The organism is Agarivorans sp. Toyoura001 (assembly GCF_005405585.1).
GTDB lineage: Bacteria > Pseudomonadota > Gammaproteobacteria > Enterobacterales > Celerinatantimonadaceae > Agarivorans.
On record NZ_BJEQ01000013.1, the window covers coordinates 57,672 to 115,342 of the forward strand.

The following is a 57,671-nucleotide window of genomic DNA, read 5'->3' on the forward strand; positions in this document are numbered from 1 at the left end:
GCGAAGAATAGTTAGGGTGACCGAATAACTGTTGGTATCAGGATCTGGCTGAGTTGAAATTTCTTTAAAGCGAGCAGGAAGCTCTACACCTTTAAAGTTGCCTAAAGTGACCCACAATTTTGCTTCGCGTAATTGGGCTAAATCTAAACGCTCAGTAATGGTCACCGGAAGATTAAATACTAAATCTAATTGCTCTGTTCCCAATAGGCTCAGCACTGCTTGTTTAGCACCTACATATTGATATTGCTTGGCGTAGGTCAGTGATACTACGCCTGAGAAAGGTGCGTGTAATTTGCTGTAGGCTAAATCTGTGACGGCTTGGTCTAGATTAGCTTCGGCTTCGGTGTAAGCCGTTTGCACCTGATCGTAGTTATCTTCAGAGATAAGTTTTTTGGCGAACAATTGCTCAGAACGATTACGTCTAGCTTTCTGTAATTCAAATTGGGCTTGGCGAGCATCTACCGCTAGCTGAAAATCATGCGGATCCAAGCTAGCCAACAAGTCGCCTTTTTCAACAAACTCGCCCATGCGAACATTAAGCTGGTCAATTTCGCCCGTTACTTGGAAAGCAAGTTGGGCTCGGTTAGTGGCTTGCACTTGAGCGACAAAGTTGTAGTCAACTGAGTTAAATGTTTCTGGCACAACCAGCAACTTTACCGGTTTCACAAGCTCGGTAACAGGCTCCGAATAAGCCGGCTCGCAGGCTTGTAAAAACATCATCAAAATACTGACTAGACCAAGGCGCTGCCATACGACTCGGTGGCTTAGACACGTTCTCATTAATTACTCCGATTGAACAAAACAGTCAACTATGCTTTCCAGGCGGAAAGTATATTGGGCAAATCTTATTCTAGCAAGCTTTACTTTCCACCCGGAAAGTAAAAGTTATGTTAGACTACGCCCTAGTTCAGTGCAGACTGATTAACTTGAATGAAGTAATTGTAGAAGATGATTGAGAAACGCACAGGTAGACAAACAGCAAAAGCGGCTGAAGAAACCCGCCGAGAAATTTTAATTGCCGCCGCAGATCTATTCAGTGACAAGGGTTATGCGGCTGTTTCATTACGTGGTATTAGTGAACAAGCAGGGGTGTCTCATACCTTAATTCGCCATCACTTCGGTTCTAAGTTACAGATTTGGCAGCATATATGTGACTGTATGCATTTACACTTTCAAGAATATGTAAACCAACTGGTAGCCCAGCAAGGAAAAGATTTATCGAGTCGTCACCAATTATTTGATCTACTCACGCGCTTATTAGCCAAACTTCAAGTGGACCCGCAACCTATTCGTTTACTAAACGATGCAGTTAAAAATGAACAAGAGCTGTTTGAATACTTTTTAGAAGAAGAAGACCAAGTGCGTGATATTATCGATGCTTTAGTCGAAAAGTGCCAACAGCAGGGTTACCTCAAGCACTTCAACATAGGCGAATTAAAATGGTTACTCACCATTTTTGCTACCTCATCTACCACCCTTGCGCCTTTGTTAGCTAAACCTTATCCAGGTGAAACCCGAGACTACTGCCAGCTTAAAAGCTGGAAAATGTTCAGTCTGCTTTTAGCAAGCCAACTCGATATTGCCGAATCCGACATCCCGCAACCAAAACATTTACGAGAACTAGTAATAGAAATACCGCCTTGCAGCTTTGCAGTAAATAAAGAAGAACAAGAAAAAACCACATAAGCATTATTGCTAAGCTGCTACTTTTGCACACTCAACTTTAACCAATCCAACTTGTGCACAATATAAAAGCTGCCCACTACGTAAACCCCTACCATAGAAAGTTGAAAGATCCGTCCATAAAACTTAGTGCTTGCTTCGCCGCCACCGGTGCCGATGGTGCTAGCTAACACTATGATAAAAGCCGACAAACCCGCCGCCACGATGGCGCCTTTAGGGTGTAAATAAATGGCTTGGGCAATAAGCATGAAAATCAGGGTTATCAGCAAACTCAAAAACAATAGGTGCGGCACCGCTTCTAATAGATTAAACGCCAGCAAAGCAATTAAGCCGCCAACGATATTGGTAAACACAATACCTAAGCTAGCTTTTACCCCCTTGGTTAGCTCCGGATTCTGCGCCAAAATAGCCACAAAAATCACCACCAATAAATCAGATAATTTGTGAAAAGCAAAAAAGTACACCAGTAACGGCAAGAGCACCACAGTGCTGACTATTGCTTTACGAATAGCAAATTGTTGAGTTAACTCTGTGACCGGTGGCGCTGGAGGCTTTTGATGAAAATCATCATCAGACGGAATCAACCAGTGCACTAAAGCCACAATGAGTAACGCTAATACAAACGCCACCATAAAGTCGAATACAAAGCCTGACGCAGCCGCTCTACTCACACTGGCAAGCATCGGCAACGCAATCAACGCCACCAACAAAAACAGCACCACTAGCTCGTTCATTCCAGTGTTGGCGCGATAAAACACAAAGAACAAACACCAAGCTAAAATAATGAATAGCAATAAAGGATAAGGCTGAGCAATAAGTACTACGCCCAAGCCTACAGCAAAACAACTGAGTACCGCCAAGGCTAAGGTTTTTACCATCTTTAAATTAAGCGGTGGTTTGCCCGGCAACAACAGCTGAACAACAAATAGTGCGGTCACATAAGACATGCCCCACTCTAGTGTCACAGCTAGCACAAACATCAAGCTACTAACGAGGCTAAAACGCAGCATATGCCGCTTTAACGAAGCGCTTGGGGCAAGCAAAGTGGCCTCTCTAGTAGACATAAGACAGCCAGCTTTTCACCCGCAGAGAGATTTTAGCTAAAACCTTCATAAGTGTGGTGCCTTCGGTGTGAATCGTCACATCAGCTTGCGCGCCAATTCGGCGTAAACCATAGGCTGAATCATCACTAAACTTGATGATAACCGGGAAACGTTGCGGGTCACGCAACCAACCTGCGGTTTGCGGAATAGACGGTAACACCCCTAGGTTATTAGACTGACCAAAGTTAACTGCAAAGCCAATCGACACCACTTCCCCTTTAAAGATCTTGCCAGGGGCAACATCTAAGGCAATTTCAACGGGGTCACCATTTTTTACATTAGCGATATTGTTTTCACGCATGTAGGCCTCAACCCACACCTCTTTGGTGGTCACAAAAGTCATAATCGGCTGACCTTTGTTGGCGTAATATCCGGCTTCTAGTTGCAGGTTTGTTACCCCGCCATCACTGGGTGCCAAAATCACCGTTTTACTTAAATCTAAGCGCGCTTTGCCTAACTTAGCTAAGGCAGACTGCAATTTAGGGTTGTCGTCGCCACTTACCCCTAAGCTTTGTTTGGCTTGCTCTAGTTCAGCGGTCGCCTTCGCTACGGTTGCTTTGGCTTTTGCCACATCGTTTCTAGCACGGTCAATATTTTGCTGAGGAACCACGTTTTTATCTTCTACCGCAAACAAACGGTTGGCATCGGTAAGAATCGATTGATAAGACGTATTGGCTTCTAACAAGCGGGCTTGCGCGGCAGAAACACCCGCAGTACCAGCACCTATTTCTTGCCCAGCCAACTCTAGAGCGGCCTCTGCTTGTTGTACCGCAAGTACGTATTCTTCTTCAGCCACTTTAGCCAAAGGTTGGCCTTTTTTAACCAATTGATTGTTGGTCACACTCACGTTCACCAACTTGCCCGATACCGAGGCAGCCACCGGCACCACAAAGCCAAATACTCGCGCATTGTCGGTGGTGGGTGTCACTCTGTCTCCCACCACGTAAATAACAAAAACTAAAATACATAGCAGCAAAACAACTAACGAGCTTTTACGCAAAGGGTTGGCTGGAGGGTTTGTTTCTACTGGATTCTCTTCCGACATCTTGTTTCTCTTACATCTAACAGGAAAAAATTAGCTAGCCTAAGCTAGCCAATAATATGCAGTTACTCTGTTGGTTCTACTTCACTGTTTAACTCAAGCCAAGCCATCAACAAGCGATAACTTACCGCAAGAATAACAGCACCTAAGAACAAGCCCACAAAACCAGACATAATCATACCGCCTAGAGAGCCCAGTAAAATCACCAACATTGGCACATCTACACCACGGCCCAGCAATAATGGCTTCAGCACATTCTCACTAAAACCTGCCAATATGCTCCAAACAGCAAATAAGCTTGCTACCAAGGTAGATTCGTTATTGAACACATACACCACCAACGGCAATACCACTAGTACCGGAGGTAACTGTGCAATGGCTAATACTAATACCAATACCGACCAAACAGCCGCGCCAGGTACACCTACCGCAAAGAAACCAATCGATAATAACGTCGCCTGAATAACCGCCACGCCTAATACACCTTTAGCAACGCTTTGAATGGTATTACTGGCCAAATTAGTGAGATAAGGGCCATTTTTACCGGCCAGCGCCTTGGCTAACAAGGTAGCGCCATGCACCGACTTTTCACCATTGGCCATAAATACACCCGCAATAATGACCGAGAAACAGAACATCAATAGCCCGCCCATTAAGCCACCAGCAACACCAATAACTTTACCTGCAATATCTCCGACCTCGCTGGCATAAGTAGTTAAGTAACGCTGTAAATCGCTGGCGGCTAAAGACCACTGAGCATGCAAGGTTTCGCCCACTAATGGCCAATTTTTGATGGCGTTAGAAGGAGGAGGGATTTCAAAAGAACCTTGCTGAATTTGCTTACCGAGTGCCGCTACGCTGTCTATCGCCGCAGTGGTTATTTTCACCCCAGGTATGAGGATAATAGCCAGGGCAATCAATACCATAATACTGGCAGCCACTCCGCCCTTGCCCACTAGGCTTTTCAGTTTGAGATAAAGCGGGTTTAAAGCCACTGCCAAAATCATTGCCCATACGACCGGGGTAACAAATGGCCGCACAATATCGAAACACCACGCGGCTAATACAAACAATAAACCAATCTTAATCGCGGCTTCTACTGCACCGCGTTCAAATCCTTTTTGATCCAACATATCCATGTTCTCTAAGTGAAGTTACGCATCCTAACTAAACCTACAACCCTGTGGTTTAGCCTGCTTCAATGAGTATAGAGAATATGCCAAGCAATTGTTTAATTTATTAAAATAAACAATTGCCGGAACACAATGTAAGAAAGAAAGTAAACACCCAGCACATCCATAGCCTGTACTGGGTAATTTAATATTAGGGGTTAACATTGGATGCTCAGAGACTGACCATCGTAAGAAACCGTTTGTTGTTGAACAGAATGGGCTGATATAAACCTGATGACCAAGGTGCGCTTAGCTAACATGCCAGCAAAGCTGCCACGCCGCTCACCCACTTCTAAACTCGCAACTGAGTCATGCCAAATGAAATCAATTTCTGAGTATTCTCCTTGCTCGTAACGATAGCTATCACCCTCGTCTTCATACAGCGTGAACTGTCCATCAGCTCCAGCATAGACTTCAATAGTGAGCGGGTCGCACGGTAGCTCATCATGGTATTGAACATCTGGCCCATGAGGAATAATCGCCCCTGCTTTTACCAGTAAAGGCATAATATCGATAGGTGTACCCATTGCTAAGGTTTGGCCACCTTGATAACAGTGTTTATTCCAGTAGTTGTACCAATCTACGCCCGCAGGCAACACCACATCTCGCTCGGCAGGAAACAGTTCTGTAGATTGCTGGCTTAAACCACTGTGCGCCCAACTTAAACTGCACTTAGATGATCCTTGCCAATGCGCGTACTCTACCCGCAAAGAGTACTGTCTACCTGCTTGAAGCTGGCTTTTGGCTTTGTGGTTTACTTGCGCTTGCGGCTGCCAACTATCAATAATCAAGTCATCATCAAGATAAAAACGCACTCCGTCATTGGCGTGAATCAACCAATCATATTCGCCGTCTACAGGCGCGGTTAACAAGCCTAACCAGCGCACACTATAACCACTCAAAGGCAAACCTGCTGGCGGCCCACCCGCCCAATTACCATCTAGCGTTTCACTGTTTTTTTCGCTCACAAAATGCTTGAAAGCATCATCGCTAAAGTGCTGCTCTATCACTCCAATATGGCCACTGGTTGTGGCTAATTGTTGTGGAGCAATCAGCTGTTGCTGCAAGTTTTGCTGATGAAACATTGCTTGAGTCACCGGGCACACCATTAAGCTATCGCCAAACATAAACTGGTCACTAATATCATGTAACTGGTTTTGCTGCCTAAAATCAAAAGCCAACAAACGCATCATGGTGCCACCTTGCTGAGTCACCCGCCATGCTTGTGAGTAGATGTAAGGCAATAAGCGATAACGTAATTTGTCAAACTTAAGCAGAGCATCAAAGGCCCAATCACCAGGCTCGCCAAACTGATAAATTTCTCTGGGGGTATTCGCGCCATGCGAGCGAAATAAAGGGCAAAAAGCGCCATATTGGAACCAACGAACATACAATTCTTTGTAGGCATCGTCATCGACACCTTCGGGGAAATTAGCACCAAAACCACTGGTAAAAAATCCGCCAATGTCGGTAGTCCAATAGGGTAAACCGGCCGCACACAAATTAAGTCCCGCAGGTATTTGTTGTCGCAGTACCTGCCACGTGGCGCTGATATCGCCCGACCAACAGGCAGCGGCATAACGCTGCTGGCCTAGGTAACTGGACCGGCTAAGCGTAAATACCCGCTTATCTTCAGCTCCTTGGCTAATTTGCTGGCGTTGCGCTTCATAAACACCACGGGTGGTCATTAAGGAGTACCCATTAAGCACTTTTTTCCAGGAGCCTAATTCGGTATCTCGCTGTTGATAACAATATTCCACACCATCTTTAGGCTGCTGAGTGGAGATAAATTCAGGCTCAGTGCCGTCCATCCACAGAGCGTCTACCCCTAGGTCCATTAAACCTTGTTTTACATGTTTCCAGTATATGTCTCGGCCTTGCTGGCTATACGCATCGTAAACATGGCCGTTGGCCCAGTGCTCTGTTTCAAATAAGTAGCCTTGCTCGAGCAACTCATTAAATACTGGGCTGTCTTTGCCTACTATCGGCCAAATAGACACCATTAACTTGAAGTTCATGTCGTGCAATTGCGCAATGGTGCTAGCGCCATCACCAAAAGCAGCCTTATCAAACTGCATGGCACTCCAACCGAGTTCCCCCCAGTACTTCCAATCTTGAACAATGTTATCGATGGGGATATTTTTATCTCGGTAGGTTTGAGCGGTAGCTAATAAATCCTCTGCATTTACGTAGCGCTCTTTACTTTGCCAATAGCCATAAGCCCAACGACCAAATAACGGCGCGGCTCCGGTTAACTCTCGATAATGTTGAATAATGTGATCAAACTCAGGGCCATAAATCAGATAAAACTCAATGCATTCGCCCGCTTCACTGCTAAAGCTAAACGCTTCACCCTGGCTGGCAAACTCAGTAAAAGACAACTGATTCCACAATACCGCATAGCCTTTGCTAGACAGCAACATGGGCGCCGCAATACCTTTGTTAGATTGGCAAATTTCTCGGCCCTGATTGTGGTAATTAAAAATACCGTCGGGATACTGGCCTAGACCATAAAATGCTTGCTCACCAGCACTTAAAAATTGCTGCTGTATATGCTGCTCGCCATCGGCTTGAGGCTGAATGCTGGAATCAGCCAAGCTTAGCAACTCTTCACCTTGGGTAGTGCTAAGCACCAGCATTGTTCCTACACGTTCAAGCCTTAACGCGGAACTAGCAATATGCTGTTCAGAACAGCTTTGTGGCGCAATACCGGTTTGCGGTAATACCACTAGTTCAGCCAAATCATGACTAGTTTGTAATGCTGTTTTATCCAAAGATATTCGTACTTTAAGTACGTTGTCATGAATAAACTCTAGGGCGATAACAGTAGAAGATTCCGCAGGGGAAAGCGCTTTAGCGCTAACAAAGTGAGCCGACATTAAGCAGACCTTAAAACAAAGACGTTAGCCCAAGTGTAATCTATAAACTTACTTTAAAAGTGGTGTTAACTACTAAAAGTGATACCTAACCCAGCCCTAATTCGCCAAGTGTTTACAAAGCAAACAAACCCTCTTAGATAACCCCTACACTGCTTACTTTAACCACTCACGAGCTTGTTCGGTAATGGCGACGACAGCAGGGTTACTGACACGCCGTTCGGCAGATATGGCAAAAAACTGCTCTCGCACAGCGTCAGTACAGCCAATAACCTCTACTTTGTATTGATTGACCACTTCATCGGCAATTGCGGTAGGTACGGTAAATACCCCGGTGCCTGCTTGTCCAAAGGCTTTCATCAACGCGCTGTCATCAAACTCACCAACAATTTTGGGGTGAATATTTTGTTTATCAAACCACTGCAATAAACGAACATGCATTAAGTTTATTTCACTTGGGATCAGCAATGGTGCGCCATCTAAACTTGCAGGGAAATCGGCAGTTAAGCGTTTGGCCAATTCAGGCACCGCCAAAAAACTAATACCACTTTCACCCAAAGGATGATTAAAGCCGCGCACACCTAAACCCGGAGGCACAGGGCCGTCGGCCAATACCAAATCTAATCGGTTCAAAGCTAACTCGGCGAGTAGGCTTTCTAAGGTATTTTCTTTGCACACCATACGTACATCATCAGAAAGATTTAATGCCGGGGCAAGCAGGCGATAAGCGATAGTTTTAGGTACCACTTCAGCAATGCCTACTTTAAGTATTTGCGGGCGCTCGGTGGGCCCATTGCGTAAAGCGTCTTCTAATTCATCGCCCAATGAGAAGATCTCATCGGCATAACTCAGCGCCAATCGGCCTGTCTCGGTGAGTTCTAAATTTCGCCCTACTTTTACAAACAAGTCATCACCAAAGTGCTGCTCTAGTAAACTAATTTGGCCACTAATGGTTTGCGGAGTGATGTGCAGTAACTCACTGGCTCGAGCAATTCCACCTTGCTTGGCAGCTACCCAAAAGTAATGCAGATGTTTGTAGTTAATCATCAGTAAACACTTCGAATTTTACGAGCAATTAACAAAGTATATTCGAGTATACCTAAGTATTAAAGACCATTAAGGTAAAGCTTCGTGATTCAAATCATCCTTAGGGATCCAGGAGCAAACTATGCCGGGCACCATGAAAATTGATATGCACTCACAACACTTTCCGTTAGGAGAGTCTTTACAAGATTACATTCGCCGCCGTATTAACTTCGCCTTAGGTACCCAATACGACAATATCATGCGCATTGCGGTAAGGCTTTCCGATAGCAAAGACACCAAAGGTAGTGCCGGTAAACGCTGCCAAATATTAGTTAAACTTGCCGGCCAAGCCGATGTGGTGATTGAAGATATTCAAGCTCAGCTTTATGTCGCAATAGACCGAGCAGCGAGTCGAGCTAGCCGCTCTGTTACGCGTAAAGTCGCCCGCATGCGTAACAAAGCCTTACGTGCGCCACACATCAGTGTTGAAGATTATTATGGCTTACAGGATAAAAACCATAACTTGCATGATGACGAGGTCGATCCACTAGATGATGAATTTCTAAATGAGGAATACGCTTATTTTGATCCACAACAGCAGCTCGACCTTCCCGACACTCAGCAGCCCATCAAGGAGTAAATATATGATCTCCAATTCCCCTTCGCAGCCAAACCAGCTCGCTAAAGAGTCGGTTTATGCCAGCAATAAAGTGATTCGCAATACCTATGCACTGCTGTCAATGACACTGTTATTCAGTGGCGCAAGTGCAGGGGTATCTATGGCCTTAAACCTGCCACATCCGGGGATTATTCTAACCTTAGTTGGTTACTTTGGATTGCTGTTCGCCACCGTAAAGTTGCGCAATAGTGGCTGGGGGCTAGTGAGTGTTTTTGCCTTAACCGGTTTTATGGGCTTAACCCTTGGCCCCATATTAACTGCCTATTTAAGCTTACCTAACGGCGGCATGGTAGTGACTCAAGCCATGGTGGCCACCGCAGTGATATTTATCTCACTATCGGTGTACGCCATCACCAGTAAAAAAGACTTTAGCTTTATGGGAGGCTTTTTAATGGTGGGCATTATCGTTGCCTTTCTTGCAGGATTGGGCGCGATATTGTTCTCGATTCCGGCCTTGTCATTGGGTGTATCGGCAATGTTTGTATTGCTAATGTCGGGCTTAATTTTGTATGAGACCAGTAACATTATTCGCGGGGGTGAAACTAACTACATCATGGCCACTACGTCTTTATTTGTCGCTATTTTCAACTTGTTCACCAGCCTGCTGCATCTTCTCGGTTTTTTAAATGGTGACGATTAACCCAGCCAATGAGGAATTATTATGAGTATTCAAAATCTACTTAACCAATTTATGGGTAGCTCCGACAGTGCCAAGCAAAACGCTCCACAAAGCCAGGGCGTGCTGGGTTCACTCAGCAATAACATTCCAGGAGGATTAGCAGGGGGAGCCGCCGCAGGCGGACTAATGGCCTTGCTAGTCAGCAATAAGTCTGCCCGTAAATTTGCCGGCAAAGCAGCCACGGTAGGTGGCGCAGCGGTACTTGGAGGCTTGGCCTTCAGTGCATTTAGCAATTGGAAAAAGCAAAGCGGCAGTAAATACAGCGCAGATACCAGTGCACAAATGTCAAAAGTGAATCAACAAAGCTTTAGCTCTTCTGCCACCTTAAATGACGAATTTCAGTTAACACTGATTAAAGCAATGATCGCTGCCGCCAAGGCAGATGGCCACATTGACGATGCCGAACAACAGCGAATATTTGAAGCCGTAGAGCAAATGGCCTTAAGTGATGAAGCCAAAGCGACCTTGTTTCAATTGATGCGCCAAACCATCACCATTGAGGAACTAGCCAATGGAGTTGACAGCATTGAGCAGAAATCTGAACTTTACTTGGTATCTTGTATTGCGATTAACGTAGACAACTCGGCTGAGCAAGCGCATTTAGATGGCTTGGCTTATGCCTTAAGGTTGCCCTTTGATCTTGCTGAACAGCTACAGACACAAGCTCAACAAGCGCTCGACCAAGCGGCTTAAATTCTAGCCTTTCACTTACTGGCAGGGACGCTAGTGACTATCTTTAGAGGTTTGTCCCGCAACTAAAGATGTTGAGTGAACAATTTGCTATTATTAGTCGCATTCAACTCCCATGAGCTAGCAACGTGAACCGCAAAAAGAAAATAAACGATACTTTGAAAAAAAGAGCTAAGAAAGCCAACGCCAAAAATCAGAAAACCAATAAACCGCGTTATATTTCTAAAGCTGAACGGGCGGCAATGGAAGAACAACAAGCCAACGAAACGACTAACGATAGCGCAGAAGCCCCTGCTGAATAAGCGCTAGCACCCACAGCGTTCTCTCTTTCAAAAATAAGCCGACTAACATCCCTCTGTGGCTTACTATTAAACGGTTCAACATCAACACGCTTATGCTTGCCTCTAGCCTTCTATTTTTTCCATTCTATTAAGTGATTCATCAACGTTCATGCAAGCATGAGACAGTTCACAATAGCGGGTTTTCGCAATCCAATTATCAACTTTCACAGTGCTCACCTTATAAAAGGGAGGATAAGGTAGCCAATAAGCTGAATACCGTTCAAGGAGTATGACCCATGCACCAGCATGCAATTAAAACCGGATTTTTCAAAGTGGCTGCCGTTGCAGCGGCTTTTTGTGCGTTACAACTAAACGCTGCTCCATTGCGTGACGTAGTAAAAGACCAAGACCAATTTATTGGTGCGGCGCTAGAAACACGCCACCTTCAAGACAAGCAATTTGCCGAAACACTGGCCCGCGAGTTTAACCAACTCACCCCAGAGAACGAAATGAAATGGGGTTACCTACAGCCAGAGCGCGGTAAATTTACCTTCGACAAAGCCGACCAGCTGATTGACTTTGCCCAGGAAAATAACATGACGGTACGTGGTCATGCGCTAGTTTGGCATATTCAAAACCCCGCTTGGTTAGATGAAGGCGATTTCAGCAAACAAGAAATGCTGAAAATTATGGAAGAGCACATTACCGAAGTAGTGAGCCATTACAAAGGCAAAGTACAATACTGGGATGTGGTGAACGAAGCCTTAGATGACAATGGTGGTTGGCGCCAAACTATTTGGTACAACACCATTGGTGAAGAGTATATTGCTAAAGCCTTTGAATTTGCCCATAAGGCCGATCCTGGTGCGATTTTGGTTTATAACGATTACTCAACTGAGGGTAAAAGCCCTAAAGCCAATGCTGCTTACCGTTTAGTTAAAAAACTAAAAGAACAAGGGGTGCCTATTCATGGCATTGGTACTCAGGCTCACTTAGTAGTTGGCGTAGCACCACGAGTAGCTGATATTGCCGCCAACATTGAACGCATTAGCGAACTCGGTTTAGAGTTCCACTTCACTGAAGTTGATATTCGAATTCAAGGTGAAGCAAGTGATCGCTCATTGCAGCAGCAAGCTAACATGTATGAAGATTTAGCCAAACTAAGTGCTTATTTTGATAACGTTAACTTCTTTACCACTTGGGGTATTAGCGATAAATACAGCTGGATACCACATTGGTTCAAAGGTTTTGATCACGGCTTGTTGTTCGATAAACAATACAAAGAAAAACCGGCTTATGTGGCGGTAAACAAAGTATTTGAAGAAAAAGCAAAAGGCACCTTTGATTGGGCTCCGCCTGCCCCACTAGCGGATACAGGTCGTCGCTTTGAAGCCTTTATTAGTAATGAAGCAGAACAACATCTCAAACTAGATGGTCAAGCCGCTAAATGGAAAAACGCGGTATTCTACCCGTTTGCTTACAACCAGTTAGGTGGAAAAGACTTAACCTTACCCGCTGAGTCTGATATTTCAGGCCGCTTTGCTATGTTGTACAAAGACAATACTTTGTATGGTCGTGTTGAGCGCAAAGACGATAAAACCGTGACCAGCAATAAAGCTCAAGTATGGGAAAATGATTCGGTAGAAGTATTCCTTGGTTTTGGTGAAGAGTTTGCTCAAATTCGCGCTTTAGTTGGTGAAGAGTTTGCCCCTAGCGCTTTCCAAGCAGAGATTAAAAACTACTGGAGTGAAGATGGCACAGTGATGGAGTTTTCTATTTCTCCTAAACAAACCACCGAGCTAGCGGGCGCAACCTTAGGTTTCAATATTGCCTTAGCCGACAACGATGCTGGCGCAGATGCCGGGCGTCATGCTCAACTATACCCAGTACCAGGCACCAACAATGGTTGGCAAGGGCACGACTTTGGTGAAGTATTCTTTACCGCGCAAAACCGCGAAATTAGCGAAGGCCTAAAAGGCCAAGTGGTTAGCTTTAAAGCCGAGCCACTAAAAGACCTAGACCCAAGCGCTGAGTTTAGCCTGGCACAGTGGGCAAATGCTTACCATTACCCGTTTGCCTTTAACCAACTCACTCCAGATGACCAAACACCACCTAGCCAAGACATTATTCACGGCACATGGCGCGTAGCATACTCTGGAAATACTTTGTACGGAGTGGTTCATCGCCAAGACAATGTAACAGTAACGAGTGGTGATGATTGGCAAACAGACAACGTTGAAATATTTATCAAAGTTGGCGAAGAGTTTGTACAGTTCCGCAGTATTGTGGGCCAAGATTTCCAGAAAAATAGCTTCCCAGGAAAACGTGTTGCTAAATGGAATGACGATGGCACCATCATGCAATTTGCCATTGAATTGCCTGTTAAAGACTTGGGCGGCACCACCATTGATTGGAACATTGCCCTAGCTGATAACGATGATGGCAGCTCGCGTAGCTCTCAGCTTTACCCAGTTCCAGGTAACAATACCGCCTACCTTGGTGAGCAGTTAACGATTTTGGAATTTGTTAAATAAGCTGTCGCTCTAAACCTTAAAGCCCCGTTTATTACGGGGCTTTTTTTGCCCTTTCCTCACACTATTAAAACTCTCCGATTCGCCCAATGACCACAGCCGTTGATCTACCACTACGCTAAAGCTTACTATTAGCTAGCCGATAGCTAATTAAGTGCTTGTATAAACAAATGCTTAGTTAATTTCCCAAGAGGCCTGCAATGAGTTTTGAGTTGTTCAAAAAAGCGTTCTTCACCATGGTGCTAATCGCCATTGGCGGTGCGGCCTTAAGTTATATGTTCATTTACCATGTGAAAGGCCGTGGGGTAAGCGCCAAAGATGGCTGGATGTTTGATATTGCTGGTTATCATCAAGCTATTCGAGAATCTAAACTCACCAATAAACCAGTCTTTTTATACCTGCGCCGCCAAGCTTGTCAGCGCTGTATTGCCTTTGAGCAAGACTACCTAAATGATCCTGAGCTGAAACGTATTCTTAATGAATATGTAAAAGTGCAGGTAAACATAGATACCGATCGAGACCACGAGCGCTTTGCTGATCAGTTCAACTTAAACACCTACCCTTCTATGTTTATTATGTTCGATCAAGAACACCCTGTTTCTACCTACTTAGTACTGGAAATGGCACAAATCTGGGTGGCCCGCGACACCTTAAAAAATGGAAACTTTATGCCGCTTTCGCCGACAAGCTTTCGTTTATCTGTGACCCATGCGACAATATTGGCACGAAAAGCTGCCAGCATGGACGACTCAAACAGTGAAACACCCCCTTAAATTTATAACCTTCAGTTTATTTGTCGTTTCACTGTTATCTACTAGCTTCACCAGTTCTGCCAGCGCCATGTTAGAAGGCCCGCTAAATAACGATTGGGGCATCGCCTTTGGCTTCCGTAATGCCAGCATTCCCTTTCGCTCTGAGACCAGCAGCGTTTCTGATGTGGTGCCATTGTTTTTTTATAAAGGTGAACGGGTCTACCTAGACGGGCTAGCCGCCGGTTATAAATTTTGGAAAGACGATGATTTCGATGTAGCTGTTATGGGGCGCTACCGCTTTTTTGATATTCCTTCTGAGTATCAAAATCAAATCCGTGGTGACGGCATAGACTACGGATTGCGCAGCCAATGGCGCTTTAAACCCGATTACTCCTTTAACACTGAGCTGCTAAGTGATGATGTGGGTAACCTACACGGTAATTTAGAGCTCACATGGCAAAAGTTTTACAAACGTTGGTATTTCGCGCCCTACGCTACAGCTCATATCAAAAGCAGCGACTATAACACCCGTTATTACGGCCTAGAACTGTTTGAAACCAAAGCCGACGTAGATATTAAAGCCGGTATAGATATGCGCTATCAAGTATGGCGAGACTTCTTTTTAGTCGGCCGCTTAGGCGGTACGTATTTAGGCCACGAAACGCAAAAAGTCGATATTATTGATAAAAACTTTCAGTTTGAAAGCTTTATCGGAATAAGCTTCTTTAACAAGCAATATCAAACTACTTCAGGGGATTGGCCAAAAGGCTATTTACGGGTATCTCACGCTTGGGCAACCTCTTCTAACCTTGGTGATATCATTCACTTCAAGGCCGAAAAAGACGAATACAATAACCAGCTCAGCTCAATATTTTATGGCCACTTACTCAGTGAAACCTTGTTGGGCTACCCGATTGATGTATACCTAACACCCGGCTTGGCTTACCACCACAGCTCAGAAGTTCAAGATCCTATTCTGGAATATGTTATCGCGTTTAAGGCCTACTACACCTTTACTTGGCCCATTCGCTGGCGCTTTGGCGTGGCCGAGGGTTTATCTTACGTGACTAACATCACTTATATTGAAGAAGTAGACCTAGCCGAAGATGGCAAAGGCTATAAACCCAGCAAGCTACTTAATTACTTAGATTTCTCTTTAGATGTAAACCTTGGTAATTTATTTAGAAAACCCGAATTAGACAACATGTGGCTAGGTTACAATATTCACCACCGTTCCGGTATTTTTGAGAACTCTTCACTATTTGGGCGGATTAAAGGCGGCAGTAACTACCAAGGCCTGCATTTCCAATGGCATTGGTAAAGGTTTATTTGTTAGTAACGTTTAGCAAATACATTGCATGATGAGGGCGTCTTCTCGCCCTTGCTCGTGACAAGGATAATAGGCTTTACGCCGGTCAACCTCGCTAAATTCAAAGCGTTTATAAAGCTGCTGAGCCCTATAGTTGCTGGCACGAACCTCTAGCAGTATGTGCAGCCACTGTTGCTGCTCTGCCATGTTAAACATGGCCCGCATAAGCTGCTTTCCTAGGCCTTGCCCCTGAGACTCTGGTGCGACAGCTATGTTAATTAGCTCGGCTTCTCCAGCCACCACCCGCAAAACAATATAAGCCAACAAGCGTTGCCCTTGCCACAACCCTAAATTGCGATACAAGCCGCCAAAATTACTGGCCAGCAAATCCCGGCTCCAGGGGTGCGAATGTGCTTGTTGCTCTATGGCTAACATCAGCGGCACATCCATTAGTGATAAAGGGCTTAACTCTGGTTTAAGATCTGGCTGCATATTTGTTGCCATAGTATTCGTTTAGCTTGTTTGTTATTGGCAAGCTGCTCTGGGTCACAACGCAGCAACTGTGGTAGTTGGGGGTTATTCTCACTGGGCTCAGCCCACAATACCCAGCCCTGATAACCTTCTGGAAAGTGCTCGGCGCTGGTGCAGTGTATATCTGCCCAATCAAGCTTCATAGCGGCTACAATGCCTTTAAACAAGTCGAGGTGCTGCTGCAAAGCCTTAGCATTAATCACCACAACCAAAGGCCAAGCCGGGAGCTCTTGCAAGGGTTTAGCTACCAGTGCCTCTCTGGTTAGCCAAACATCTATCCCCATTTCTTGAAGATAATGATGTGCTTTTTTATCTATCATTACTTACTTCTATTTGGTCACTGATAGCCATAGTTAGCGCGGCTTCTTGTTTAAGCTTAAGGTCGCTTTTCCCGAGCGTTGCGAGCGGGCTTTTTGAAACTTATCCCTAGCGTTGCTACTCGCTGCTTTATTTACAAATACGGTTTTCTTACCACAACCTTGCTTAGGCTTTTCTGCCCCAGTAGTTTGGGTAGGCGCAGTTTTACTAGAATGCGTTACCGCTTGATTAATCTCGGCCATCTCGGCTTCAGTTAAGTTACGCCATTGCCCTGGGCGTAAATTATCTAAATTCACGTTCATTATTCGCGTGCGTTTTAACTTAGTCACTTCATAACCTAGGTGTTCACACATGCGACGAATTTGCCGATTCAAACCTTGAGTAAGAATAATAGTGAATACAAATTTGCTATTCACCCTAACCTTACAGGGTTTAGTCACCGTATCTAAAATAGGTACACCACGCGACATACGCTCTACAAAGCGTTCGCTTAGGGGTTTATCTACGGTAACGACATATTCTTTATCGTGGGCATTTTCAGCGCGCAGGATTTTGTTAACAATGTCGCCATCGCTGGTAAGAAAAATCAAACCCTCAGAAGGTTTGTCTAAACGCCCAATGGGAAAAATGCGCTGCTTGTGGCCAATGGCATCAATAATATTGCCTTTAACATGCAATTCAGTGGTGCTGGTAATACCTATTGGCTTGTTATACGCAATGTATACGCGATCAGATTTATTGCTAGCAATGGCCTTAATCAACTTACCGTCTACCGCTACTTTATCGCCTGGCTGCACTTTAGTGCCTAATTCTGGCTTACTGCCATTAATGGTGACACGCTGCTGTTCAATCAATTTGTCGGCTTCGCGACGCGAACAAAATCCAGAATCACTGATAAATTTATTGAGGCGTTTTTCGGTTGATGAGCTCACAAGAGGTTCCACTAGCTAGTTAACGCGCCTATTAAACCATAGAACAGCAGGCTGAATAAGCGCTTTTAGCCTTAGCCAGCCATTTGCTCGGCCATTTCTCGGCCCTGACCGCGGATTTTGTCAATGGTAACGTAAAATGACGACGGCAATACCAAAGCACCAGAATTAGCATGGCTAGCAAAATAATCGATTTTTGCGGCTTTACTTTCTAGTTGGTCCCAATCTTTATGTAGCTGACAAGCAAAGTGCAAAACCAACGCCCGCAAAGGTTCTATATTGGCTGCATCAGGATTGACATGAAATTCAATGGTGTCGACCAAGCGAGGAGCAAACTTCCATAGGCGAGCCAACTCGGCACCCAGTTTAGCCGTAGTAGTGCCTAACACCTCTAGTTGTACAGATTGAGGGTCTTCGCCTTCAGCTTCTCTCTCCGCTATTTTAGTCGCCAGCTCGGGGGCGAGGCTGTACACCATTAAATCACCAATATTATGCAAGATACCGGCGGTAAACATTTCATTAGGGTCTATGCGTACTTTTTCAGCAATAGCACTGGTAATGCTGGCGATTTCAAAGGTATCGCTCCAAAACTCACGCATATCTAAATTGTTCACTCGTGGAAACGAACTGGTTAGCCAAGACACCACAATCATGGTTTTAAGCGGGGCAATGCCTAAACGAATCACCGCTTCGTTAATCGAAGCAATAGTACGACTTCGGCCAAAATGTGCAGAGTTAGACAATCGCAATACGCGGGCGCTAATCACCTGGTCCATGGCAATTTTCTTAGACAACATCGAAAAATCACAATCGGGGTCATTAAGCATGTTAACCAACTCTTGCACCACACTAGGTACTTTAGGCAATTCGTTAACACGGGATAGCAACTCTTGTTCCGTCATCCAAGTCTCCTGCTAGAGCGTTCGCCCTGTTAACCAAGGCGAATAACTTGTGCGCTGTATACGCTATCTAGTACTACTTTATGCCAGTGTGAACAAGGACTTCAAGCAACAGCCGTAAATAACAACCATATCAGTAGTTAACAGGAGGGTAAAGCAAGGTTTTGTCAGTAGATGCTTTTAAGGTAATTCTGCTATGGGAGGGTGGCGATAAAACGAAATATTGGAGCTTGAATAGCTACTTAGAGTCGATGAGCGCACGATTTAAGACAAGCAATACACGTTTGCCAAGCTTGGCCATTGAATTGCCACGTTGAATGATGTGCTCCGCCACACCGGGATAAGAAACACGAAGTTTTCGCGCCATTCTATTACCTAAAGCAAGATGTTTAGCTCAGTGTAGGCAATATAAAGTGACTCTGACCCCTTTTATTTAGGTATTTAGGTATGAATAGATTGCTCAAGCAGCTTTAAACATTGTTCATCGGAGATTTCTCGATACAGATTACCACCGGCATGTAAATGACAAGCTTGCGGCCCGTTCACTAAACTGTGCCCTGCTTCAAACAGGCTAACCTTGGCGCCAAGCTCAGCCAGCTTAAGGGCTGCTGCGCTGCCGGCAATTCCACCACCTACTACGGCGACTTGAGGCGAAACAGAAGAGGTCGCCGTCACTGGGTGCATTTGCATCACTAAAATTTCATCCGCTAAAGAAAAAAACTATAACGTGATTATTCTAACTGTCGATCAGTAACAATGAAACAGAATTTGCCCTAATAGAGCATAGCTAAGCTACAGATAAATCGAGAAAAGAGGAGAACATAGCCAAGCAGGAGGTATGAGGTTTAGATAACTAAGACCATTTTACTTTAACCAAGTAACATAGGCTCGCATATCTTCGTCATTGGCAAAAATAACTTGTCGATTATTATCGCGCTGAATGATGTGCTCCACCACACCGGGCTAGGAAACACGAAGTTTCCGAGCCATTTCATCACCTAAAGCAATATGTTTACTTTAGTGTAGAAAATATAAAGTGACTCTGACCTCTTTTATTCCTTTTATGTTGATTCAATTCCTAATTCCGATTCTTGAACAATAACTTTCACTTCATAAATTCCACTGTCATTGATAAAAGTCATTCCATTCAAAAATACAGGTCGACTATTTAAGATACTTTCGTAGCTATCATCTGAGCGAGAAGTCAGAGCTATGTTGCATTTAGGGCATTTCAATTCATTACGTAAAGCAAACTGGTATGAGACTTCTAAGTCACGGCTTTCTAGGTAGCTCAAAACTGCGCTGCCTAATGTTAACTCAGGTGATTCACAACAATCAGATAGTCCCCTTAAGCTCTCACTTACTAAAATCGCATCACCTGCCAGTGAATACAGGGATACCAAATCCCTATTTAAGCGACTAAGCCAAGAGTATTTCAAGCTAAAAGAGCAATTGGGACACTCTCTCTGCTTACCACTCCTTTCAAGAATACGTACCATAATTTAGTCCTCTAATATGACTGTTATCTGCCGAATACCTTCACCACCGTTAGAAGGTATGCTGTCAATTACTAGCTCTGGAGAAATAAAAGGGGTCAGAGTCAATTTATTAAACTTAATCGCCATGCTTTCGCCACCCTTCTCGCCTACCGCGAATACCTTCTGTTACCCGTAGACCTGTTAGTGTTTCTATTTCCTGTTTAAACTGTTCACTACCTAATGCCAAGCCTTTATGCGTAGCTTGACGAATATCATTGAGTAGCTTTCCTTCTATATGATTGGCAAACAAAGCGCGGTAAGCACTTTGCCTCTCAATAGGTGAGCCGCCTAAACTAGCATACAGCTGATGCTCACTCAGTAAGCTACTACGTTTTCCTAAGGCACTGCACTGATAACTAGACCACGAGTAATCCGCAGGGTCACTAACCATGTTAGCCCGCACAGGGTTTAGCTCTATGTATCTGCTTACCTGCATGAAATACGCTTCACTCTCGATTAAGCAAGACTTAAAACGCCCCTCCCACAAGGTACCAGTGCGCTGGTAGCGACGATTAAAATACAACACATACATTCGCCCTAGCGACTGCATCATTGTTGAAATGCCCGTTGCTGTTGAAGGTGTGCAGAGTAGATGGACGTGATTAGTCATTAATACCCAAGCATGAATAGCCACTTGATACTGCTTGGCATATTGCTTTAACCAAGCAACATAGGCTTGCATATCTTCGTCGTTAGCAAAAATAATTTGGCGATTATTGCCACGTTGAATGAGGTGCTCCGCCACACCGGGATAAGAAACACGAAGTTTTCGCGCCATTCTATTACCTAAAGCAAGATGTTTAGCTCAGTGTAGGCAATATAAAGTGACTCTGACCCCTTTTATTACAACACATACATTCGCCCTAGCGACTGCATCATTGTTGAAATGCCCGTTGCTGTTGAAGGTGTGCAGAGTAGATGGACGTGATTGGTCATTAATACCCAAGCATGAATAGCCACTTGATACTGCTTAGCATATTGCTTTAACCAAGCAACATAGGCTTGCATATCTTCGTCGTTAGCAAAAATAACTTGGCGATTATTGCCACGCTGAATGATGTGCTCCGCCACACCGGGATAAGAAACACGAAGTTTTCGCGCCATTCTATTACCTAAAGCAAGATGTTTAGCTCAGTGTAGGCAATATAAAGTGACTCTGACCCCTTTTATTACGTCAGACTCTGACCCCTTTTATTTTCCTATATTTCCTGACCCCTTTTATTACTTTTATTGTTCCTGATTTTGTGAAATTTCGCTTTTTTCTACTTGAGCTAATATAGCTTCTAACCATTCGCTAGCGCTTAGTCCGTCTACTTCAGGAGAGTAATTTCCGCCAATTTCAATCAAGTACCTTTCGCTTATCGTTTCTGAAGCCAACAATACATTTATTTCACTAATAAGTCCTCGCACGGTATCTTTGCTCTCGTTAAGGGCAAAATCCCTTACCACATCTGTTGCAGATGTAAACTCTTCCATCCAGTCCTGATGAAAGTAAGTCCTCATAAAATATCTTAGTAGTTTGTCGCTCATCATAGCTCCGGATGTGCAGTCTTAATTAAGTACCCTTGCGGCATAGAAGGATCACGAACAAGTATAACAGTAACTTTCTGCGCTGCGCTTGAGTTATTCCCCCCCCTTGGAATGACTATACCAATATCTCGACCGACATTGTGATTAAGCTCCAGTTTCACCTTGTCCCCTACTAACCACTCTTGTATGTCTTGTTGCTTAACGTTCAATGTTTCTCCAACCGCAATGTCGGCAGATCTCATGTCAGTGAACGTTCCTGACCCTTTGATATGTGGAGTCTCATCAAATCGTTTCAATAGCTGTTCTTCCGTTTTACCTACATGCAGCTGAACAGCATGGCCATCAAAGTTATCGTGCATGATTAAAGTCCCACCAGATTCGCGTTTTACTAGCGATTCTCCTGCAGGTACTTGACTATCAGAAGGAGAAGGGACTTCAACCTTGGCAACAGTTCCACCGCTTGGCTTACCTGAAACTGGTGCCTCAAACGTATTCAAATCATCCTTATCAATTTTGGCTACTGAGCTCGCAGTATCGACGGTATCATCGAGTATCTTTGTGGCGAGTTTTCCACCAACTTTAGCAACTAGGATTTCTCCGCCTTTAATAAAAGGGGTCAGAGTCAATTTATATCGTAATGACCGGGGCGTCAAAGTGACGTTGGCTTTCTCGAGATATTCGTGGATAAAAACAGGCACAAAAAAGCCGTCACTAGGACGGCTTTTTCTAATTTGGTACCAGAGGCCGGACTTGAACCGGCACGTTATTTCTAACGGGGGATTTTGAATCCCCTATGTCTACCAATTTCATCACTCTGGCATTTGTTATGCTCGCCTCAGCGAGTGATTGGCATTATAAGCTGCGTTTTTAGATTGGCAAGCGCTTTTTGTTTTTAAGTTCACTAAGTGTTTAAGAATTGCACGTACTCGCAATTTGTATACTAAAACCGAGGAAAATCACTGACAGACTCACTTCTTACCCAGTGAGTTTTGCTAACATACTTAAAATTCTTCAGAGTTCGTTAATCATGAGTGAAAACCAATCTACCGCTACGCTGCCCAGCGCAGGCTTTTTTCGCCGCCTTGCTGCTTATATTTATGACGCACTAATGGCTATCGCTATTGGCATGGTAGCCACTATGTTAGGGCTGGCTATGGTAGCTTTAGCTACCACATTAGGCTGGTTAGTGCTTGATGAAGGTGTAGAACATTCTAGCTACCTAGTAAGCCAGATATGGTTCCAAGGCCTTATTTGGGGAAGCATTATTCTGTTCTACATTTGGTTTTGGTGCAATCTTGGGCAAACCATAGGCATGCGTGCTTGGCGGTTACGAGTACAAAACAAAGATGGCTCTAACATCAGTTACACCCAAGCTCTGATCCGCTTATTTACTTCGGCGTTGGGCGCGGGTAACTTGATGGTATTGGTGACTAAAGACAATACCGCATTTCAAGATATTTGGGGCAGATGCCAAGTCGTAGTCCTTCCGAAAAAGTAGTGCTTAGGTTCTTCGATTAATTAAGAAGAAAGCGATGCCTAGCACCAATACGCTAGGTATTGCAGCACTAATGTAAGGATGAACTCCGTACACTAGACTCATAGACCCCAACACTTGATCCAGAATGTAATAACTAAAGCCTGCCACCACACCCAGCATAATTTTAGCGCCCATGCTTGAGCTACGCAGCGGCCCAAATACAAATGACAACGCTAGCAACATCATAATACCGGTGAGAATTGGCATCATTAATTTACGTGCGAGAGCTAATTCGTAACGCGCTGGATCTTGTCGATTCTGTTTTAGGTAGGCAATGTAAGAGTACATACCAGTAATGGATAGATCATGCGGTTTAACCGTTACCACACTCAATTTATCTGGGGTTAAGGTGCTGCTCCACGGGTAGTCTTCGTAAAGCTGCTCGGTAACGCCGTTGTCACTAAAATCAATCACTTTTGCTTCACGAATAAGCCAACGATTTTTATCGTAGTAAGCTTGATTGCCTTCAACTTGTTGGTACAAATCGGCATCGTCGTTAAAACGATAAATAGTAATATTGAACAGCTCTTTGTTTTCTTGTACTTCGCCAATGTTTACAAAGCTTTCGCCGTCTTTGGCCCATACACCACGCTGCACGGCCACCATTGCGCCGCCCGACATTTTGCTTGAACGCAGCTCTTTCGCCGCCATGTCTGATTGGGGAGCAACATACTCGCCCAACAACATCATTACTATCATCATTGGCACGGCGGTTTTAAGTACCGCTACCGCGATATTAAACCGAGATAAACCAGCGCTTTGCATCACCACCAATTCACTGGTGCTAGCTAAAGAACCTAAGCCGATTAACGAGCCCAGCAAGGCCGCCATAGGAAAGAAAATTTCTAACTCGCGCGGTACGCTCAGTAGCACATACCATAGTGCGTCAGTGATTTGGTAATCACCTTGACCAACACTGCCCATTTGCTCTACAAACTTCACTATCATGCTTAAGCTTTGTAAGGTAACCAGCACCAGCAAGCTAGACATAATAATTGTACGGCCTACATACCAATCAAGAATCCGAAACACAGGCCTTTCCTTTAATCTTTCCGCGTATTTTCAAGAAATACTCACTTCTAATAAACAAGTAGAACAGCGCTATAAACAACATGAATGCATGCACCGACCACAACCCTATTTCGGACGCTAATTTACCGTCTTCCACACCACTGCGCGCGGCGCTGAGTAAAAGGTAGTAACTCAAATACAATAGTATGGCTGGCAACAACTTAGCATAACGCCCCTGCCTTGGGTTAACCGCCGCTAAGGGCACCACCATAAAGGTAAGAATAGGAATAGTAAGTGGCAGAGATATACGCCATTGCAGCTCGGCAATATGGGTAAGCTCTTGCGAGCCAACTAGCTGATTAGTAGGTAAAGACCATAAGCGTCGCTGCGATTGGTTGCCTTCTTGCTCGCGTAGGTACACGCGGTAACGTTCGAAATGCAAAATACTAAAGTCTAGTTCTTCTGGTGCCTGTTCGTAACGTTTGCCGTTACTTAACACCATCCATTGAGACCCGTCGGTACGACGTTCAATTCCACCTTCTTCCGCCATCACTACCGATGGCCGCGTATCACTACCTTCGGGTGGGGTGTGGGCTACAAATACTTTCTCTAGGTGTTTTCCTTTGTTTTCAATTTGCTCTACAAAGGTGACCACCCCACCGCCTAAAGATTCAAAGCGACCTTGCACTAACACCGACATACCCGCTTCGGCGTCCATTTGGTCAAACAACTGCTGTTCTAACTCATTGGTATAGGGGCTTAAATACAAAGTATTGAAACCCGCCGCTAACGTGGAGATTAATCCAAGAATCATGGTGTCGCGCAACAATTGAGCAGTACTATAGCCACAGGCTTGCAGTACCACCATTTCACTATCGGCGTATAAACGACCATGAGCCACTAAAACACCAATAAACATGCTGATCGGTAAGATAAGGATCAAAAAGGCAGGCATGTTCAATAACATGACTTTTGCAATAATTTCACCGGCTACATTGCCTTCAGCAGCTTGTCCCAGTACACGAACAAACTTTTGTGAGGTGAAAATCAGCATTAAAACTGCCAACACCGCGAGTTGGGTTTTTGCAGTTTCTTTAAATAGGTAACGGAATATTAGCACTCAGTCATTCACTTCAAACATAGAACTTTGCTGGTAATAGCAAAAAATTCAGATAAACTTTCTATTTTTTACAGTTTCACATAGCAATATGTGCCTGTATAACTCATATTTATTTAAACAGCAGATAGAATCGGCCAACCCGTTTTAGCAGGCAAGCTATCTTAACCCAGTTTTGGTGATTGTAGGAGTATTCATGGAGTTTAGCGTAAAAAGCGGTAGCCCGGAGAAGCAACGTAGTGCGTGTATAGTTGTTGGTGTGTACGAACCACGTCGTTTATCTCCTGTTGCCGAGCAACTAGATAAAATTAGCGATGGCTACATTAGCGCCTTGTTACGCCGCGGCGATCTAGAAGGTAAAGCTGGCCAAGTACTGTTATTACATCATGTGCCAAACGTACTTAGCGAACGTGTATTATTGGTAGGCTGCGGCAAAGAGCGTGAGTTAAATGAACGCCAATACCGCCAAATCATCACCAAAACCATTAATACCCTAAACGAAACCGGCTCTATGGAAGCCGTTTGCTTCTTGCCAGAGCTGCACGTTAAGTCTCGTAATACTTATTGGAAGGTTCGCCAAGCGGTAGAAACCACTCAAGAAAGTTTGTACAGCTTCGACATGCTAAAAAGCAATCGTGAAGAAACCCGTCGCCCGCTACGTAAAATTGTGTTCAATGTACCTACTCGCCGTGAATTAACGATTGGCGAAAGCGCGGTGCAACATGGTTTAGCAGTGGCTCAAGGGGTAAAACACGCTAAAGACTTAGCCAACCTGCCACCGAATATTTGTAACCCTGCTTATTTAGCCGACCAAGCTAAAGAGCTGCAAAGCAACTACGACAACGTGAAAGTAAGCACCCTAGGTGAAGCCGAAATGGCAGAGCTTAAAATGGATTCTTACCTTGCGGTAGGCCGAGGTTCAGACAATGAATCAATCATGAGCGTGATTGAGTACTGTGCACCGGGTTGTGAAGACCAAAAACCTATCGTATTAGTAGGTAAAGGCTTAACCTTTGATTCAGGCGGTATTTCTTTAAAGCCAGGCGCTGGCATGGACGAAATGAAATACGATATGGGCGGCGCTGCTGGCGTATATGGCACCATGAAAGCCTTAGCCGAATTACAACTACCTCTTAAAGTGACTGGCATTTTAGCAGGCTGTGAAAACATGCCTGGTGGCAACGCGTATCGCCCTGGCGATGTAATTACCACCATGTCAGGTATCACCGTTGAAGTATTAAATACCGATGCCGAAGGGCGTATGGTGTTATGTGACGTGCTCACCTACGTTGAGCGTTACGAGCCAGAACTAGTGATTGACGTAGCCACCTTAACCGGCGCTTGTGTAGTAGCACTTGGCCACCATACCAGCGGCTTAATGACGCCACATAACCCGCTCGCTCACGATTTACTCAATTGTGCAGAGCAAAGTGGAGATAAAACTTGGCGCTTACCGTTGGGCGAAGAGTACCAAGAGCAGCTAAACAGCAATTTTGCTGACATGGCTAACATTGGTGGCAAAACGGCAGGCTCAATTACCGCAGCTTGTTTCTTGTCGCGTTTCACTAAAAAGTACAACTGGGCACATTTAGATATCGCCGGTACGGCCTGGAAATCGGGCGGTGAAAAAGGCGCAACTGGGCGACCAGTGCCATTACTCACTCAATTCTTGCTAAGCAAAACTGACCAAGAATTCGAAGAGTAAGCGCTAAGCCAACAATAATAAATGGGGAGCATTAGCTCCCTATTTTGCTTTTTCTAGGCATCAAAAAAGGGCGTCTACGCCACTAACTAAAGATTGCCGAGTATATTTCAAACAAGTAGTCTCTAGCGTATGAAAGCGAAATTTTATATCATGCCCGATTCTGTCATCACTGACAGCGAAGCACTCGATAAAATAGTGTGTGAGATACTCGCACAGTACTATCGAAATGGTGAGCGAATACAAGTGTATACCTCATCAAAGCAGCACGCAGAGCGGTTAGACGAAGTGTTATGGCAATTTGAGCCAGAACAATTTGTACCGCACAATCTCAGTGGTGAAGGCCCTCAAGGTGGGGCGCCCGTCGAGATATCTTGGCAGGCACCAAGGCAACGTCGCCAGTGTTTAGTGAACCTCACCAACACCGCGCCAGATTTTGCTCGAAATTTTCAGCATATTATCGATTTTGTGCCAGCAGATGAAACCGGTAAGGCTGCGGCTAGAGAACGTTATCGAGTGTATCGCCAACAGGGTCTACAATTAGACACCGTGACGTACACAAACCCAGACATTACATAGAGTCAGTAAATCCAATGGAAAAGACCTACAACCCAAGCGCAATTGAACAAGCGCTATATCAAGAATGGGAACAACAAGGCCACTTTAAGCCGCATGGCGATACGTCTAAAGAAGCCTACAGCATCATGATCCCACCGCCTAACGTAACTGGCAGCTTGCATATGGGACATGCGTTTCAAGACACCATTATGGATACGCTGATCCGCTACCAACGCATGCAAGGTAAAAACACCTTATGGCAAGTTGGTACCGACCACGCCGGTATCGCTACGCAAATGGTCGTAGAGCGTAAGATCGCAGCAGAAGAAGACAAAACTAAGCACGATTACGGCCGTGAAGCCTTTATCGACAAAATTTGGGACTGGAAAGCCGAGTCTGGCGGTACCATTACTAAGCAGCTTCGCCGTTTGGGTGCATCGGTAGATTGGGAGCGTGAGCGCTTCACTATGGATGACGGCATGTCTAAAGCTGTTGAAGAAGCCTTTGTACGTTTATACGAAGACGATTTAATTTACCGTGGAAAGCGCCTAGTAAACTGGGATCCAAAGCTTCATACCGCTATTTCAGACTTAGAAGTAGAAAACAAAGAGCAAAAAGGCCACATGTGGCATTTGCGTTACCCGCTGGCAGATGGTGAAACCACCAGTGAAGGTAAGAACTACTTAGTGGTTGCTACCACCCGTCCAGAAACCATGCTGGGTGATACTGGTGTTGCGGTTAACCCTGAAGACCCGCGCTACCAAGCGCTAATTGGTAAGTTTATTGAACTACCTTTAGTTGGCCGTCGCATTCCAATTGTTGGCGACGAACACGCCGATATGGAAAAAGGCACGGGCTGTGTAAAAATCACCCCTGCTCACGATTTCAATGACTGCGAAGTAGGTAAACGCCATCAATTGCCAATGATCAACATTCTTACCTTGAATGCTGATATTCGCGATGAAGCAGAAGTATTTAATACTAACGGTGAACCCTCAAACGCTTATCCAACAGATATTCCAGCAGAGTTTCAAGGCCTAGAGCGCTTTGCAGCACGCAAAGCGATTGTTGCCAAGTTTGATGAATTAGGTTTACTTGAAGAAGTTGCCGACCACAACAACACCGTGCCTTACGGTGACCGTGGTGGCGTAGTAATTGAGCCAATGCTTACCGACCAATGGTATGTACGCGCAGCACCACTAGCTAAAACTGCGACAGAAGCCGTTGAAAACGGTGATATTAAATTTGTCCCTCAGCAATACGAAAACATGTACTTCTCTTGGATGCGTGACATTCAAGATTGGTGTATCTCTCGCCAGCTGTGGTGGGGACATCGTATCCCTGCTTGGTACGACGAATCAGGCAAAGTGTACGTAGGCCGTAACGAAGCAGAAGTACGCAGCAAACACAGCTTGGCTGACGATATTGTGCTTCGCCAAGACGACGATGTATTAGATACCTGGTTCTCTTCAGGCTTATGGACATTCGCCACGCAAGGCTGGCCTGAAAAAACGCCGAACCTAGCCACCTTCCATCCAAGCGATGTGCTGGTTACCGGTTTTGACATTATTTTCTTCTGGGTAGCCAGAATGATCATGATGACCATGTATTTCATGAAAGACGAAAACAATAAGCCACAAGTACCGTTTAAAACCGTGTATGTAACGGGGCTTATTCGTGATGAAAATGGCGACAAGATGTCTAAGTCTAAGGGCAACGTGCTTGACCCATTAGACATGATTGACGGTATCGATTTAGAAAGCTTAGTGACCAAGCGTTGTGGCAACATGATGCAACCGCAGCTAGCCAAGAAAATTGAAAAAGATACCCGTAAAACCTTTGAAGACGGCATTGAAGCCCACGGTACTGATGCCCTGCGTTTCACCCTTGCTGCCATGGCCACCACTGGTCGTGACATTAACTGGGACATGAACCGCCTAGAGGGTTACCGTAACTTCTGTAACAAGTTATGGAATGCTAGCCGCTATGTACTAATGAATACCGAAGAGCAAGATTGCGGCCTCTCTTCACAAGAGCAGGGCGGCGAAATGGAGTTTTCGCTGGCTGATCGTTGGATTGAAGGCCAATACCAGCAAACCGTTAAAGCTTACCGCGAAGCACTGGATACTTACCGCTTCGACATTGCCGCTCAGCTTATTTATGAGTTCACCTGGAACCAATTCTGTGGTTGGTATTTAGAGCTTACTAAACCAGTATTGTTTAAAGGCACTGAAGCCCAGCAACGTGGTACACGTAATACTCTGCTTAACGTTCTAGAGAGTTTATTGCGTTTAATGCACCCAATCACACCCTACATTACCGAAACTATTTGGCGCCAAGTCGCCCCACTAGCCGGTAAAGCTGAAGCAACAGATAGCATTATGCTGCAAAGCATTCCTGAGTTTGATGCTTCACGCATCGACGAAGCAGCAGTGGCAGATTTAGAGTGGCTTAAGCAGTTCATTCTAGCAATTCGCAACATTCGTGGTGAAATGGACATTAGCCCTAATAAACCACTAAATGTATTGCTGAAAAATGCTTCAAGCGAAGATTTACGCCGCTTAAACGATAACGCCCCATTCTTAGCCTCTTTGGCTAAGTTAGAAAGCACTACAGCATTAGCCGAAGGTGAAACTGCTCCAGCCTCTGCCACCGCGATTCTTGGTGACATGGAAATCTTGATTCCTATGGCTGGTCTTATCGATAAAGATGCAGAGCTAGCGCGTATCGGCAAGCAACTTGAAAAGCTAGATAAAGAGCTGTCTAAAGTATCAGGCAAACTGTCTAACCAAAAATTTGTAGCGAATGCGCCAGAGCAAGTTATTGCAAAAGAACGCGGCAAGCTAGAAGAGATGGAAAATGCCAAAGCTAAGCTAGTGGCTCAGCAAGAGACTATTGCAGCGCTTTAGTATTCTATGATTTAAAAGTCCTCCTGCGGGAGGACTTTTTTGTTTGTGAAAGGACAAAAAATGAATAAAAGCTTAATCACCAACTTAATCACGTTAGCGTTGGTAGCGTTTGGCTACTTTGCTAATCATAGCTTGGTGTTCTCTATCGGGTTGTTTGCGCTATCGGGCGCGGCGACTAATTGGATTGCCATTCATATGTTGTTTGAAAAAGTGCCGGGCTTGTATGGCTCTGGAATTATTCCGGCACGTTTTGATGATTTTAAAGCGGGCATTAAACAGCTAATGCTTAATCAATTTTTCACTCCCGAAAACATCGACCGATTTTTGTCTGATGCCAGCGGCAAAGCGGTGCAGCTTAACCTACGCCCAGTTATAGACAAAACAGACTTCAGCCCAGCCTACCACGCCTTAGTTGAAACTATTGAGAGCTCGTCGTTTGGTGGCATGTTAGCCATGGTGGGCGGTAAAGAAGCACTTACTCCGCTAGAGCAACCATTCATCGATAAACTTAAAAATGCAGTGATTGAAATTAGCGAAGATGAGCAATTTAGTGAAGCATTGCGCGAAGAGCTTGAGCAACCTGAACATTTAGGCGACGTGCAGCAAAAAATCACGGTGATTATTGAGCAACGTTTGGCTGAGCTCACCCCACAACTGGTTAAGCAAATTATTCAAGAAATGATCCGCAAACACCTTGGATGGTTAGTGGTATGGGGCGGTGTATTTGGCGGGTTCTTTGGCTTAATTCACGGCTTGGTATAGTTTAAAAAGCGCGCTAGTCGCGCTTTAACAACTTGTTCTGTTCCAGCAAACTTTGTACTTCTCCACTATCTAGCATGTCTTGTAAAGCTTTAGATAGTTCTTGTTTTCTCTGTACTAATGGAGAGTGTTTAGAAATAGCAAGATATACAGGCCGGTGCTCCTGCTCCACATAGTTAGCGTGTTTAAACCATGCACTAATACTTTGTTCCTTTATGAAATAATCCACTTCAGCACATGACATTATAAGCGTGTCTACACGCCCTCCTTTTAGCAAACGAAATGCTGCTATGTCATCTATTACCTCATGCTTAAACAGCTGCTCGTCTTTATCAAAGCGCTCGAAGTAAGCCACCTTACTTTGCACTGCAATACGCAAACTTTTCAGGTCTTGATAACTATTAATCTTAAGCTGACTGTCATGTAACAAATAAAAGCAGGTATTTTGGTGGCTTCGATAGGGAGGCTCTACAAAGGCCATGTATTGCTCGCGCTCAGCAGTTTTATATAAACCGCTCATTAGGTCACTCTCGCCCATCTTCATGTGTTTCAAGCAACGTTTCCAGCCACATCCTTTTGTTACTAGGTCGAGTTCCAAACGGGCGCTTAAGCCTTTCAAGATGTCGATTTCTATTCCACTTAAACTGCCATCAGATTCAATGGTTCGCCAAGGTGGCCAATGGGCGTTCGCAGTTGTGATAGCTTGCTGAGCTGATGCAGACCAACACACAAAACACCATACCGACAAGATTCTTAAAATCACTGCTATTCCTTTAGCCCATCGTTACAGTTTCTCTTAGTATAATTAGTGTAGTAAAAAAAAAGCGACGCATTAGCGTCGCTTTTTTTTAGAAACCTTTGCTACTTAATCGTCATCTTCTTCATCAGACTCAAAGTACGTTCCCCAGCCATCGTAAATCACTTTATTCTTTTCAGCTATTTTAGCTAAGGTTTCAATATCTTGCTTGATACCTTCAGCTTCGAGCGGCGCTTCAACAATTACATCAAAACACCACACCTTAGTGCCGTCTTCTAACTCAGCTTCTTCAGCGTCACTCACTTCAAAACCCGCTTTAAACACGTCTACAGCGGCTTTCTCTAGCACTTTAAAGTCTTTACTGGCTAAGTGATGTTCAATCGTATACTCAGCGTCAGGGTCGCTGCCATCGGCCAACAACTCTTGAATAATTAAATCTGTTTCTTCCTGCCAATCGGCAACCACTTGTTGCATGCTCATGATTGTTCTCCTGCCAACACATCTTGGCCTGCTAGCTGTTTATTGTGGACGTCTTGGTAATCTGCAGCTTCACCACGCGCTTCCATGGTGAGCTCATAAATCCGCTGTTCCATGGTGTCGTGTAATTGGCCAATTTCGGCGCGTAGATTGCTCTTCCAGGCGCTGACATCAATCGGTTGACCAACCTCTACAATCACTTTACCGTTGTTCCAACGATTTAGTTTTACTTGACCATGAGTAGAAGAACAGCAAATCGGTAACATGGGTACTTTTGCTTGCATAGCTAAATGAAAAGCACCGGTTTTAAAGGCTTGCAAACCACGGCCATAGCTCCGGGTTCCTTCTGGGAACATCCATACCGATAAATGGCGTTTATCAATGGCTTCGGCGGCTTGTTTAATGGTGTCTGCAGCCTTGCTACGGCGATCTCGATCAATCAGAATATTACCGGTAATCCAGTAAATCTGACCGAAAAATGGAATTTTAGCTAAGCTCTTTTTACCAATAGACACCACTCCTTTGCGCAAGGCAAAAGGCAGGGTGAACATGTCGTAGCTATTTTGATGGTTAGCAACCCACACCGCTTTATCCGGCAAGTCTTGCGTAACCCAACGTACTTCAACGTTAATGCCCACAAAACGGCCACACTTAGCGATTAATACACCAATTTGATGTACTAAATCTGGATGACGCGGTCGTGTTAAACAATACAAAATAACAAACGGAAATGCCGTTAGCATTACCACAGCAATAAACAAAATTCGGATTACGGCTAACATAGCACCCCCATTAAAACAGCCCGCAGTATACGCGCTGCATTTTAGGTGAACAAGTGTAAGCTGAAAAACTTAACTTAAGCGTCATCTGCAGATGGCTCATCAGCGATGCTTGCATTGGTTTCAACTTCAACCGCATCAACACGTTGCAAACCACGCGGCAGTTTATTCCCCCTGCGACCTCGTTCTCCACGGTAATGGTCTAAGTCGCTCGGTTTTAAAGTAAGTTTGCGCTTTCCGGCAAACAAGGTCACCGCTGCATCTGCAGGTACTACGTTAAGTAAAGTGACGTACTCTTCACGATTTTTAACCCGTGCCGATGGAATACTAATCAGCTTATTGCCCTTACCTTTCGCCAATGCTGGCAAGCTAGTCAGCGGGAACACTAACATTCTACCTTCGTTAGAAATGGCCAAGCAGCTATCGGTATCATAGTTTTGCACCACAATCGGCGCCATAACTTTACTGCCCGCTGGCAAGTTTAAATAAGCCTTACCGTTTTTGTTTTTGCTCAGCATATCGGCGTATTTGCCAATAAAGCCATAACCGGCGTCAGACGCCATTAAATAGCGCTGCTCATCATCGGCCATCACCACATGGCCAAACATTTCGCCCGGTGCGGGATTAAAGCGACCGGTTAATGGCTCACCTTGGCTTCGCGCAGATGGCAAGGTATGCGAATCGAGCGAATAGCTTCGCCCTGCCGTATCAAAGAACACCGCCTGTTGGTTACTGCGGCCACTGGCGCTGCCTAAAAAGCTGTCGCCAGCTTTATAACTCAAACCGTGGGCATCAACTTCATGGCCTTTCGCCGCGCGTGCCCAGCCTTTATCCGATAACACCACCGTGATGGCTTCGTTTGGCATCAATTCTTTTTCGCTCAGTGCTTTTGCTTCGGCACGTACCATCAGCGGCGAACGGCGATCATTACCGTAGGTTTCTGCATCGGCAATTAACTCTTTCTTGAGCAAAGTGCTCATGCGGCGCTCGCTACCTAACAACTTTTCAAGCTTATCGCGCTCTTCGGCCAGCTCAGCTTGTTCACCACGAATTTTGATTTCTTCTAACTTCGCTAACTGACGCAATTTAATTTCTAAAATTGATTCAGCTTGCTTGTTGGATAGACCAAAGCGCTCCATAAGGGCTGCTTTCGGTTCATCTTCGGTACGAATAATCTCAATGACTTCATCAATATTTAAGAAGGCGATTAACAAGCCTTCTAATATGTGTAGCCTGGCTAACACTTTATCTAAGCGGTATTGCAGGCGGCGACGCACTACGTCACGACGAAAGCGTAGCCACTCACTTAATATTTGAACTAAACCTTTAACCTGGGGGCGATTATCCAATCCCAACATATTTAGGTTTACGCGGTAGTTGCGTTCAAGATCGGTAGAAGCAAACAAGTGATTCATTAGCTGGTCTACATCCACGCGGTTAGAGCGTGGCACTACAACAATTCGAGTTGGATTCTCATGATCTGATTCATCACGTAAATCCACAACCATCGGCAATTTTTTAGCCTGCATTTGCGCGGCAACTTGCTCTAGTACTTTGGCACCAGATACCTGATGAGGCAGAGCGGTAATAACCACTTCACCATCTTCGGTATGAAACACAGCCCGCATTTTGATTGAACCACGGCCAGTTTCATAAATTTTTTGAATATCTTTCGATGGCGTAATAATTTCGGCTTCGGTGGGATAATCAGGTGCTTTTACATGCTCAAGTAAATCCCCTAGCTGCGCTTTAGGGTTATCCAGCAAATGCACACAAGCATTGGCTACTTCTTTCACGTTATGCGGTGGTATATCGGTCGCCATACCTACAGCAATACCGGTTACACCATTGAGCAGTATGTGAGGTAAACGTGCCGGCAATACTTTGGGCTCGTTCATGGTGCCATCAAAATTTGGCACCCAATCACAAGTTCCTTGGCCTAACTCACTGAGTAAAACCTCTGAGAACTTCGATAATTTGGCTTCGGTATAACGCATCGCCGCGAAAGACTTAGGGTCATCGGGCGCGCCCCAGTTACCTTGTCCATCAACCAAAGGGTGGCGATAAGAAAACGGCTGCGCCATTAATACCATTGCTTCATAACAGGCAGAATCACCGTGAGGGTGATACTTACCTAATACGTCACCCACAGTACGGGCAGACTTTTTGTATTTGGCGTTCGCCGATAAGCCCAGCTCAGACATGGCGTAAATAATACGACGCTGTACCGGTTTTAAACCATCGCCAATATGTGGCAAGGCACGGTCCATGATTACGTACATGGAATAATTTAAATACGCCTGCTCAGTAAAGTTGCTCATCGATAGGCGTTCTACGCCCTCTAAACTGAGTTCATTCGCATCACTCATGCTTTATAACCCTTTTATGTTCCTTGCAAAGCTAGCACTGCTGATGCTTTGTCTAATTGCCAGAAATAGCGTGCGCTAGCTGGTTTACCTATGTAATAGCCTTGCGAGTAATCAACTCCCAAGCTAATCAGTTCGTTATTTAATGCTTCTGATTCGACAAACTCCGCCACTGTTTTATGGCCAAGCTCATTAGCAATGCCAACCAAAGCTTGAATAAGTACCCTATCTTCATTTTGATTAAGGATCTCGCGGACAAATGAACCGTCGATTTTTAAGAAATCAAAAGGCAGTTGTTTTAAAGAGTGGAAAGACGAATACCCGACACCAAAGTCATCCAAGGCAATCGCACAGCCTAGCGCTTTTAAACGCTTAATATGATCTTCTGCTTGCTTCATATTAGGCAGAGCTGCGGTTTCGGTAATTTCGAAAATGATCATGTCACCGGCAATGTTACGGCTAACAAACTCACGAGAAATACGAGCAATCACTTTTTCGCTACAGAACGAGCGTGCTGATAAGTTAATAGCAAGCTTGTCGGTGTAACCATTACGCAGATTAGTTTCCATCTGCTGCAAGGCTTGTTGCACGACCCACAGGTCAATTTTGTCAATTTGGCCGTTTTTCTCAGCCGCTAAAATAAGTTGATAAGGCGAATGTAACTGGTCTTTATCATCACGCACTCGCAGCAGCACTTCGTAGTGCTCTACTTTGTTGAGTTTGTTATTCATGATTGGCTGATAAAAAAGCTCTAAGCGGTCTCGCTCAATGGCATTTTGCGCCAAATCTAACCAGTAGTGTTTTTTAGCAAGTTCAGAGTCACTGCTTTCGGCTTGGAAACTCACCACACAATTTTTACCACGTTCTTTGGCCTGGTTGTTACAAATGTCGGCCTTAGCCATTAAGTCTTCAAAGCCACTACCATGCTCTGGGAAGGCAACAATGCCCACACAAGCGGAAGCAGTATGAATAATGTTATGCCCAGGCACACTCACTTGTGCCAGCATGCTAATAATGCGCTGCGCAACCACTTCGGCATAAGCCAAACTGGTATCTTCTAAATAGATCGCAAATTCATCACCGCTAATTCGCGCTAGCAAGGTTTCATTAGGCAATAAACGCTCTAAACTCGAGGCCACTTGGCGCAACATTTCGTCACCAGCACCATGGCCACTAATGTCGTTTACATACTTAAAGTTATCCAAATCAACCATTAGTAAGCAGCCATAACGCTGTTTTTCAACCATTTGGTTAATCACCCGCTCAAATTTACGGCGGTTAGGTAAATCGGTTAAATTATCGTAATTAGCCACCCACTCAAGCTCTTCAGCACGGCTTTTAAGCTGCTGCTCTAGCGCCTCTAACTGATAAGAAAGTCTCACCAATGTGTGGTTAAGCTCATCAGATTCATCTTGAAGAAACCGTTTGCCGTTGGTTTCTAAATTACGCCTAAACAAGTTGTGTGATGAGCGCGCTAATAAGGGCAAATTGTTAATGGTGCGGCGCATTCTTCGCAATGAGGGGCTAAGGGCAAATACCACAATCGCGCCAGCAAAAAACAAAGCGGCAATACCAAATAACAGATTGTTGTAGTCAGCCCTTTTTAGCTGATTAAGCTGGGTATTAATATCATTTACGATGGCGTAATACACAGGACGAGTTTGGCTAGTGTTGTTTACCTTAAAGGCGTGTAATTCAGTCAGCCCCATTTCGCTATCAAACTGCTCAACGCCATTAACAATATCTTTGGCGTTCAGCCCTACCAGAATATCCTGCACCATATCGCGATAAGCCGATTCAGAATAAAGCAGGTTCACTGACAAATCTTCGTTTAACTCTACCAAGAAGTGGTGGCTGCCTTGGCTAGCAGGGAATAGTTCAAGTAAGCGCAGCGAGTCAATGCTGTAAAAAATCCGATAACTGCCCTGCTCTTCTAATTGCTCTAAATCGGTGGCGATAATAATCCTACAACTGAGCGGGCAATCTAAAATCCATTTAGCTTCTACAGTCTCCGGGTCTTGAAGCATCCATTCCAAGGCTTTTTGACTATGAGCAATATAACCAAATTCGTATTTCAAGCCCTCTAGTGGGTCTACCACACTTAAGCTGCGCACTGGCAGTTCGGTATTACCACGTAAATCCTGCCAAAAAGAATCGAAAATAGAAGAGAGTTGTTCTGTTTCAAAGTCATCGAAACGATAACTTTGGCTAGAGGTAACGCCCTGCAAGCGAGAGAACACATCACCATAGTATTTTTGTAATTGATATTGTTGGTTTTCAATAACCTGCGCTCTTCCTAGCAAGAAAAAACTCTTAAGATTATCGTGATTAAAACTAATTAAGCCGACTAAAGTCACCAGCAACACACCACATAATAGTAGTAGTGCTTTATTTGCTAGCCCTAAACGTAAGTCGCGCATGCCTTAATAATTCCCTATACCAAGTCTGAGGCCATATTGCCTTTCTCTTCTAACCATTGTTTACGGTCACCCGAGCGCTTCTTCGCCAGCAGCATGTCCATTAGCTGCAAGGTTGGTTGCTCTTCTTCAACGGTTAACTGCACCAATCGACGCGTATTTGGATCCATGGTGGTTTCGCGCAACTGCAAAGGATTCATCTCACCCAAACCTTTAAAGCGCTGTACGTTAACTTTACCGCGTTTCTTCTCGGCTTCAATCCTATCCAAAATGCCTTGTTTCTCATCTTCATCAAGGGCGTAAAAAACTTCTTTGCCTACATCAATTCGGTACAAAGGCGGCATCGCTACATAAATGTGCCCTTGCTCAACTAGTGCTCGAAAATGCATCATAAACAAAGCACACAGCAAAGTGGCAATGTGTAAACCATCGGAGTCGGCATCCGCCAGAATGCATATTTTTCCGTAGCGTAAACCGCTTAAATCAGTACTGTCGGGATCAATGCCAATGGCGACCGATATATCGTGTACTTCTTGTGAGGCTAATACTTCACTAGCATCAACTTCCCAAGTATTAAGAATTTTTCCGCGCAGTGGCATAACTGCTTGAATTTCTCGCTCGCGCGCTTGCTTGGCACTGCCACCAGCAGAATCCCCCTCTACTAAGAACAATTCACCTTTTAAAGGATCTTGGCTAGTACAGTCGGTTAATTTACCAGGTAAAGCAGGCCCAGAAGTCACCTTTTTACGGGCAATTTTTTTAGTCGAACGAATTCGGCGCTGAGCATTACTAATAAATACTTCGGCCAACAATTCTGCTTGGTCGGTATGGGTGTTTAGCCACAGGCTAAAGGCATCTTTAACAATACCCGATACAAAGGCAGCGGATTGTCGTGACGATAAGCGCTCTTTGGTTTGGCCAGCGAACTGAGGATCTTGCATTTTTACCGACAGCACATAACAACAACGATCCCATACATCGTCGGGCGTGAGTTTAAGGCCTCGCGGTAAAATATTGCGGAATTCACAGAACTCCCGCATGGCGTCTAACAAACCTTGGCGCAAACCATTTACGTGAGTACCACCTTGAGCCGTGGGGATAAGATTCACGTAACTTTCGGTAATGCTGTCGCCACCTTCGGGTAGCCAACTTACCGCCCAATCTACCGCTTCATCTTTACTAGAAAAAGCGCCAGTGAATGGGTCTTCAGGTAAGCTAATAAAATCTTTAAAGGATTGGCTTAGGTAATCTTTTAAGCCATCTTCGTAATACCATTCGTCGTTTTGTTTATTAACTTTATCGACAAATTTAATGTTAAGGCCAGGGCACAATACTGCTTTCGCGCGCAACAAATGACGCAACCGCGACACAGAAAACTTAGGGCTATCGAAATAACTAGCGGTAGGCCAAAAGCGTACTCGAGTACCGGTATTTCGTTTACCAACGGTGCCCGTTACTGTTAACTCTTCAACTTTATCGCCATTTTCAAACGCCATTTCAAATACTTGGCTATCACGGCGTACCTGCACCTCGACACGTGAAGACAAGGCGTTTACCACCGAAATACCCACACCGTGCAAACCACCTGAAAACTGGTAGTTGTCGTTGCTAAATTTACCACCAGCGTGCAAGCGAGTGAAAATAAGCTCTACGCCACTCACCTTTTCTTCTGGGTGAACATCGGTGGGCATACCACGACCATCATCAACAACTTCAATTGATTGGTCTTCAAACAAGGTGACAGTAATTGAGCGAGCATGGCCAGCGAGTGCTTCATCAACACTGTTGTCTATAACTTCTTGGGCTAAGTGGTTGGGGCGAGTGGTATCGGTATACATGCCAGGGCGGCGTTTTACCGGGTCTAAACCACTTAATACCTCAATTGAGTCTGAATTATATTGATCAGCCATGATAGAAATCGTTACCTGCGTGCCAAAAAGTCGAGAATGTCACCACAATATTGCTCAAAGCCTTGAAAGCTGTGGTTTCCACCCTCTTCAATAGTGAAAGTTGCCCCATTATACTCAGTGACAGCTAGGTTAAAGTCCAGAACTTCATCTGCTGTTTGTAACATCACCCATAGCCGCTGCTGACAGCTTAGTTGGCTGACTTCCAGTTGCTTTAACTGCTCTATGTGTTGTTCTTCTAAGCAGTATGTTTGCTGAGTATAAGGGTTAGTTTGTTCGCCTAAAAAATCTTTAAGCAAGTTATAAGGTTTTACCGCTGGATTAACCAATACCGCAGGCACGCCAGTTGATTGGGCGACTCGAGTGGCTAAAAAACCTCCGAGTGAGCTGCCAACCACACCTATGAGCCTGTTTTGGTACTGGGTAAGTAAGCTTTCAATTTGTTGCCATGCCTCCATGGGATAACAAGCCAACTGCGGGCACACAAACTGAATATTAGAATGATTGTCTTCCAAGAAGCTCGCCATGGCGAGTGCTTTTGCGGAGTTAGGCGAGCTATTAAAGCCGTGTAGATAAAGTAGGACTGAAGGCAGTTCCACTCAGTAACCTTTGGACTTTGGGTCGGGAAGAAAGCTTCGTTCAGGTAAACGGCGCAGTCTAGTGGCAATCCGCCCTTCAGGCGTAAGCTGCAAATAACGCCAGCCTGGCTGTTGATGATCTAATGCAAAGTTTGCCGATAAAGGTAGAAATTGGATGCAGGTGCTAGGGGTTGCAATAAACGCCACACCGTCAAACTGAAATTCGTAGTTTTGATGTACATGGCCAAAAATAACACCGCGAACATTAGGGTAATCAGCAATCACCGCAAAAAACTGTTCCGCGTTTTTTAAGTTATGCTGATCTAACCAATTGCTGCCCACCGGAATGGCTTGGTGATGCATTGCTATCAATACATGTTTATCTGGATATTCTGCTAAAGCTTCTGCCAAGTCATCTAACTGCTGCTGGCTCATCACCCCGTGAGGTTCACCCTCAACTTGGGTATCCAGCATAATCACTTGCCAATGCTCGCTTATCAGTTGCTTTGACGTTAACACCCCGTATTGCGCTAGGGTTTGCATGTTAGCTTGTAAATCGTGATTACCCGGTAACCAAAAACTTGGGCGCTCTAGCTCTGCGACTTTTTCAGCAAAGCGTTGATATGAACGTTTGGTATGATCTTGAGATAGATCGCCAGTGGCGAGAATATAATCGAAAGGGATCTGTTCACTTTTTACATTATCTAAAACTGCACTAAAGCTGTCGCTAGTATTTACACCCAGCAAGCCAGTTTGGTCATCAGCAAACAAGTGGGTGTCGGTAACTTGCAATAAGCGCACGTTGCCATCTTCTGCTGTATTTATATCTAATTTAGTAAATGCCACAATCTTTTCTTGTAGTTTGACTATGCAAACTCAACTTTAATCCGCTGTTTTATACAAAATACCAACCAGTCATTAAGAAACTGATTTGTTTGATGCTTTTCATCTTGGTGATGCATCTTTTTATTCGGGTAATCATACCTTGGTTTTAGCTTAAAAATCTGCTGACTAGCACACACTTCCGCCAACCGCGCATCGTGGTACAAACGCACTAACAGTTGCGGTTGCAAATAATTATACACTTGGGAAGTGGCCTGCCTAATTTCGTATAAAGCAGTATATCGAGTCAACTCTTTACTTTCTAATAAGTAGTCTTCACCGACTTTGGGGATCAAACGTAAACTTTCCCCCACCTCTAAAGAGGCTGGAAACAATCGAGTCATCAAAGTGTAATTAGCCGCATAAAGCTGCATTAATTGGTCAAGATTAACCCGATAGTTAGAGGGCCTTCCCTTATTGGCCATCACCGTCGCCATCACCATCATTCTGCCATTGCAGCATCACTTTCTGCAAATTGAGCTGCAACCATTGAATAGCAATCACAGCGGCAGCGTTATCAATAACGCCCGTTTGCACCCACTCAAAGGCCTGTTCACGACTGATCACTTTAACCAATATGTCTTCGTTTTCGTTATCTAAACCATGTACGCCACCAGCTTTGGCAGAATCAACTTCACCAATATAGAGGTGAATCCGTTCGCTCAAACCACCCGCTCCAGGCAAAAAGCTATTACACGAGATGACTCGCGCCACCTTAAGTCCGGCTTCTTCTTCGGCTTCGCGAACGGCTACTTCTAGTGGCGGCTGGCCGCTATCTAACATGCCAGCGACAATTTCCAGCAACCAAGGGCTGGCACCGGTTTCTACCGCACCAATACGAAACTGTTCTACTAGTACCACTTGGTCCAAATTAGGATCAAACAACAAAATGCCCGCAGCATGACCACGGTCCATCATTTCTCGAGTCATCCAATTGCTCCACCCGCCTTGGTATAAACGGTGGCGCAGAGTATAGCGTTGTAACTTGAAGAAACCTTGATATACATCTTCAACTGATTGGATTTCTACATCATCTTGAGAAAACTGACTACCAGAGTGTGGCTTAGGCATACGAACTTAGTCTCCTTTTTGTAACGATTGGTATATAATGCGTCAGAATATATTGCTGAAATATCAAATTGCTTTAAATTAGTGGTTTTTCTTTGATATCTAGGTCTTACTCTACAAATAAAGCTGGTATAGACTAGCATTAATTAGCAAATGTTAGTTTTAAACCAAGGACTTTTGTTCCTAAATCAAACTAACTCACTCCGTATCAACATCGCTACATATACTAGCGACCAAAGGAAAGGCGTAATGAAGCTCAAAATCAAATCGTTAATACTAGCTTGTGGAGTAAGCTCTTTAGCTTTTCAAGCTCAAGCTGATGATTTATTGCAAATTTATCAACTAGCCCAAGAAAAAGATCCTGTAATTTTGCAAAGTAAAGCTCAGCGCGACATCGCCTTTGAGCAAATTACCGAGTCTCGCGCATCATTATTACCGCAAATTGGTTTTGGTGCTGGTGCTAAGTACACCACCACAAGCAATGACAGTATCGACAGTATTACCAATACTAATGCCTCTGTAGGTTTGAGCCAGTCGCTATATTCTAAGACCAACTGGACCAGCCTTAGCATTTCTGAAAAGAATGCGACGCGAGTAGAAGCGGTATACGGTAATGACGTACAAAGCCTCATCATCCGTGTAAGCAACGCTTACTTCAATGTACTGCGCGCCATAGACAACGTAAGCTTTGTTGAAGCTAACAAAACCGCGGTTGGTCGTCAGTTAGAGCAAACTAAACAGCGTTTTAATGTTGGTTTAACTGCAATCACCGACGTACACGAAGCGCAAGCTGAATATGACCGTACTTTGGCGCAAGAGATTCAGGCGCGTAACGACCTGTCAAACAGCTACGAAGATTTGCGTGAGCTAACTGGTTTAGAGCACCGCGAACTCAATGTTTTAAATACCCAACGTTTTGAGCCAAATGCGTTAGAGCAAGGTTCTGATTTTTGGTTAGCAACCGCTACCGACCGTAACTTAGAGCTAAACGCCCAGCGTATCTCCAAAGAAATAGCCCAAGAGCAAATTGAACTCGCACAAAGCGGTCACTTGCCAACGCTAGATCTAACGGCTGGTATTGGTTACGACAACAATCAATATGGTAACGACCTTTACGATGCCACCCAAGGCGGCAGTAACAATGCAGGTAATATTGGCCTTGAGTTTAACTGGCCTATCTACCTAGGTGGCAGTATTGATTCACAAGTAAGACAAGCGCAGTTTAGCTACATTGCGTCATCTGAAGCGCTAGAGCAAACTTACCGTTCCGTGCAAAGTACCGTGAACTCGGTAGTAAACAACGTAAGTGCGAGTATTGGTTCGGTTAAAGCTTTTGAGCAAACCGTGGTATCTTCGCAAAGCGCGCTAGAAGCCACCGAAGCGGGTTTCGAAGTAGGTACTCGTACTATTGTTGACGTACAAGACGCTACACGTAACCTTTACTCTGCAAAAAGTGATTTATCAAATGCTCGTTACGACTACATTCTTAACATGCTAGCGCTAAAACAAGCTGCTGGTACGCTAACCGAAGAAGACGTCGTGTTGGTTAACTCTGGTTTAATGCCTGCTCAATAAACTGAGTAGCATGATCAAAAAGTAAAAAAAGGCGCCAATCGGCGCCTTTTTAGTATTTAAACAAACTGTTAATCTATTTGATTTTGGCGAATAGACTTAATGATTTCTGAGGTTGAGCAGCCGTCTTCAAAATTAAGTACTTTCACTTGTCCGCCATTGGCAATCACCTCTTCACCACCGGCGATCTCTTCTGGCTTGTAATCGCCGCCTTTTACCAATAAGTCTGGTAACAAGTTAGCAATTAAGCGTTGTGGGGTATCTTCACTAAAATCAACCACCCAATCTACCGCCCCTAAACCCGCTAATACCGCCATACGGCGATCGACACTATTTACCGGGCGGCCTTCACCTTTTAAGCGCTTAACTGAATCATCGTTATTTACAGCGACAATTAAACGGTCACCTAGGGTGCGCGCATGGTTTAAGTAAGAAACGTGACCAGCATGTAAAATGTCGAAACAGCCATTGGTCATAACCACCGTTTCACCACGGCGTTTAGCGGCTTCTAAAGCAAGTTTAAGTTGCTGCTCGCTTAATACACCAAAGCCAGTTTCTTGCGAACCGTAAACGGCATTTGCCAGCTCAATGGTAGATACTGTAGACGTACCCAGCTTGCCAACAACGATCCCAGCCGCGGCATTGGCTAAAGCACAAGCATCATCAAGGCTAGCGCCAGCTGCTAAAGAGCTAGCAAGTGTCGAGATAACAGTATCACCGGCACCGGTAACATCGTAAACCTCTTGGGCCAGCGCGGCTAAATGCAGCTCCGCTTCACCTTTACGAATTAAGGTCATACCGTGTTCGCTGCGTGTCACCAATAGCGCTTCTAAATCAAGCTGTTCAATCAGTGCTAAGCCTTTACTAATAATTTCATCGTCGTCTTTACACGGGCCCACTACCGCTTCAAATTCAGAGTAGTTAGGCGTAAGCAAAGTAGCGCCGCGGTATTTATCAAAGGCACTGCCTTTAGGGTCTACTAATACTGGTACCCCTGCTTCACGCGCTAACGCAATTAAATCGCCGACACGATTCAAAGCGCCTTTATTGTAGTCAGACAGAATAACCACTTGATGCTGTTTTACTTGCTCGGCAAAACTGGCGGTTAAATCTTTACTGTCGACTTCATGAAAATTTTCTTCAAAATCTAAGCGAATAAGCTGCTGATGGCGACTTAATACGCGAAGCTTGGTAATGGTGGGGTAATCCGCAAATTTAGTGAACTGACACTCTACCCCAACCGTTGCCAACTGGTTCTCAAGCGCTAGTCCGGCTTCATCTTCTCCGCTCATGCCTAGTAAGGTTGAGCCAGCGCCTAAGGCCACGGCATTCAATGCTACGTTCGCCGCCCCGCCAGGGCGCTCTTCAATTTGTTCTACTTTAACCACTGGAACCGGTGCTTCAGGTGAAATTCGTCCGGTAGGTCCATGCCAGTAGCGGTCTAACATTACGTCGCCAACCACTAGCACCTTAGCTTCGGCAAACTCAGGGAGGGTAATTCTCATTGTTCACTCTCATCGATAATTAATTACTAACAGTTTATCATAGTTAAATTAATGGTCTGCGGCATAATCTCTTGATATCCAGTAGACTTTACACATTCTTACAACAACTAAGTTAAATATGGCGAAAATATCTCCACCTAAACTCAGCGCAGCATCTTTTCACCCTAAAAACTGGGGCGCTTGGATCTTGATAGGCTTTATGTTCAGTATTAGCCTGCTGCCTTTTCGTATTCAGCATTACTTAGGTTTAGGCATTGGCCGCTTAGCTAAAAAGCTACTCAAATCACGAGTTCATATCACTCGGCGTAATCTAGAAATTTGTTTCCCTGACAAAAGCGCCGAGCAGCGCGAGCAATTAGTAGAAGGTTGCTTCAAGCACTTAGGCCACTCGGTTGTAGATACCGCTAATGCGTGGTTTTGGCCACAATGGCGGTTTGCTAAGCACTTTAAAGTAGAAGGTGCTGAACACCTAAACAAGGCGCGTGAAAAAGATGGCGGCATTTTGTTAATTAGTGCCCACTTTTGGACCTTAGAAAGCCACGCCCGTGCTTATGGTACTTTGGATCCCGGCGTAGGTATTTACCGCCCCAATAAAAATGCCGTATATGAGTACTTTCAGTATCACGGCCGCACTAAATCCAACAAATACTTAGTGGATCGCACCGATGTGCGCGGTATGATTAAAGCACTAAGAACCGACAATGCCGTTTGGTACGCACCAGATCATGATTACGGTACTCATGCAGCGGTATTTGTACCGTTTTTTGCTCAAGATAAAGCCGCCACCATTACCGGTACAGCCACTTTAGCCAAAGTAAAATATGTTCAAATTCTGCCTACCTATGCCTTACGTAACAACGATGGCTCTGGCTTTACCTTGGTGATAGAACCTGCTGTAGAAAACTACCCAAGTGGCAACGATGAGCAAGACGCCCATACCGTTAACCAAATAGTAGAAAAGGCTATTTTGCGCGCACCTGAGCAATATATGTGGATTCACCGCCGCTTTAAATCTCGCCCACCAGGTGAATCAGGCATTTACTAAATAAAAAGGGCTTGCTGAATCAGCAAGCCCTTTTTCGAATACCCTTGAAGAATGAGCCGACTAGCGAGTAAACAACTGCCGCCAAGTATCAGTCACTATACTCAAATCAAGTTCAAACTCAGCTTTGTTGGCCAAACGAGGCACACCTTGTAAGCCGCAACGGTGGCATTCATCGCGAATATCTAGGTAACACTGCGTTAAACCTTGGGCTTGTTTAGGCTCCAATAAACCAAGCTCGACGCAGCTTTCAAATATTCGTACGTTATCGGTCCATTTACTCAACTCAGGGTGCTTTTCAGTATTCAATAACACCAAATACTGAGCGATAAATTCGATATCTACCATGCCTCCGGCAGATTGCTTCAAGTCCAACAATTCATCGGTTTCTCGGCTGAGGTGATCCTTCATCTTGTTGCGCATTTCTTGAACTTGTTTGGCTAAGTCTTTGGCATCTCTAGGGATGGCCAAAATCTTACGACGTACTTGCTCAAAGCCCTGGGCCAATTCACCATCACCATAAATTACCCGCGCTCTCACTAACGCTTGATGCTCCCATGTCCACGCTTCGGTAAGTTGATATTGCTCAAAAGCTTCAACTGCCGACACCAACAAGCCAGAGGCACCAGAAGGGCGCAAGCGCATATCAAGCTCATACAACACGCCTGAGGCTGTGCGGGTATTAAATAAATGCATAATTCGCTGAGCGAGCTTCAAATAAAACTGTTTACTGTCGATTTGCTTAGCGCCGTTGGTATAGGTACTGCTATCGCTGTTATGCAAAAACACCAAATCTAAGTCTGAGCTATAGCCGGTTTCAATGCCGCCTATTTTTCCATAGCCAACTACCGCAAAACCGCGTTGTTGTTCGGTTAACTGCGATGGATAGCCATGGCGCTCTACCATTTGGTTCCAAGCCTGCTCTACCACCGCATTCACTATCACTTCTGCTACAGCAGTTAAGTGATCACTTACTTTCATTAAGGGGAGCGCTCCGGCGATATCCGCCGCAGTAATCCGTAATTGTTGGATTTGCTTGAACTGACGCAGCGCTTCCATTTGCTGCTCCATGTCATCTGGTGGAATACGCAACATAAACTCACGCAGTTGCTGCCCGTAACTGTCTTCACTTGCGGGGTTATACAGTACACCGGGGTCTAACAACTCATCTAACAGAATGGGGAAGCTCGCTAGTTTTTCGGCCAACATCGCGCTACCCGCACACAAACGTAGCAACTGCTGTAAAGACGCGGGGTTTTCTGCCAGCAGCTCTAAATAAGCGGTACGCGATAAAATCCGCTCTAGCAATACCATCACCCGAGGCAATACTAAGCTGGTTTTTGGATGTTCAAACAACTGCTGCAGCAAGCTAGGCATCATCCGCTCCAGTGTTTGCCTACCACGCTGGCCAATTTGCCTATGTTCTACCGCGTGCATAAAGTGGTACATGGTTTCTACGCGAGCTTTTTGTTCGGTTTCGCTACATACATGTTTGCCCATTAAACTGGCTAGATCTTCTCGGTTAGCACCGCAATGCCACAGGTCGTCATACTCTTGCCCAGCTTGGTGCTCTTCTTGTTCCTCTTCACCAATAGCGCTTTGGAAGCAAGCATTCACTTCGCCTAAGCGCTGCTGAAGGTGCTGATAAAACGCTTCCCATGTTGAATGGCCCATTACCCAAGCAATTCGCGATTGGTCTGACTCACTGTCGGGCAAAGTTTGCGTTTGCTGGTCGTCTATTTGCTGGAGAATGTTTTCTACTTGGCGCAAATACAAATAATGCTCTCGCAACATATCAGTTTGCGCTTCGGTCAGTTCACCGTGTTCGCTAAGTTGAGTAAGTGCGGTGAGCAAAGAGCGTGTTTGCAATACTGGCTCACGGCCACCACGAATAAGCTGAAAGGTTTGTACAATAAATTCAATTTCGCGGATCCCGCCAGAGCCCAATTTAATATTATCGCGCAAGCCTTTACGGCGAATTTCTGAATTGATCATCGCTTTCATCGAACGCAGCGCTTGAATCGCACTGAAATCGATATAACGGCGATATACATAAGGCTTAAGCATGGCTTGAATGTCTTGATCGAAACGCAAGTCTTGATTAATCACTCGCGCTTTAACCATCGCGTAGCGCTCCCAATCGCGACCATGGTGCTGGTAATAATCCTCAAAAGCGGCGTAACTCACCGCTAATGGCCCTGATTCACCAAAAGGGCGTAAACGCATATCTACTCGAAATACAAAGCCATCTAGGGTGGGTTGATCAATAAGCTGAATTAAGCGTTGTCCCATGCGAATAAAGAACTGCTGGTTAGCAATACTACGACGCCCACCTTGAGTTTCGCCGTTTTCTGGGTAACAGAAGATTAAATCGATGTCTGACGAGAAGTTAAGCTCGCGCCCACCTAACTTGCCCATACCAATCACCACTAGCGGCTGTGCGTTCCCCTGCTCGTCTGTTGGGGTTCCCGATTCAGCACAGCAACGTTGATACAACCATTGATTGGCGCAATCTACGCAGCTATCAGCCACCGCCGATACTTGTGCAAAGCTATGGCTAACCGCTTGCGCTAACAGCAAATCTCGCCAAGCAATTAACACCATGTGTAAACGGCGGAACTGGCGAAGCACTTTTTTAGCGCCATCATCATTAACTTGCTCAGCAAGCGCACTTGATAGCTGCTCTCGCAGTTGCTGTTCATTTTGAGGGCTATCAAGCAATTGCTGCTGCCAAATGTCTAACAGCATACTGGGCTGGCTAATACAGCTGCGAGCAATAAAACCACTAAGCGCAAAAGCTGCTTGTGTTTGAGCTTGCTGCTGCTGGCTCAACTGTTCAAGCAAGCTGGGTTCAAACTCAATCAGTCGCTCCCAAGATTTAGAGGCTAAGGTAGCAAGCTCGCTGGGTAACGGAAGAGTATTGGCCATAATGAAGAAAACCCGAATGCAAAATTTGACTTAATATCATCACGATTTATCACTAAGTACAAGCGCATAACCATAGAGTGTAAGCGGGTTCAAAAAGCCCTGCTTTATATGCGGTTTATCACGATAGTGAATTGAAAAACGGCGATTTTTAATAAAGCTAAATCTCACTTATCAAAACTACAGTATAGTGAAGATGTTGTTGCTCAAATCGCCTCAGGATTGCCTTATGAAAACCACCATCAATGCCTTTGACCTTGTGATGTTATCCTTATCTCTCATCGCTATAGTCATCGTTAGCTGTATCTTTTTTTATCCCGCTGATACGCAACTACGAGCACTGTTAATCAATTTGGATTCTCTTATCTGCGTGGTGTTTATTAGTCACTTTATAGTTAGCGCCATCCGCAGTAAAGCGCCACTGATTTACCTAAGACACCACTGGATAGATTTGCTGGCGAGTATTCCAATGGTGGAAGCTTTACGTTTATTACGCTTCTTCCACGCCATCAAGCTTATCCGCGGCATTGTTGAGCAGCGTCATTTACTCAAAAACCTAAAACACCGACGTATCGAATCTACCTTAGCCAGCATTTTATTCACGCTGCTAGTGATTGTTTTGCTTGGCTCAATTGGTATTTTATTGGCCGAACAAGACCAAGTGAACGGACAAATCAGCAGTGCTGGTGAAGCACTATGGTGGGCCATTGTGACAATTTCTACCGTAGGTTACGGCGATTTTGTGCCAGTATCTGACGCTGGCAGAATCATAGCGGGTTTGATGATATTAACTGGCGTGGGCTTTTTTGGTGCGGTTTCGGGCTTAATGTCGGCCTTGTTAATGCGCGGTAAAACCAACAAAGAGGTGCGCATAGAGCAGCTGTTGATAGAGCATCAAAAAGAACAACGCGTCTTGCAGCAGCAACTTAACGAGATTCAACAACAGCTGAATCAACTGCAGCAAACTAAAGACTAATTAACACTAACTGCGAATAGATAACCAAGCCATGGCTAACGCTTCGTATGTGGCGGTATCGGCCTTAGCGATATGACTCAGGCGAGGAATAAAGCTTTGCCAAGTTAAATCCGCATGCCAGTTTTTCACTTGATAGTAGGTAGGTGCGGCGGTTGGATAAAGTCCTTGCATCGCAAACAAGCGCATTGCTCTGGGCATATGTGAGGCTTGAGTAATAAGCGTTAAGTTAGTATTTGGATAACGCCGCGCAATATTGGCGGCTTCCTCAGCAGTGTCTTTAAGTTGATAACTGCGAACCAGTTTTGAGTCTGGAACGCCTAAAGATATCGCAAGCTTGGCCAACATATCGGCATGTTGTACTCCACTGCCTTCGTTATCACCGCCGGATAGCAAAATTTTCACCTGTGGTTGCTGGCGCCATAAACGCACTGCTTCAACCACCTTAATGGCCCCACACGGCAATACTTGGCTAGACAGCGGTTGGTTTTCATCTTGGTAATGCAAGCAGCCTAATACCACGATCATTTCCGTATCAGGCGGTAATTCATGCAGGGCGTTATATTGCTTTTCCCAGTGGTACAACAGTGCACCGCTTACCGGATAAAGGCTTAAACAAAAGGTGAGCAATACACACACAACCATTAAGCTTCGAGCGAGGATTTTGCGGCCAAGCAGCAAAAGCACCAAGGCGAACAATAATATTAGCCATAGGGCGGTGCTAGGCATAACCAGTACCGTAAGCAGTTTTTTTAATGCAAAACTAAAGCTGTCCATAGGCTACCAATACACAGCTTGTTGCAACGCTTGTTGGCGAGAGAACTCTAAGGCATTTAATAGAGACTGTTCTTTACGGCGAACCCATTTCTCAATAGGTTGCTGTTGTTCACTGTCTAGCTGTGGCAGCATTTCGCGCAAAGGTTTGAACAAACTTAACTCTTCAATACCAGACAAAATATCCACCCAAGGCAGCCTAAATTCTTGACGTAGCTCTTGATCAAACAGCTCCCCTACACACATGCCAACCAAAAGGTTACGCCTTAGTTTGGTAGCTTGTTTAATATAGATATCCGCATCCACTTGCTGCTGCGCCAACGCAGACTGTTGCAAATAATCCCAGCTGGTTTGCAACATACCTTGAGCGAGTTGTTGCATGTTGTGAGTTTGCAACGGCTTATGATGTTGCCACTTAGCTTGATACAACCAACGGGTAATTTTTAACATTAAACTACAGTATCGTCCGCTGTGAATGAGCGTAATCACGTCGTCTGGTTGTGGTAATGCCAATTGTTGTTTTTGCAAAGATTTAAGTAAAGAACGTTGCTGCGGTAACTTCTTAATAAACGCGCCACGCTCGGCGGTGAGCTTGCTTAAACTAGAGGCTTGATTAAGCCAAGATAGCTGCTGGCGTAACCAACGTAACTCTTTAAGCCAAGAGCATTCTACCAGCGCTAACTCGTTAAACATTTTGCAAGCTTGAAACAGCATTTGTACTGATAATGAAACTTGCTCAAGTGCCGCAAAGCTGCGCTGGTCAACATACATCTGTTCATGATACTGCCAATGAGCCAGAGCAGACCTGAAAATACGGGTTAAACACTCGGCACTATTTTCAGCGTCACTGATTTTTACAGCCGTTAGCGGTTTTACTTTATCGCGGTGCGCCATGGCCAACATATATCCGCGCTGCGCTTTACTAATGTTAGCTAAACGCAGCCCTTCAATAGATGCGATGTCGCTGGCCAACTCAAATAACTGGCTAACATCCCCTTTCACTAGCTCCAGTTCAATTTCACAAATGGCTTCTTGCTCAGCACTGGCGGTTAAAGCACCCTGATCAAAAGCCACTTCAATTAAGGTATCGTTGGCTAAATCTACCAGCCAAGTTTGCCTGTCGAAAGTTGTAGTAAATAAAGGGGAAAGCTGAGTATCGATATGAGAGAGATCTGCGCCAGCGGGCCATTCTACTTGATCAAACAAGGCGAGTTGCGGCCTATTAGCGTTAATTACGCAGTTGTATTCTGGCCGCTGATGTAAGCCACCTACCGCTAAACCGTCAGTTTTAATGGTTTGTACGTTGTCGCCATCGCCACTGCGAATACGCAAACCCATACCCCAACGCATCAATTGATGGTCGGCAGTATCAAAATAAACACTGGTGAGAGTTTTCACTTCGGTTTGCAGCACACTATACTGATTTAGCCGAGCGAGTAAGACTGACGCGCATTGAGGCGTAGCTAAGAGCTTGATTTCAATTTCATTGTTCATGGTTTATCCATGTTTGCTGATGCAGCGACCTGCTCCCTCTGTTCAGTACGCATATAAAACCTTTGATACAGCTCAAGTTAAAAGCAACAAATTATAAGATAAATGCTTGCAACTAAACTCGGCTACGTTACCATGCGCCTCGCAAAAAATATATCCCTTGCATAGCTAATTGGAACACAGATTATGTCCGGAAATACAATTCTAGGTTTGTTTGCAAAATCGCCAATTAAACCACTAGAAGAGCATATCAATGTAGTGCACGAATGCTGTGAAGTGTTAGTGCCCTTTTTCGAAGCTGTACTTGATAAAGATTGGAAGACTGCAGCCAAGCGCCGCAGAGACATTTCCAACTTAGAAAAAGAAGCTGATCGCATGAAGCGCGAAATTCGTTTGAACTTACCGGGCGGCATTTTTATGCCAATCGAACGTTCTGACGTATTAGAGTTGCTTACCCACCAAGATAGAATTGCCAATAAAGCGAAAGATATTTCTGGCCGTATGTTAGGTCGTAAAATGGAGTTACCGCCGAAACTGGCTGAAATGTTTATGGCTTATTTAGCACGTTGTTTAGAAGCAACCGGCAAAGCTAAAGATGCGATTAACGAGCTAGAAGATTTACTTGAAACAGGCTTTAGAGGCCGTGAAGTAGATTTAGTGAAAAAGATGGTACACGAACTCGATGTTATCGAAGACGATACCGACGCGCAGCAAATCAAAATTCGTCGTAAATTACAAAAGATAGAAAAAAAACTAGATCCTATCGACGCAATGTTCCTTTATTTCATCATTGAAGCTATCGGCGAATTGGCCGACCAAGCGCAGCGTGTTGGCGCGCGCTTAGAACTGATGATTTATCGCTAACAAAAATTACTAGGTAACTCCAATGGAAATTCTTGCAACTTATGGCACTACATTAATCATCATTGCTGCCGTGTTTGGCTTTGTAATGGCGTGGGGTATTGGTGCTAACGATGTAGCTAACGCTATGGGTACATCGGTTGGCTCAAACGCTATTACCATCAAACAAGCGATTATTATCGCAATGATTTTTGAATTCGCTGGAGCCTACTTGGCCGGCGGTGCGGTAACAAATACGGTACGTAAAGGTATCATTGATTCAGGTGCGTTTGTAAACACGCCTGAGCTATTAGTATTCGGTATGATCGCTGCGTTGTTAGCAGCAGGTACTTGGTTACTCATTGCGTCTTACAACGGTTGGCCAGTTTCAACTACTCACTCTATCATTGGCGCCATTGTTGGTTTTGCTGCTGTGGGTGTGGGCACAGAAGCGGTTGAATGGGCTAAAGTTGGCGGCATTGTTGGTAGTTGGGTTATCACTCCAGCTATCTCCGGGGTCTTCGCCTACTTAATCTTTGTCAGCGCACAAAAGCTTATTTTTGATAATGAAAATCCACTAGACGCTGCTAAACGCTATGTACCTGGTTACATGTTCTTAGCCGGTTTTATGATGGCCTTGGTAACGATCAAAAAAGGCCTTAAGCACATTGGCTTAGAAATGAGCAGTGTTGAAGGTTACGTTTGGGCAGTAGTGATTGGTTTAGTGGTAGCGATTATCGGTAAAGTCATCATTAGTCGCTTAAAAACAGATCCTAAAGCTGATCGTCAAATGCACTACACCAACGTAGAAAAAGTGTTTGCTGTACTGATGGTCATCACTGCTTGTTGTATGGCGTTTGCGCATGGTTCAAACGACGTAGCCAACGCTATTGGTCCTTTGGCGGCTGTAGTAAGCGTGGTAAGCAACAACGGTGAAATTGGCGCTAAAGCAGCCTTGGCTTGGTGGATTTTACCACTGGGTGGCTTAGGTATTGTGGCCGGTTTAGCCTTATTTGGTAGCCGCGTAATTGCCACCATTGGTAAAGGCATTACTCACTTAACACCGAGCCGTGGTTTTGCTGCAGAACTTGCTGCTGCCACCACCGTTGTTGTGGCATCAGGCACGGGCTTACCTATTTCTACTACTCAAACCCTTGTGGGTGCAGTATTAGGTGTAGGCATGGCACGAGGCATTGCTGCACTTAACCTGGGTGTAGTACGTAGTATTGTAATATCTTGGGTGGTTACACTACCTGCAGGTGCAGCACTATCTATCGTGTTCTACTACATATTGTTGGCTATTTTTGGCTCATAAGCCCTAAAACTAGTTAACTTTACTCACATTAACAGCGTTGCTGGTTGAGACTAGCAACGTTGTTTCGTACACTAACGGCGAATACTATCTAACTCGAAGAGATACGCCGTGATTGTAAGAACTTTATCTGCTGCATTTTTATCGCTTGCCCTCACCTTTCCTGCTATCGCACAAACTCGCTACATTTCAGATGATTTATACGTTTTCATGCATGCGGGTCCTAGCAACCAGTTTCGCATTGTAGGCAGTGTTAACGCGGGTACTAAAATTAACCAAACTGATTACAACGCAGAGAATAAATACGCCAAAATTGTATTGGAAGGCGGCCGTGAAGGTTGGGTAGAAGCTAAATACCTAAACCGTTCCCCTGGCCTTGCTAATCAACTAGAGCAAATAAAAACCCAATTAGAGAAAAGTGAAACCGCGCGTAAGCAACAGTTAGAAGACAGCGGAAATGCGTCATCTGAGCGTGTTCAGCAAATCGAGACTCAACAGCAGCAGATTGAGCAACTACAAGTAAACAATGACCAGTTGAACGAACAGTTGAATCAAATCACTAATCAAAATGCTGCCATACAGCATGAGCTAGACACCAAAGATGAAGCCGTGCAAATGCAATGGTTTATGCGTGGAGCTGGCGTTGCGGCGGCCGGTTTGGTGCTAGGTATTTTACTGCCGATGATTCCACGTCGCAAAAAACGCGATAATCAGTGGATGTAATTCTTATCGATACCCAATAAAAAGGCGCTTAAAGCGCCTTTTTTATTTACATTACATTGGGCAAACTCTCGCCCCATATCACAGCACTATTGTTAATTAACGCCTGACCCCTAGTATTGAGTACCTCTGCGAAACAAGCCTTAAATCCGGTTATCGTTTTTCAAATGATTTAAACCAAAGGTACAGACTTGGAACTACGGTTAGCGTCATTATCATCGAAATAATACATCCCCAGCCAACCACTAAGGCCATCGGCGACATGTAGTTATCATAACCGCCAATACCGTAAGCAAGGGGGATTAGACCTACTACTGTGGTAATTGTGGTTAAGGTGATAGGTCGAATTCGGCTTTGCGTCCCTTCAATAACAAAATCCACTAAGCCACGCTCCAACAGCTGCTGCTCTTTATCTTTTAAATGCCAAATCAGCACTAAGCTATTGTTTACCATAATTCCGATTAACGCGATCATGCCAATAATGGAGAAAAAGCTAAGCACTTGATTGTGAATGACTAAAATCAATAGCGCTCCTGCCACCCCAAAAGGTATTACAGATAACACTATCAACGACTCGGCAACGCTATCAAACAGCAACAGCAGTAAGATAGCTATTCCGGCAAAGGCCAGCAAAATAGCGATAGTAAACCCGGTCAGCGCTTCTTGAGTTTCTAAAATTTGTCCGGTTGCAACAATGGATGCGCCTTGGTAGCTTTTACTGGAGAACTCGGCTTGTATTTGGCTAAAAGCAGAGACTGGATCAGTGATGCTGGCATCAACCCCAGCAGAAACTCGAACAACTCGCTCGCCGTCAAAGTGTTTTATTTGCGCCTGAGAATCGGTAAATGTCCACCGCACCAATTCGTTTAAGGGAACCAACTGGCCTGAGCTTGCACGAAGCATCAAGTTATCTAATTCAGGTAACAGCTTGTCATCATCTTCTAAGGTAAGTCGAAAATACACCTCCTCCTCTCCGTTGAAGATACGTGTTACTCGTTTCCCATCAACCGCGTACTTAATAACATCGCCAACCTGACTAGCGCTTATGCCGTAGTAGCTTAACCAACGGTGCTGCAACTCTGCTTGGATTTGCGGTGCAGGTTCATTAATATCCCGACGAACTCGTGTTACCCCATCCATCTGTTCAAGGTAGCTGACCAGTTCGTTTGTTAGTTGTTCGCGGCCACTGTCGCTGCCACCAACCACGCGTAAATCAATAGGCCGCCCTACTGGTGGTCCTCCGCCATCTATATCAGATTCAATCTGGGTTAAACCAGCAATGCCTCCAGCGTTACTCTCCCATTCTTGCACTAACTGCTCTGCAGTGCGGGAACGAGAGTTGGCAGGTGTCAGCGTCACAACCCAAAAGCTGCTCGGCGAACTCACTTCACCGTACCAATACGATACTTCGGCAGTATCTTTAAACATTGCTTCCAACTGCTGGGTTTGCAACCAAACATCATCTAAATCCAGCTCAGGCTCTGCTTCAACGCTTACCTCAATCAAGTAGGCACCATCAGTTGGGAAAAATAAGAAACTCAGATTTTTATACGACAGAAACGCCAAGCTAAATACAACCACCACAATACTGGGTAAAACAAGCTGACGTTTTTTAATTGCGAGTGCGATGAAAGCATTCAATGCGCTTAGCTTCACCCAGCTTTTATTTTCGATTTTAGTCGTATTTTTTAAGATGGTTTTAACATGAGCAGGAAGCAAAAACAGCGCATCAATAAATGAAAAACAAAGCGCTATAATCACCGTTAATGGGATCACATACACCAGTTTCCCACTGTTTCCAGATAAAAACAGCAGCGGTATAAATGCAATCATGGTGGAAAGAATACTGGCTAACAAAGCAGGAAAAACACTTTTAACTCCCAAACTAACCGCTTTACTTACCGAATGTCCCTGTTCAACCAACGCAATAATTCTATCGCTAACCACCACCGCATCATCAACAATAATACCCACAATCAATATCAATGCTGACAAAGTAAACACATCAAGAATTTGCCCAAATGAAGGGAGTAGAGCTAACGTACCAAAGATACAAACGGGAATGGATACTGCCACCCAAAATGCAATTCGGCGATCCAGAAACAAGGCTAAAGTTATGAGTACC

Annotated in this window: 51 protein-coding genes, 1 tRNA gene and 1 pseudogene (2 of these 53 cut by a window edge); 19 read left to right on the forward strand and 34 right to left on the reverse strand. The window is 44.8% G+C overall.

The features are described from left to right. Positions 1-780: the 5' portion of an efflux RND transporter periplasmic adaptor subunit gene (locus FFR00_RS15010; RefSeq protein WP_137674236.1), read on the reverse strand. Its footprint begins 300 nt before the window's first position; 780 of the gene's 1,080 nt are visible here — the first part of the coding sequence; the start codon lies at positions 778-780; its stop codon lies beyond the left edge, outside the window. A 168-nt stretch (positions 781-948) separates the two neighbouring features. Here FFR00_RS15010 and FFR00_RS15015 point away from each other — a divergent pair, with 168 nt between their 5' ends. Continuing rightward, complete coding sequence (locus FFR00_RS15015; RefSeq protein WP_137674237.1) at positions 949-1,686, forward strand: TetR/AcrR family transcriptional regulator; 738 nt, start codon at positions 949-951, stop codon at positions 1,684-1,686. A 17-nt stretch (positions 1,687-1,703) separates the two neighbouring features. Here FFR00_RS15015 and FFR00_RS15020 read toward each other — a convergent pair whose 3' ends face one another. The 5 genes from FFR00_RS15020 to nhaR all read right to left on the reverse strand — a co-directional run bounded on the left by FFR00_RS15020 (position 1,704) and on the right by nhaR (position 8,923). Further along, positions 1,704-2,747 carry a DUF2955 domain-containing protein gene (locus FFR00_RS15020; RefSeq protein WP_137674238.1) on the reverse strand — a complete coding sequence of 348 codons (1,044 nt, stop codon included), beginning with the start codon at positions 2,745-2,747 and terminating at the stop codon, positions 1,704-1,706. Then, the gene (locus FFR00_RS15025; RefSeq protein ID WP_137674239.1) at positions 2,737-3,831 is read right to left on the reverse strand and encodes an HlyD family secretion protein; all 1,095 of its coding nucleotides are present in this window, start codon (positions 3,829-3,831) and stop codon (positions 2,737-2,739) included. Before FFR00_RS15025 ends, FFR00_RS15020 begins: the two co-directional genes overlap by 11 nt. A gap of 62 nt (positions 3,832-3,893) precedes the next feature. Continuing rightward, positions 3,894-4,961, reverse strand: coding sequence for an AI-2E family transporter (locus FFR00_RS15030; protein WP_161985181.1), 1,068 nt, complete (start codon positions 4,959-4,961; stop codon positions 3,894-3,896). Between the two features lie 197 nt (positions 4,962-5,158). Beyond that, positions 5,159-7,879, reverse strand: a complete 2,721-nt coding sequence (locus FFR00_RS15035) for a TIM-barrel domain-containing protein (protein ID WP_137674241.1) — start codon at positions 7,877-7,879, stop codon at positions 5,159-5,161. A 153-nt stretch (positions 7,880-8,032) separates the two neighbouring features. Continuing rightward, entirely contained in the window at positions 8,033-8,923 is an 891-nt protein-coding gene (gene nhaR / locus FFR00_RS15040) for a transcriptional activator NhaR (protein ID WP_137674242.1), read from the reverse strand. A gap of 121 nt (positions 8,924-9,044) precedes the next feature. Here nhaR and FFR00_RS15045 point away from each other — a divergent pair, with 121 nt between their 5' ends. From FFR00_RS15045 to FFR00_RS15075, 7 genes are all read left to right on the forward strand, one after another. After that, positions 9,045-9,542, forward strand: coding sequence for an HPF/RaiA family ribosome-associated protein (locus FFR00_RS15045; protein WP_137674243.1), 498 nt, complete (start codon positions 9,045-9,047; stop codon positions 9,540-9,542). Between the two features lie 4 nt (positions 9,543-9,546). Next, the gene (locus FFR00_RS15050; RefSeq protein WP_137674244.1) at positions 9,547-10,221 is read left to right on the forward strand and encodes a Bax inhibitor-1/YccA family protein; all 675 of its coding nucleotides are present in this window, start codon (positions 9,547-9,549) and stop codon (positions 10,219-10,221) included. Positions 10,222-10,242: 21 nt separating this feature from the next. Then, positions 10,243-10,953 (forward strand): tellurite resistance TerB family protein, encoded by a 711-nt coding sequence (locus tag FFR00_RS15055; protein WP_137674245.1) that lies wholly within the window; start codon positions 10,243-10,245, stop codon positions 10,951-10,953. Positions 10,954-11,078: 125 nt separating this feature from the next. Beyond that, positions 11,079-11,252, forward strand: a complete 174-nt coding sequence (locus FFR00_RS15060; RefSeq protein ID WP_137674246.1) for a DUF2986 domain-containing protein — start codon at positions 11,079-11,081, stop codon at positions 11,250-11,252. Between the two features lie 275 nt (positions 11,253-11,527). Next, positions 11,528-13,765: an endo-1,4-beta-xylanase gene (locus FFR00_RS15065; RefSeq protein ID WP_137674247.1), complete on the forward strand. Its 2,238-nt coding sequence runs from the start codon at positions 11,528-11,530 to the stop codon at positions 13,763-13,765. Between the two features lie 197 nt (positions 13,766-13,962). Beyond that, a complete protein-coding gene (locus FFR00_RS15070; protein WP_137674248.1) occupies positions 13,963-14,535 on the forward strand; it encodes a thioredoxin family protein in 573 nt (190 codons plus the stop codon). Beyond that, positions 14,519-15,835: a MipA/OmpV family protein gene (locus FFR00_RS15075; RefSeq protein ID WP_161985182.1), complete on the forward strand. Its 1,317-nt coding sequence runs from the start codon at positions 14,519-14,521 to the stop codon at positions 15,833-15,835. The genes FFR00_RS15070 and FFR00_RS15075 overlap by 17 nt, the downstream gene beginning before the upstream one ends. A 21-nt stretch (positions 15,836-15,856) precedes the next feature. Here FFR00_RS15075 and rimI read toward each other — a convergent pair whose 3' ends face one another. The 11 genes and pseudogenes from rimI to FFR00_RS15135 all read right to left on the reverse strand — a co-directional run bounded on the left by rimI (position 15,857) and on the right by FFR00_RS15135 (position 22,387). Then, positions 15,857-16,315 carry a ribosomal protein S18-alanine N-acetyltransferase gene (gene rimI / locus FFR00_RS15080; protein WP_137674250.1) on the reverse strand — a complete coding sequence of 153 codons (459 nt, stop codon included), beginning with the start codon at positions 16,313-16,315 and terminating at the stop codon, positions 15,857-15,859. After that, entirely contained in the window at positions 16,288-16,674 is a 387-nt protein-coding gene (locus FFR00_RS15085) for a DNA polymerase III subunit psi (RefSeq protein ID WP_137674251.1), read from the reverse strand. The genes rimI and FFR00_RS15085 overlap by 28 nt, the downstream gene beginning before the upstream one ends. A 33-nt stretch (positions 16,675-16,707) precedes the next feature. Further along, positions 16,708-17,604, reverse strand: coding sequence for a 23S rRNA pseudouridine(2604) synthase RluF (gene rluF, locus FFR00_RS15090; RefSeq protein WP_137674252.1), 897 nt, complete (start codon positions 17,602-17,604; stop codon positions 16,708-16,710). Between the two features lie 71 nt (positions 17,605-17,675). Beyond that, positions 17,676-18,503, reverse strand: coding sequence for an HDOD domain-containing protein (locus FFR00_RS15095; protein ID WP_137674253.1), 828 nt, complete (start codon positions 18,501-18,503; stop codon positions 17,676-17,678). 441 nt (positions 18,504-18,944) lie between these two features. Next, a pseudogene (locus FFR00_RS15100) lies at positions 18,945-19,190 on the reverse strand (FAD-dependent oxidoreductase); the annotation flags it as partial. A gap of 371 nt (positions 19,191-19,561) precedes the next feature. Then, complete coding sequence (locus tag FFR00_RS15110) at positions 19,562-19,999, reverse strand: hypothetical protein (protein WP_137674254.1); 438 nt, start codon at positions 19,997-19,999, stop codon at positions 19,562-19,564. A gap of 115 nt (positions 20,000-20,114) precedes the next feature. Continuing rightward, positions 20,115-20,816, reverse strand: coding sequence for a transposase (locus FFR00_RS15115; protein WP_137674255.1), 702 nt, complete (start codon positions 20,814-20,816; stop codon positions 20,115-20,117). 65 nt (positions 20,817-20,881) lie between these two features. Further along, positions 20,882-21,142, reverse strand: coding sequence for a transposase (locus FFR00_RS15120; protein WP_235836242.1), 261 nt, complete (start codon positions 21,140-21,142; stop codon positions 20,882-20,884). A gap of 123 nt (positions 21,143-21,265) precedes the next feature. Continuing rightward, positions 21,266-21,571 carry a contact-dependent growth inhibition system immunity protein gene (locus FFR00_RS15125; RefSeq protein WP_306766889.1) on the reverse strand — a complete coding sequence of 102 codons (306 nt, stop codon included), beginning with the start codon at positions 21,569-21,571 and terminating at the stop codon, positions 21,266-21,268. Next, complete coding sequence (locus tag FFR00_RS15130; protein ID WP_137674257.1) at positions 21,568-22,266, reverse strand: RNase A-like domain-containing protein; 699 nt, start codon at positions 22,264-22,266, stop codon at positions 21,568-21,570. The genes FFR00_RS15125 and FFR00_RS15130 overlap by 4 nt, the downstream gene beginning before the upstream one ends. Positions 22,267-22,300: 34 nt before the next feature. Next, a tRNA-Leu gene (locus FFR00_RS15135) sits at positions 22,301-22,387 on the reverse strand. Positions 22,388-22,595: 208 nt separating this feature from the next. Between FFR00_RS15135 and FFR00_RS15140 the strand changes: the two genes are divergently transcribed. Next, positions 22,596-23,066 (forward strand): RDD family protein, encoded by a 471-nt coding sequence (locus FFR00_RS15140; RefSeq protein WP_137674258.1) that lies wholly within the window; start codon positions 22,596-22,598, stop codon positions 23,064-23,066. 3 nt (positions 23,067-23,069) lie between these two features. Here FFR00_RS15140 and lptG read toward each other — a convergent pair whose 3' ends face one another. After that, positions 23,070-24,137 carry an LPS export ABC transporter permease LptG gene (lptG, locus tag FFR00_RS15145; RefSeq protein WP_137674259.1) on the reverse strand — a complete coding sequence of 356 codons (1,068 nt, stop codon included), beginning with the start codon at positions 24,135-24,137 and terminating at the stop codon, positions 23,070-23,072. Continuing rightward, on the reverse strand, positions 24,121-25,236 hold the full coding sequence (gene lptF / locus FFR00_RS15150; RefSeq protein WP_137674260.1) for an LPS export ABC transporter permease LptF: 1,116 nt from the start codon (positions 25,234-25,236) through the stop codon (positions 24,121-24,123). Before lptF ends, lptG begins: the two co-directional genes overlap by 17 nt. Before the next feature lie 193 nt (positions 25,237-25,429). Between lptF and pepA the strand changes: the two genes are divergently transcribed. The 4 genes from pepA to FFR00_RS15170 all read left to right on the forward strand — a co-directional run bounded on the left by pepA (position 25,430) and on the right by FFR00_RS15170 (position 31,164). Then, the gene (gene pepA, locus FFR00_RS15155) at positions 25,430-26,938 is read left to right on the forward strand and encodes a leucyl aminopeptidase (protein ID WP_137674261.1); all 1,509 of its coding nucleotides are present in this window, start codon (positions 25,430-25,432) and stop codon (positions 26,936-26,938) included. A 129-nt stretch (positions 26,939-27,067) separates the two neighbouring features. Then, the gene (locus FFR00_RS15160; protein ID WP_137674262.1) at positions 27,068-27,514 is read left to right on the forward strand and encodes a DNA polymerase III subunit chi; all 447 of its coding nucleotides are present in this window, start codon (positions 27,068-27,070) and stop codon (positions 27,512-27,514) included. A 14-nt stretch (positions 27,515-27,528) separates the two neighbouring features. Beyond that, positions 27,529-30,402, forward strand: a complete 2,874-nt coding sequence (locus FFR00_RS15165; RefSeq protein WP_137674263.1) for a valine--tRNA ligase — start codon at positions 27,529-27,531, stop codon at positions 30,400-30,402. 60 nt (positions 30,403-30,462) lie between these two features. Next, the gene (locus FFR00_RS15170) at positions 30,463-31,164 is read left to right on the forward strand and encodes a DUF445 domain-containing protein (protein ID WP_137674264.1); all 702 of its coding nucleotides are present in this window, start codon (positions 30,463-30,465) and stop codon (positions 31,162-31,164) included. A gap of 13 nt (positions 31,165-31,177) precedes the next feature. On the opposite strand, the gene FFR00_RS15175 is transcribed toward FFR00_RS15170, so the two are convergent. From FFR00_RS15175 to nudF, 10 genes are all read right to left on the reverse strand, one after another. Continuing rightward, complete coding sequence (locus FFR00_RS15175) at positions 31,178-31,924, reverse strand: ABC transporter substrate-binding protein (RefSeq protein ID WP_161985184.1); 747 nt, start codon at positions 31,922-31,924, stop codon at positions 31,178-31,180. A 102-nt stretch (positions 31,925-32,026) separates the two neighbouring features. Further along, positions 32,027-32,398, reverse strand: coding sequence for a ribonuclease E inhibitor RraB (gene rraB, locus FFR00_RS15180; protein ID WP_137674266.1), 372 nt, complete (start codon positions 32,396-32,398; stop codon positions 32,027-32,029). Then, the gene (locus FFR00_RS15185; protein WP_137674267.1) at positions 32,395-33,177 is read right to left on the reverse strand and encodes a 1-acylglycerol-3-phosphate O-acyltransferase; all 783 of its coding nucleotides are present in this window, start codon (positions 33,175-33,177) and stop codon (positions 32,395-32,397) included. The genes rraB and FFR00_RS15185 overlap by 4 nt, the downstream gene beginning before the upstream one ends. A 74-nt stretch (positions 33,178-33,251) precedes the next feature. Beyond that, positions 33,252-35,543: a DNA topoisomerase IV subunit A gene (parC, locus tag FFR00_RS15190; protein WP_137674268.1), complete on the reverse strand. Its 2,292-nt coding sequence runs from the start codon at positions 35,541-35,543 to the stop codon at positions 33,252-33,254. A gap of 14 nt (positions 35,544-35,557) precedes the next feature. Further along, on the reverse strand, positions 35,558-37,960 hold the full coding sequence (locus FFR00_RS15195; protein ID WP_137674269.1) for a bifunctional diguanylate cyclase/phosphodiesterase: 2,403 nt from the start codon (positions 37,958-37,960) through the stop codon (positions 35,558-35,560). 14 nt (positions 37,961-37,974) lie between these two features. Next, complete coding sequence (parE, locus tag FFR00_RS15200; protein WP_137674270.1) at positions 37,975-39,867, reverse strand: DNA topoisomerase IV subunit B; 1,893 nt, start codon at positions 39,865-39,867, stop codon at positions 37,975-37,977. 11 nt (positions 39,868-39,878) lie between these two features. Continuing rightward, the gene (locus FFR00_RS15205; RefSeq protein WP_174235964.1) at positions 39,879-40,463 is read right to left on the reverse strand and encodes a YqiA/YcfP family alpha/beta fold hydrolase; all 585 of its coding nucleotides are present in this window, start codon (positions 40,461-40,463) and stop codon (positions 39,879-39,881) included. After that, on the reverse strand, positions 40,464-41,288 hold the full coding sequence (gene cpdA / locus FFR00_RS15210) for a 3',5'-cyclic-AMP phosphodiesterase (RefSeq protein WP_235836243.1): 825 nt from the start codon (positions 41,286-41,288) through the stop codon (positions 40,464-40,466). A gap of 20 nt (positions 41,289-41,308) precedes the next feature. Next, positions 41,309-41,749 carry a DUF1249 domain-containing protein gene (locus FFR00_RS15215; protein WP_137674271.1) on the reverse strand — a complete coding sequence of 147 codons (441 nt, stop codon included), beginning with the start codon at positions 41,747-41,749 and terminating at the stop codon, positions 41,309-41,311. Further along, positions 41,739-42,395 (reverse strand): ADP-ribose diphosphatase, encoded by a 657-nt coding sequence (gene nudF, locus FFR00_RS15220; RefSeq protein WP_137674272.1) that lies wholly within the window; start codon positions 42,393-42,395, stop codon positions 41,739-41,741. The genes FFR00_RS15215 and nudF overlap by 11 nt, the downstream gene beginning before the upstream one ends. 246 nt (positions 42,396-42,641) lie before the next feature. On the opposite strand from nudF, the gene tolC reads away from it, so the two are divergent. Beyond that, the gene (gene tolC, locus FFR00_RS15225) at positions 42,642-43,967 is read left to right on the forward strand and encodes an outer membrane channel protein TolC (RefSeq protein ID WP_137674273.1); all 1,326 of its coding nucleotides are present in this window, start codon (positions 42,642-42,644) and stop codon (positions 43,965-43,967) included. Between the two features lie 68 nt (positions 43,968-44,035). Here tolC and hldE read toward each other — a convergent pair whose 3' ends face one another. Then, on the reverse strand, positions 44,036-45,469 hold the full coding sequence (gene hldE, locus FFR00_RS15230) for a bifunctional D-glycero-beta-D-manno-heptose-7-phosphate kinase/D-glycero-beta-D-manno-heptose 1-phosphate adenylyltransferase HldE (protein ID WP_137674274.1): 1,434 nt from the start codon (positions 45,467-45,469) through the stop codon (positions 44,036-44,038). 118 nt (positions 45,470-45,587) lie between these two features. On the opposite strand from hldE, the gene lpxL reads away from it, so the two are divergent. Continuing rightward, positions 45,588-46,514, forward strand: coding sequence for an LpxL/LpxP family Kdo(2)-lipid IV(A) lauroyl/palmitoleoyl acyltransferase (gene lpxL / locus FFR00_RS15235; protein ID WP_137674275.1), 927 nt, complete (start codon positions 45,588-45,590; stop codon positions 46,512-46,514). Positions 46,515-46,574: 60 nt separating this feature from the next. Here lpxL and glnE read toward each other — a convergent pair whose 3' ends face one another. Next, positions 46,575-49,439 (reverse strand): bifunctional [glutamate--ammonia ligase]-adenylyl-L-tyrosine phosphorylase/[glutamate--ammonia-ligase] adenylyltransferase, encoded by a 2,865-nt coding sequence (gene glnE / locus FFR00_RS15240; protein ID WP_137674276.1) that lies wholly within the window; start codon positions 49,437-49,439, stop codon positions 46,575-46,577. Between the two features lie 226 nt (positions 49,440-49,665). On the opposite strand from glnE, the gene FFR00_RS15245 reads away from it, so the two are divergent. After that, positions 49,666-50,412 carry a potassium channel family protein gene (locus FFR00_RS15245; protein ID WP_161985185.1) on the forward strand — a complete coding sequence of 249 codons (747 nt, stop codon included), beginning with the start codon at positions 49,666-49,668 and terminating at the stop codon, positions 50,410-50,412. A gap of 6 nt (positions 50,413-50,418) precedes the next feature. Here the strand turns inward: FFR00_RS15245 and FFR00_RS15250 are convergent, their stop codons facing one another. After that, the gene (locus FFR00_RS15250; protein ID WP_137674278.1) at positions 50,419-51,186 is read right to left on the reverse strand and encodes a YdcF family protein; all 768 of its coding nucleotides are present in this window, start codon (positions 51,184-51,186) and stop codon (positions 50,419-50,421) included. 3 nt (positions 51,187-51,189) lie between these two features. Further along, positions 51,190-52,677 (reverse strand): CYTH domain-containing protein, encoded by a 1,488-nt coding sequence (locus tag FFR00_RS15255; RefSeq protein WP_137674279.1) that lies wholly within the window; start codon positions 52,675-52,677, stop codon positions 51,190-51,192. Positions 52,678-52,860: 183 nt separating this feature from the next. On the opposite strand from FFR00_RS15255, the gene FFR00_RS15260 reads away from it, so the two are divergent. The 3 genes from FFR00_RS15260 (at position 52,861) to FFR00_RS15270 (ending at position 55,549) form a co-directional block, all read left to right on the forward strand. Continuing rightward, positions 52,861-53,538: a TIGR00153 family protein gene (locus FFR00_RS15260; protein WP_137674280.1), complete on the forward strand. Its 678-nt coding sequence runs from the start codon at positions 52,861-52,863 to the stop codon at positions 53,536-53,538. 22 nt (positions 53,539-53,560) lie between these two features. After that, complete coding sequence (locus FFR00_RS15265; RefSeq protein ID WP_137674281.1) at positions 53,561-54,829, forward strand: inorganic phosphate transporter; 1,269 nt, start codon at positions 53,561-53,563, stop codon at positions 54,827-54,829. Between the two features lie 108 nt (positions 54,830-54,937). After that, positions 54,938-55,549 carry a TIGR04211 family SH3 domain-containing protein gene (locus FFR00_RS15270; protein ID WP_137674282.1) on the forward strand — a complete coding sequence of 204 codons (612 nt, stop codon included), beginning with the start codon at positions 54,938-54,940 and terminating at the stop codon, positions 55,547-55,549. Positions 55,550-55,699: 150 nt separating this feature from the next. Here the strand turns inward: FFR00_RS15270 and FFR00_RS15275 are convergent, their stop codons facing one another. Then, positions 55,700-57,671: the 3' portion of an efflux RND transporter permease subunit gene (locus FFR00_RS15275; protein WP_137674283.1), read on the reverse strand. Its footprint extends 1,025 nt past the window's final position; 1,972 of the gene's 2,997 nt are visible here — the last part of the coding sequence; the start codon falls outside the window, past its right edge; the stop codon is at positions 55,700-55,702.

Coding starts and splice junctions, on each gene's coding strand:
- FFR00_RS15015 (WP_137674237.1), top strand. CDS start 949: ATGATTGAGAAACGCACAGGTAGACAAACAGCAAAAGCGGCTGAAGAA.
- FFR00_RS15020 (WP_137674238.1), bottom strand. CDS start 2,747: ATGTCTACTAGAGAGGCCACTTTGCTTGCCCCAAGCGCTTCGTTAAAG.
- FFR00_RS15025 (WP_137674239.1), bottom strand. CDS start 3,831: ATGTCGGAAGAGAATCCAGTAGAAACAAACCCTCCAGCCAACCCTTTG.
- FFR00_RS15030 (WP_161985181.1), bottom strand. CDS start 4,961: ATGTTGGATCAAAAAGGATTTGAACGCGGTGCAGTAGAAGCCGCGATT.
- FFR00_RS15035 (WP_137674241.1), bottom strand. CDS start 7,879: ATGTCGGCTCACTTTGTTAGCGCTAAAGCGCTTTCCCCTGCGGAATCT.
- nhaR (WP_137674242.1), bottom strand. CDS start 8,923: ATGATTAACTACAAACATCTGCATTACTTTTGGGTAGCTGCCAAGCAA.
- FFR00_RS15045 (WP_137674243.1), top strand. CDS start 9,045: ATGCCGGGCACCATGAAAATTGATATGCACTCACAACACTTTCCGTTA.
- FFR00_RS15050 (WP_137674244.1), top strand. CDS start 9,547: ATGATCTCCAATTCCCCTTCGCAGCCAAACCAGCTCGCTAAAGAGTCG.
- FFR00_RS15055 (WP_137674245.1), top strand. CDS start 10,243: ATGAGTATTCAAAATCTACTTAACCAATTTATGGGTAGCTCCGACAGT.
- FFR00_RS15065 (WP_137674247.1), top strand. CDS start 11,528: ATGCACCAGCATGCAATTAAAACCGGATTTTTCAAAGTGGCTGCCGTT.
- FFR00_RS15070 (WP_137674248.1), top strand. CDS start 13,963: ATGAGTTTTGAGTTGTTCAAAAAAGCGTTCTTCACCATGGTGCTAATC.
- rimI (WP_137674250.1), bottom strand. CDS start 16,315: ATGCAGCCAGATCTTAAACCAGAGTTAAGCCCTTTATCACTAATGGAT.
- FFR00_RS15085 (WP_137674251.1), bottom strand. CDS start 16,674: ATGATAGATAAAAAAGCACATCATTATCTTCAAGAAATGGGGATAGAT.
- FFR00_RS15095 (WP_137674253.1), bottom strand. CDS start 18,503: ATGACGGAACAAGAGTTGCTATCCCGTGTTAACGAATTGCCTAAAGTA.
- FFR00_RS15110 (WP_137674254.1), bottom strand. CDS start 19,999: ATGGTACGTATTCTTGAAAGGAGTGGTAAGCAGAGAGAGTGTCCCAAT.
- FFR00_RS15115 (WP_137674255.1), bottom strand. CDS start 20,816: ATGGCGCGAAAACTTCGTGTTTCTTATCCCGGTGTGGCGGAGCACCTC.
- FFR00_RS15120 (WP_235836242.1), bottom strand. CDS start 21,142: ATGGCGCGAAAACTTCGTGTTTCTTATCCCGGTGTGGCGGAGCACATC.
- FFR00_RS15125 (WP_306766889.1), bottom strand. CDS start 21,571: ATGATGAGCGACAAACTACTAAGATATTTTATGAGGACTTACTTTCAT.
- FFR00_RS15140 (WP_137674258.1), top strand. CDS start 22,596: ATGAGTGAAAACCAATCTACCGCTACGCTGCCCAGCGCAGGCTTTTTT.
- pepA (WP_137674261.1), top strand. CDS start 25,430: ATGGAGTTTAGCGTAAAAAGCGGTAGCCCGGAGAAGCAACGTAGTGCG.
- FFR00_RS15160 (WP_137674262.1), top strand. CDS start 27,068: ATGAAAGCGAAATTTTATATCATGCCCGATTCTGTCATCACTGACAGC.
- FFR00_RS15165 (WP_137674263.1), top strand. CDS start 27,529: ATGGAAAAGACCTACAACCCAAGCGCAATTGAACAAGCGCTATATCAA.
- FFR00_RS15170 (WP_137674264.1), top strand. CDS start 30,463: ATGAATAAAAGCTTAATCACCAACTTAATCACGTTAGCGTTGGTAGCG.
- rraB (WP_137674266.1), bottom strand. CDS start 32,398: ATGAGCATGCAACAAGTGGTTGCCGATTGGCAGGAAGAAACAGATTTA.
- FFR00_RS15185 (WP_137674267.1), bottom strand. CDS start 33,177: ATGTTAGCCGTAATCCGAATTTTGTTTATTGCTGTGGTAATGCTAACG.
- parC (WP_137674268.1), bottom strand. CDS start 35,543: ATGAGTGATGCGAATGAACTCAGTTTAGAGGGCGTAGAACGCCTATCG.
- FFR00_RS15195 (WP_137674269.1), bottom strand. CDS start 37,960: ATGCGCGACTTACGTTTAGGGCTAGCAAATAAAGCACTACTACTATTA.
- parE (WP_137674270.1), bottom strand. CDS start 39,867: ATGGCTGATCAATATAATTCAGACTCAATTGAGGTATTAAGTGGTTTA.
- FFR00_RS15215 (WP_137674271.1), bottom strand. CDS start 41,749: ATGGCCAATAAGGGAAGGCCCTCTAACTATCGGGTTAATCTTGACCAA.
- nudF (WP_137674272.1), bottom strand. CDS start 42,395: ATGCCTAAGCCACACTCTGGTAGTCAGTTTTCTCAAGATGATGTAGAA.
- tolC (WP_137674273.1), top strand. CDS start 42,642: ATGAAGCTCAAAATCAAATCGTTAATACTAGCTTGTGGAGTAAGCTCT.
- hldE (WP_137674274.1), bottom strand. CDS start 45,469: ATGAGAATTACCCTCCCTGAGTTTGCCGAAGCTAAGGTGCTAGTGGTT.
- lpxL (WP_137674275.1), top strand. CDS start 45,588: ATGGCGAAAATATCTCCACCTAAACTCAGCGCAGCATCTTTTCACCCT.
- glnE (WP_137674276.1), bottom strand. CDS start 49,439: ATGGCCAATACTCTTCCGTTACCCAGCGAGCTTGCTACCTTAGCCTCT.
- FFR00_RS15245 (WP_161985185.1), top strand. CDS start 49,666: ATGAAAACCACCATCAATGCCTTTGACCTTGTGATGTTATCCTTATCT.
- FFR00_RS15250 (WP_137674278.1), bottom strand. CDS start 51,186: ATGGACAGCTTTAGTTTTGCATTAAAAAAACTGCTTACGGTACTGGTT.
- FFR00_RS15255 (WP_137674279.1), bottom strand. CDS start 52,677: ATGAACAATGAAATTGAAATCAAGCTCTTAGCTACGCCTCAATGCGCG.
- FFR00_RS15260 (WP_137674280.1), top strand. CDS start 52,861: ATGTCCGGAAATACAATTCTAGGTTTGTTTGCAAAATCGCCAATTAAA.
- FFR00_RS15265 (WP_137674281.1), top strand. CDS start 53,561: ATGGAAATTCTTGCAACTTATGGCACTACATTAATCATCATTGCTGCC.